The 41,450-nt window shown below is 67.8% G+C and carries 33 protein-coding genes and 2 tRNA genes; 17 read left to right on the top strand and 18 right to left on the bottom strand.

What is annotated here, in order from left to right:
• Positions 1-134 precede the first annotated feature (134 nt).
• Both BMZ45_RS11975 and ppsA read right to left on the bottom strand, forming a co-directional pair.
• Entirely contained in the window at positions 135-1,076 is a 942-nt protein-coding gene (locus BMZ45_RS11975; protein ID WP_254776621.1) for a mechanosensitive ion channel family protein, read from the bottom strand.
• Between the two features lie 4 nt (positions 1,077-1,080).
• Entirely contained in the window at positions 1,081-3,456 is a 2,376-nt protein-coding gene (gene ppsA / locus BMZ45_RS11980) for a phosphoenolpyruvate synthase (RefSeq protein WP_091636728.1), read from the bottom strand.
• A 131-nt stretch (positions 3,457-3,587) separates the two neighbouring features.
• On the opposite strand from ppsA, the gene BMZ45_RS11985 reads away from it, so the two are divergent.
• From BMZ45_RS11985 to BMZ45_RS12000, 4 genes are all read left to right on the top strand, one after another.
• Positions 3,588-4,409, top strand: coding sequence for a posphoenolpyruvate synthetase regulatory kinase/phosphorylase PpsR (locus BMZ45_RS11985; protein WP_091636730.1), 822 nt, complete (start codon positions 3,588-3,590; stop codon positions 4,407-4,409).
• A 148-nt stretch (positions 4,410-4,557) separates the two neighbouring features.
• Positions 4,558-5,091, top strand: a complete 534-nt coding sequence (locus BMZ45_RS11990; RefSeq protein WP_091636732.1) for a DUF1249 domain-containing protein — start codon at positions 4,558-4,560, stop codon at positions 5,089-5,091.
• A gap of 45 nt (positions 5,092-5,136) precedes the next feature.
• Positions 5,137-5,212 (top strand) — tRNA-Ala (locus tag BMZ45_RS11995).
• A gap of 56 nt (positions 5,213-5,268) precedes the next feature.
• Positions 5,269-5,344 (top strand) — tRNA-Glu (locus BMZ45_RS12000).
• A 101-nt stretch (positions 5,345-5,445) separates the two neighbouring features.
• Here the strand turns inward: BMZ45_RS12000 and BMZ45_RS12005 are convergent.
• Both BMZ45_RS12005 and BMZ45_RS12010 read right to left on the bottom strand, forming a co-directional pair.
• Complete coding sequence (locus tag BMZ45_RS12005) at positions 5,446-7,257, bottom strand: sensor domain-containing diguanylate cyclase (RefSeq protein WP_139215476.1); 1,812 nt, start codon at positions 7,255-7,257, stop codon at positions 5,446-5,448.
• Positions 7,258-7,533: 276 nt separating this feature from the next.
• On the bottom strand, positions 7,534-8,217 hold the full coding sequence (locus BMZ45_RS12010) for an SDR family NAD(P)-dependent oxidoreductase (protein WP_343124203.1): 684 nt from the start codon (positions 8,215-8,217) through the stop codon (positions 7,534-7,536).
• A gap of 244 nt (positions 8,218-8,461) precedes the next feature.
• Between BMZ45_RS12010 and BMZ45_RS12015 the strand changes: the two genes are divergently transcribed.
• From BMZ45_RS12015 to BMZ45_RS12065, 11 genes are all read left to right on the top strand, one after another.
• On the top strand, positions 8,462-9,403 hold the full coding sequence (locus BMZ45_RS12015; RefSeq protein ID WP_091636736.1) for a GlxA family transcriptional regulator: 942 nt from the start codon (positions 8,462-8,464) through the stop codon (positions 9,401-9,403).
• A gap of 297 nt (positions 9,404-9,700) precedes the next feature.
• Positions 9,701-10,681: a nitrilase-related carbon-nitrogen hydrolase gene (locus BMZ45_RS12020; RefSeq protein WP_091636738.1), complete on the top strand. Its 981-nt coding sequence runs from the start codon at positions 9,701-9,703 to the stop codon at positions 10,679-10,681.
• A gap of 389 nt (positions 10,682-11,070) precedes the next feature.
• Complete coding sequence (locus BMZ45_RS12025; protein WP_217643196.1) at positions 11,071-11,745, top strand: HvfX family Cu-binding RiPP maturation protein; 675 nt, start codon at positions 11,071-11,073, stop codon at positions 11,743-11,745.
• An 84-nt stretch (positions 11,746-11,829) separates the two neighbouring features.
• On the top strand, positions 11,830-12,300 hold the full coding sequence (locus tag BMZ45_RS12030; RefSeq protein WP_091636742.1) for an HvfA family oxazolone/thioamide-modified RiPP metallophore: 471 nt from the start codon (positions 11,830-11,832) through the stop codon (positions 12,298-12,300).
• A gap of 59 nt (positions 12,301-12,359) precedes the next feature.
• On the top strand, positions 12,360-13,217 hold the full coding sequence (locus BMZ45_RS12035) for an HvfB family MNIO-type RiPP peptide maturase (protein ID WP_091636744.1): 858 nt from the start codon (positions 12,360-12,362) through the stop codon (positions 13,215-13,217).
• Positions 13,210-13,977 carry an HvfC family RiPP maturation protein gene (locus BMZ45_RS12040; RefSeq protein WP_091636746.1) on the top strand — a complete coding sequence of 256 codons (768 nt, stop codon included), beginning with the start codon at positions 13,210-13,212 and terminating at the stop codon, positions 13,975-13,977. The genes BMZ45_RS12035 and BMZ45_RS12040 overlap by 8 nt, the downstream gene beginning before the upstream one ends.
• Complete coding sequence (locus BMZ45_RS12045) at positions 13,967-14,632, top strand: ferric reductase-like transmembrane domain-containing protein (RefSeq protein WP_091636748.1); 666 nt, start codon at positions 13,967-13,969, stop codon at positions 14,630-14,632. Before BMZ45_RS12040 ends, BMZ45_RS12045 begins: the two co-directional genes overlap by 11 nt.
• Positions 14,632-15,054, top strand: a complete 423-nt coding sequence (locus BMZ45_RS12050; RefSeq protein WP_091636750.1) for an organic hydroperoxide resistance protein — start codon at positions 14,632-14,634, stop codon at positions 15,052-15,054. Before BMZ45_RS12045 ends, BMZ45_RS12050 begins: the two co-directional genes overlap by 1 nt.
• 39 nt (positions 15,055-15,093) lie before the next feature.
• Positions 15,094-15,615 (top strand): thioredoxin family protein, encoded by a 522-nt coding sequence (locus BMZ45_RS12055; protein WP_091636752.1) that lies wholly within the window; start codon positions 15,094-15,096, stop codon positions 15,613-15,615.
• Positions 15,616-15,696: 81 nt separating this feature from the next.
• On the top strand, positions 15,697-16,437 hold the full coding sequence (locus tag BMZ45_RS12060) for a response regulator (protein WP_091636754.1): 741 nt from the start codon (positions 15,697-15,699) through the stop codon (positions 16,435-16,437).
• Complete coding sequence (locus BMZ45_RS12065; RefSeq protein WP_091636756.1) at positions 16,434-17,753, top strand: ATP-binding protein; 1,320 nt, start codon at positions 16,434-16,436, stop codon at positions 17,751-17,753. Before BMZ45_RS12060 ends, BMZ45_RS12065 begins: the two co-directional genes overlap by 4 nt.
• A 42-nt stretch (positions 17,754-17,795) precedes the next feature.
• Here BMZ45_RS12065 and BMZ45_RS12070 read toward each other — a convergent pair whose 3' ends face one another.
• From BMZ45_RS12070 to BMZ45_RS12105, 8 genes are all read right to left on the bottom strand, one after another.
• On the bottom strand, positions 17,796-18,221 hold the full coding sequence (locus BMZ45_RS12070) for a hypothetical protein (RefSeq protein ID WP_091636758.1): 426 nt from the start codon (positions 18,219-18,221) through the stop codon (positions 17,796-17,798).
• 100 nt (positions 18,222-18,321) lie between these two features.
• Complete coding sequence (locus BMZ45_RS12075; protein ID WP_091636760.1) at positions 18,322-20,691, bottom strand: heavy metal translocating P-type ATPase; 2,370 nt, start codon at positions 20,689-20,691, stop codon at positions 18,322-18,324.
• Positions 20,688-21,086: a heavy metal-responsive transcriptional regulator gene (locus BMZ45_RS12080; protein WP_091636762.1), complete on the bottom strand. Its 399-nt coding sequence runs from the start codon at positions 21,084-21,086 to the stop codon at positions 20,688-20,690. The genes BMZ45_RS12075 and BMZ45_RS12080 overlap by 4 nt, the downstream gene beginning before the upstream one ends.
• A gap of 108 nt (positions 21,087-21,194) precedes the next feature.
• Positions 21,195-21,800: a DUF411 domain-containing protein gene (locus BMZ45_RS22205; RefSeq protein ID WP_343124204.1), complete on the bottom strand. Its 606-nt coding sequence runs from the start codon at positions 21,798-21,800 to the stop codon at positions 21,195-21,197.
• A 13-nt stretch (positions 21,801-21,813) separates the two neighbouring features.
• On the bottom strand, positions 21,814-22,635 hold the full coding sequence (locus tag BMZ45_RS12090) for a c-type cytochrome (RefSeq protein ID WP_091636764.1): 822 nt from the start codon (positions 22,633-22,635) through the stop codon (positions 21,814-21,816).
• Between the two features lie 10 nt (positions 22,636-22,645).
• Positions 22,646-23,626, bottom strand: coding sequence for a copper resistance protein B (locus BMZ45_RS12095; RefSeq protein WP_091636766.1), 981 nt, complete (start codon positions 23,624-23,626; stop codon positions 22,646-22,648).
• A complete protein-coding gene (locus BMZ45_RS12100; RefSeq protein ID WP_091636768.1) occupies positions 23,623-25,428 on the bottom strand; it encodes a copper resistance system multicopper oxidase in 1,806 nt (601 codons plus the stop codon). Before BMZ45_RS12100 ends, BMZ45_RS12095 begins: the two co-directional genes overlap by 4 nt.
• Positions 25,429-25,546: 118 nt before the next feature.
• The gene (locus tag BMZ45_RS12105; protein WP_091636770.1) at positions 25,547-26,020 is read right to left on the bottom strand and encodes a CopL family metal-binding regulatory protein; all 474 of its coding nucleotides are present in this window, start codon (positions 26,018-26,020) and stop codon (positions 25,547-25,549) included.
• A gap of 154 nt (positions 26,021-26,174) precedes the next feature.
• On the opposite strand from BMZ45_RS12105, the gene BMZ45_RS12110 reads away from it, so the two are divergent.
• Complete coding sequence (locus tag BMZ45_RS12110; RefSeq protein WP_091636772.1) at positions 26,175-27,272, top strand: DNA topoisomerase IB; 1,098 nt, start codon at positions 26,175-26,177, stop codon at positions 27,270-27,272.
• Between the two features lie 57 nt (positions 27,273-27,329).
• Here BMZ45_RS12110 and BMZ45_RS12115 read toward each other — a convergent pair whose 3' ends face one another.
• Both BMZ45_RS12115 and BMZ45_RS12120 read right to left on the bottom strand, forming a co-directional pair.
• Complete coding sequence (locus tag BMZ45_RS12115) at positions 27,330-30,410, bottom strand: efflux RND transporter permease subunit (protein ID WP_091636774.1); 3,081 nt, start codon at positions 30,408-30,410, stop codon at positions 27,330-27,332.
• The gene (locus BMZ45_RS12120) at positions 30,407-31,504 is read right to left on the bottom strand and encodes an efflux RND transporter periplasmic adaptor subunit (RefSeq protein ID WP_091636776.1); all 1,098 of its coding nucleotides are present in this window, start codon (positions 31,502-31,504) and stop codon (positions 30,407-30,409) included. The genes BMZ45_RS12115 and BMZ45_RS12120 overlap by 4 nt, the downstream gene beginning before the upstream one ends.
• A 565-nt stretch (positions 31,505-32,069) precedes the next feature.
• Between BMZ45_RS12120 and BMZ45_RS12125 the strand changes: the two genes are divergently transcribed.
• A complete protein-coding gene (locus BMZ45_RS12125; RefSeq protein ID WP_091636778.1) occupies positions 32,070-33,512 on the top strand; it encodes an Hsp70 family protein in 1,443 nt (480 codons plus the stop codon).
• 93 nt (positions 33,513-33,605) lie between these two features.
• Here BMZ45_RS12125 and BMZ45_RS12130 read toward each other — a convergent pair whose 3' ends face one another.
• The 4 genes from BMZ45_RS12130 to BMZ45_RS12145 form a co-directional block, all read right to left on the bottom strand.
• A complete protein-coding gene (locus BMZ45_RS12130; RefSeq protein WP_091636780.1) occupies positions 33,606-34,193 on the bottom strand; it encodes a hypothetical protein in 588 nt (195 codons plus the stop codon).
• Positions 34,190-38,269 (bottom strand): RHS repeat-associated core domain-containing protein, encoded by a 4,080-nt coding sequence (locus tag BMZ45_RS12135; protein WP_343124205.1) that lies wholly within the window; start codon positions 38,267-38,269, stop codon positions 34,190-34,192. Before BMZ45_RS12135 ends, BMZ45_RS12130 begins: the two co-directional genes overlap by 4 nt.
• 401 nt (positions 38,270-38,670) lie before the next feature.
• Positions 38,671-39,039 (bottom strand): immunity 22 family protein, encoded by a 369-nt coding sequence (locus BMZ45_RS12140; protein ID WP_091636784.1) that lies wholly within the window; start codon positions 39,037-39,039, stop codon positions 38,671-38,673.
• A partial coding sequence (locus BMZ45_RS12145) for an RHS repeat-associated core domain-containing protein (RefSeq protein ID WP_139215477.1) occupies positions 39,039-41,450 on the bottom strand: 2,412 nt, incomplete at its 5' end. The genes BMZ45_RS12145 and BMZ45_RS12140, both read right to left, overlap by 1 nt.

Below are 41,450 nucleotides of genomic sequence, written 5' to 3' on the forward strand. Positions count from 1 at the left end.
GCGCACAGGCACCGTCATCGGCAGCAGACCCGCCCGCTTTCTGTGGGAGCGACGTAAGTCGCGATAACGAATCTCGAACCACCCACGCAGCTCGCGACACGCGCCGCCCAGCCACCTCCAGGCGCAGCCCGCGATCAGGCCTTCGGCTTGCCCGGCCTCGCCACATCGCCATCATCGGCGACCGCCTTCACCAGCACGTCCGACAAAGGCCTGCCGTCGGCATCGTGGTGGTACACATGCAGATCGCGCTGCGGATACGGAATGCTCAGCCCGCGCCCGATGATGTCGTTGCGCACCGCCTCATTGAGATCGCTGCGCGTGCGCAGCACATCACCGGTCTTGGCCCAGACCCGCAGCTCCAGATTGACGCTGCTTTCGCCCAGCGCCACCACCAGCACCTCGGGCGCGGGCTCCTTCAACACCTTCGGGTGCGCGGCCGCGGCGCCCAGCAGGGTCTCGCGCGCCTGCTGCAGGTCGTCGTCGTACCCCACGCCCACCGCGATGTCGATGCGGCGGCGCGGATTGGCGGTGAAATTCACGATGGGCGCGGTGGTGATGAGGCTGTTGGGCAGCACCACGGTGCGGTTGTCGATGGTGCGCAGACGGGTCTGGAACACCCGAATCTGGTCCACCGTGCCCTCGACGCCCGCGGCCTGCACGTAGTCGCCCACGCGGAACGGGCGCTGCATGATCAGCATCACGCCGGAAGCGATATTGGACAGCGAATCCTTCAGCGCCAGGCCGATCGCCAGGCCCGCCGCACCCAGCACCGCCAGCACCGAGGCCGGCGACACGCCCAGGGTGAACAGCGCCGAGGTCGTGACCACGACCACCATGCCGGCGTAGGCGATGTTGCGCAGGAAGCCGCGCAGGGTGGCTTCCATGTGACCGCGCGTCATGGCGCGGTCCAGGGCGTTGGACAGGCGCTTGGCCAGCCAGATCCCGATCAGCAGGACCAGCAGCGCGCCGACCAGCTTGAGCCCGGCGGCCTGCGCCATGCCCAGCCAGTCGATGCCCTTGAGGTCCGCCAGCGTCGTGGGGACCTCGACCGGCACCGGCGGGGCTTTCGCCGTCACCGGCTCAGCCCGCCTTGGCCTTGGCCAGGCGCAGCCAGGTGTCGACCACGGTATCGGGGTTCAGCGACACCGATTCGATGCCCTGTTCCATCAGCCACACCGCCAGATCGGGGTGGTCGCTGGGGCCCTGGCCGCAGATGCCGACGTACTTGCCCTTGGCGCGCGCGGCCGAGATCGCCATCGCCAGCAGCTTCTTCACCGCCGGGTCGCGCTCGTCGAACAGCTTGGCCACGATCGCCGAGTCGCGGTCCAGACCCAGGGTGAGCTGGGTCAGGTCGTTGGAGCCGATCGAGAAGCCGTCGAAGATGTCCAGGAATTCGTCGGCGAGCAGGGCGTTGGACGGCACCTCGCACATCATGATGATCTTGAGGCCGTTCTCGCCTTGCTTGAGGCCGTTCTTCTCCAGCACCTCGACCACGCGCCGGCCTTCGTCCAGGGTGCGCACGAACGGGATCATGACCCAGCAATTGGTCAGCCCCATCTGCTCGCGCACCTTCAGCACGGCCTGGCACTCCAGCGCGAACGCGTCGGCGAAGGACGCATCGACGTAGCGGCTGGCGCCGCGGAAGCCGATCATCGGGTTCTCTTCGTGCGGCTCGTAGCGCGAGCCGCCGATCAGGTTGGCGTATTCGTTGGACTTGAAGTCCGACAGGCGCACGATCACCGGGTGCGGCGCGAACGAGGCGGTGATGGTGGCGATGCCCTCGGCCAGGCGATCGACGTAGAACTGCACCGGATCGTCGCCGTAACCGGCGATCTTCTCGTCGATCTTCTTCTTGGTCGCCGCATCCTGTTGCGCGTACTCCAGCAGCGCCTTGGGATGGATGCCGATGTGGCTGGCGATGATCATTTCCAGGCGCGCCAGGCCGACGCCGGCGTTGGGCAGCATCGCGAAATCGAACGCGCGCTCCGGGTTGGCGACGTTCATCATCACCTTCAGCGGCGCCGGCGGCATCTTGTCCAGGTCGGCGACGTGGCGCTCGAAGGGCAGGGCGCCGTCGTAGATGAAGCCGGTGTCGCCCTCGGCGCAGCTGACCGTGATGGTCTCGCCGTCCTTGATCGTCTCCAGCGCGTTGCCGGTGCCGACCACGGCCGGCACGCCCAGCTCGCGGGCGATGATCGCGGCGTGGCAGGTGCGGCCGCCGCGGTTGGTCACGATCGCGGCCGAACGCTTCATCACCGGCTCCCAATCGGGGTCGGTCATGTCGGCGACCAGCACGTCGCCGGGCTGCACGCGCGCCATGTCGTCCAGGCTGCGCACCACGCGCGCCACGCCGCTGCCGATCTTCTGGCCGATGGCGCGGCCTTCGGCGACCACCGGGCCGCGCGCGCCGAGCTGGTAGCGCTCGATCTGGGTGGCCTTGGCGCGCGACTTCACCGTTTCCGGGCGCGCCTGGACGATGAACAGCTTGCCGCTGACGCCGTCCTTGGCCCACTCGATGTCCATCGGGCGGCCGTAATGCTTTTCGATCACCAGCGCCTGCTTGGCCAGCTCGTGCACGTCGGCGTCGTCGATCGAGAAGCGGTTGCGCAGCTCGGCCGGGGTGTCCTCGGTGCGCACGCGCTCGCCGGGCTGGTCGGAATAGACCATGCGCAGCTGCTTGGCGCCGATCGAGCGGCGCAGGATCGCCGGCTTGCCCTGGCTCAGGGTGGGCTTGTAGACGTAGAACTCGTCCGGATTGACCGCGCCCTGGACCACCATCTCGCCCAGGCCGTAGCTGGAGGTGATGAAGACCACGTCGCGGAAGCCGGATTCGGTGTCCAGGGTGAACAGCACGCCGGAGGAACCGACGTTGGAGCGCACCATCAGCTGCACGCCGGCGGACAGGAACACGTCCTCGTGCTTGAAGCCGTGGTGGACGCGGTAGGCGATGGCGCGGTCGTTGTAGAGGCTGGCGAAGACTTCCTTGACCTTGCGGACCACGTCGTCCTCACCGGTCACGTTCAGGAAAGTCTCCTGCTGGCCGGCGAAAGAGGCGTCGGGCAGGTCCTCGGCGGTGGCCGAGGAGCGCACCGCGACCGCCACGTCGCCGCCGCCGTTCTCGGCGCAGAGCTGGCGATAGGCGGTGCGGATGTCCTGGTCCAGGGCCGGCTGCAGCGGCGCCTCGATCACCCAGCCGCGGATTTCGCCGCCGGCCGCGGTCAGGGCCGGCACGTCCTCCACGTCCAGCGTCGCCAGGCGGTCGAAAATGCGCTGGTGCAGGTCGTTATGGGCGATGAAGTCCTTGAACGCCTCGGCCGTGGTGGCGTAGCCGCCCGGGACCGAGACCCCCAGATTGGCGAGGTTGCCGATCATCTCGCCGAGGGAGGAATTCTTGCCGCCGACGCGGGCCAGATCGTTGAGGCGCAGCGCGTGCAGCCAGAGGATGTTCTCGTTCAAGGCACACTGTCTCCGAGGGGGGCGCGCGTGGGGGCGCGGCCAAGCGGATATGATCGCCGCTGCGTCGGGCGCATACAAGCTTGATCCGACGGGCTTTTTCGTATTGGAACGCGGTTTTGGAGGGGTGGGCGATGGCAGGAACACGGCCGGTTTTCTACGTTTCGGACGGCACCGGCATCACCGCCGAGACCATAGGGCACAGCCTGCTGACCCAATTCACCGAGACCCGCTTCGTCACCGACCGCATCCCGTTCGTGGACAGCGTCGAGCGCGCGCGCGAGGTCGGGGCCAAGATCCGCGAGGCCGCCCAGACCCACGGGGTGCGCCCGATCGTGATCAATTCCTGCATGGACGGCGAGGTCGGCGCAGCCCTGGCCGAGAGCGGGGCGCTGATGCTGGACGTGTTCGCGCCCTTCATCGAGCCCCTGGAGCGCGAGCTGGAAGAGACCCGCGAGCGCCGCATCGGCAAGGCCCACGGCATCGCCGATTTCGAGACCTACCATCGCCGCATCAATGCGATGAATTTCGCCCTGACCCACGACGACGGCCAGAGCATCGACTACGACGAGGCCGATCTGATCCTGGTGGCGGTGTCGCGCGCGGGCAAAACGCCCACCTGCGTTTACCTGGCGTTGCACTACGGGGTGCGCGCGGCGAACTATCCGCTGACCGAAGAAGACCTCGAGCACGACCGCCTGCCGCCGCGCCTGCGCCCGTACCGCGACAAGCTGTTCGGCCTGACCATCGATCCGGTGCGGCTGCAGCAGATCCGCCAGGAACGCCGCCCCAACTCGCGCTACGCGCAGTTCGACACCTGCAAGCGCGAGGTCGCCGCGGCCGAGATGATGTTCCGCGCCGAGCGCATCGCGACCCTGAGCACGACCCATACCTCGATCGAGGAGATCGCGAGCAAGGTGCTGACGACGCTGGGGATCCACCGCGTGATGTTCTGATCGCGGGCTCTCTCGGAGCCCGGTGGCGCGTTGCGGATAACGTTTCCGCCGGCGCCAACCATGATGCGGTAGGAACCCTTAACTTAGGCCTCTCCGGCGGGTCCGTCAACGCTGCCGCGAAGCGGTTTGCGCGTGTAGCATCGCTCGCATGAACTCGCTCGCCGCCCGCTCCGCACGCATCCCGCGACTGACCCGTTTCGGTTGGCTGATGGGCCTGTACGCGGAGAACCACCGCCGCCTCACGCGCCTGTTCGCGCCGGCCGACCTGGCTGTCGGCACCTACCGGTCCTCGATCGGGGACGGGCTGGATCTGCAGCTGGACGTGATCGAGCAGCACCGCTACACCACCGAGCTGCGCATGACCTATGCGTTGCTGGATCCGCTCACCGGCGAGCCCGATCCCTCCGCCTGGCTGCGCCTGTACAACGACGCCCACCAGCTGGAAGCTACCAATTGCTACGTCGGGCGCCGCTGGCAGGACGTGATCGGCATGTATCCGCCGCCGGCGGAGCTGATCGGCCACCGCATGCGCATGAACACTTTTTTAGGAAAGTGGCTCGAGTATCTAGCCGAACGTGGTCATGGCATGGCAACATTGCGCCCGGTCGAGATTCACCCGCCCGGAACACCCCTCAACGAGGGTCCCGGCGGGGCGGCAAAAAAATTAGCGATGAATGCTTGACGACATCGCTGAACGCCCGCTAGAATTTTCGTCTTTCCAGCACGTGGGGCCATAGCTCAGCTGGGAGAGCGCTACAATGGCATTGTAGAGGTCGCCGGTTCGATCCCGGCTGGCTCCACCACTCTTCGAACACTGTGAAAGGGTTTCGACGAGTTAGCTGCAAGAACAATCAGTTTTGTCCCCATCGTCTAGAGGCCTAGGACATTACCCTTTCACGGTAGCGACCGGGGTTCGAATCCCCGTGGGGACGCCAAGTAAAAAACACTTAGGGCTCGGGAAACCGGGCCCTAAGTGTTTTTGCGGAATCGATACGCATAGTCGTAGCGGTCGTCGCCGCCATCGATCGAGTCGGCATCATGAGCAAGACTCGGCTACCTGTCGTACGCGGTACGTGTTGCGTCCCGCATTCTTGGCCTCGTACAGCGCCGAATCCGCCGCGGACAGCAGGGCCGTAAAGTCTGCTGGTGCGCTCGAGTAAGCGATGCCGATGCTCGTCGTGACATCCAGACACCCGTTGTCGACGGTTATCGAGCCGTGCATCGCGTCGATCAGCTTCCGCGCCACGACCTCCGCCGCTTCCGGTACGGCGGCATCCTCGATGATGACCGCGAACTCGTCGCCGCCGAGGCGCGCGACCAGATCGGTGCTGCGCACGCTGTCCAGCAGTCGGCGCGCGAAGATGCGCAACACCTGATCGCCGGCGGCGTGGCCATGACCGTCGTTTATGCGCTTGAAGTGGTCGATGTCGAGGTACATCAAGGCGACCGGAAATCCCTGGCGGCGCATCCGCATCAAGGTGTTCGACAGGCGCTCGTCGAACTGACGTCGGTTCGCCACCTCGGTGAGCGTATCGATGCGCGCCAGACGCTCCAGTTCCAGGCGGCTTTCCTCCAGCGCCTGCTCGGCGACGACGCGCCGGGTAACATCGCGGCCGGCATAGATGATGTCCTGCTCGCCGATCCTGTCGGCGCTGGGTATGGGCCGCGTGACTGCCTCGACCCAGACGTAATGGCCGCCCTTGTGGCGCACGCGATAGACCGCGGTACTGGGTTGGCCGGATGAAATGACTTGCGCCATCATGCGCATCTGGTAATCGCGATCGTCCGGATGGACGAGATCCCAGCGGGAACCGACCATCTCCTCGGGCGACCAGCCCAACATGTCCTTGGCCGAGGGGGATACGTAGAGCCGCTCGCCGTCGACGCGCATGCGTACGATCACATCGTGCGAATAGTCGGCCAGCATTCGATAACGGTGCTCGCTCTCGCGCACGCGAGCGGTCAGTCGCTTGCGTTCGGCCATCGCCAACGCGACCGGAATGGTCATCAGGCAGCCCCCGGCGATATAGATCTGCAGCAGCGCGATGCGCCCGGTGGTGCCGATATCCTGCACCAGCCAAAGCGGCCCCCGGCCCATGGCGGTGCCGATACTGCCTATGACCGCGAGCAGGATCACCCCGACCGCCACGCCGGCGAAGCGGTGCCGGAACGCCCCGAGTAGTAGCGGGGGATAGGCCATGAACAGCACCGGATAGCGGGAGCTGAAAACGGCGATACTGACCGCGGCGACCAGCAGCATGCTGGTCAGAAAGGCCCAGCGCCGTCCGGGCGCGGCCACGAAATCCAGGCCTTCGCGTAGAACCACCAAGGTGGAGGTCGCGATGATGACCATGCCTACGACATGCGCCGCGAACCAGCTGATGAAGTTGGTGACCAGCGAACTGCCGTACAGGGCAGAGGTGATCGACGCGCCCAGCAGGCCGGACGCCGCGCAGGCCACCAGCGTGCTGCCGGTAGCGATGCCGCCCAAGCTGATCCAGCGCTTCGGATCGCCCACGTCGGGCACCAGACGCCTGACGACGCCGGCGACGATGAGCACTTCCAGCAGGTTGCTGCCGCTGATCGAAGTGGCATGCAGCGCCGAATAGCCAGCGGCTAGGTGGGCGACGATGTCGGCGGCCAATCCGAGCAGCAGGTAAGGCGGCCAGGTCGAGGTGGGCCTGGACAACAGCCAGCCGGTGAAGATGCCGTTGCCTATCCAGATCGCGGCCAGCTCGCCGGGGCCGCGCGCCAACGTCAGAGACAACCAAGCCGTTACGCCGATCATTAGCGTCATCGCTGATCGGTCGAGCCAGATCCGTGGCGGCGACGTCGAGAAACTGTTCACGTCGATCTCTCATCCGGAGAGCTGGCCCCATCCTAGCCCCGGGAGGTGTGAAGACGGGTGAAGCCGACCGCGTCTGCAGCGCTTCAAGCTGTGCGGGCAGAGGTATTGCGGACTTCACCGACCGACGTTGCGTGGACTGCAAACGGCAGCCCGGGTATGCGCCGCTCGCTCCGAACCGGCGTGCGGCTGGCTTGGACGCACTGCGCAGGCGCTAGCCGGCGTGTAGCGCGACGCCCACCGGCAGACAGGAACCATCTGCCGGCTTTCGGTCGGCAACTAGGCGGCGACGCCCCGGGGCGACGCAAGGCCGTAGCGCGCGGCCGGGACCGCCAGAGACAGCCCCGGCGCCAGCGCCTTGCGCGACTGCTCGTAGGCGTTCCAATCGGCCAGGTCGGGCAGGGCGGGGATGGTCACGACTTCGCCTTGCGCCAGGCCTGCGAGCGCGGCGTCGACCATGTCCTGCGCCGACATCACGATGCCTTGCGGCAACTGGTCCATCGACACACCGGCCACGCCCCAGAACTCGGTGGCGGTGGCGCCCGGCAGCACCGCCTGCACGCGCACGCCCTTGTCGGCCAGCTCGTGCTGCAGCGATTGCGAGAACGCCAGTACGTAGGCCTTGCTGCCGCCGTAGACGCCGTTGAGCAGTTCCGGCGCCAGCGCGACGATCGAGGCGATGTTGACGATGGTGCCGGCGCCGCGGGCGACGAAGGCCGGCGCGACCGCATAGGCCAGGCGCGTCAGCACGTTCACGTTGAGGGTGATCATGCGGTCCATGTCGCCGACCTCGGCCTGCAGCAGCGGCGCGGCCGCGCCGACGCCGGCGTTGTTGACGAGCAAAGTGATGCTGGCGTCGGTGCGCAACACCTGCTCCACCTGCGCCAGCGCGGCCGGTTGGGTCAGATCGGCGACGAGGGTTTCGACCGAGCGGCCGGTGCGGTCGGTGAGGTCCTTGGCCAACGCGCGCAGCTTGTCGGCGCGGCGGGCGACCAGGATCAGGTCGTAGCCGGCGCGGCCAGGCGGTCTGCGTAGATGGCGCCGATGCCGGAGGAGGCGCCGGTGATCAGGGCGGTGCCCTGGTGGACGAGGGTGTTCATGCTGACTCCGTAGGGACGGCGGTTGCCGGGTAGACGGCAAGCTAGGCTCGCTTGACCTTGGCGTAAATGTCGTATAAACCTCGTTTTAGGTCATACGGGTTCCGGCCATGCTCGGCATCGGTTTCGTGCTGCCTTCGGGCTTTCAGATCATGGGCCTGGCGGCTGCGTCGGCTTTCGAGCTGGCCAATGCCTGCGCCAAGCAGCGCCTGTACGACATCCGCCTGTACTCGGAGCGGGGCGGGGCGGTCGCCAATTCGCTGGGCATGAGCGTCGACACGCGCGCCTTGTCGCGGCAGAAGTTCGACACCCTGATCGTGTGCGGCCTGCTGAACCCGGAGCCGACCAGCCCGGAGCTGATCAAAGCCTTGCGTCGCGCCGCGGGCAACGCGCGACGCACCGCGTCGGTGTGCACCGGCACCTTCCTCCTCGGCGAAGCCGGGCTGCTGGAGGGCAAGCGCGTGACCACGCACTGGTTCCACGCGCGCGAGCTGCAGCGACGATTCCCGGACGTGCACCTGGAGGAAGACCGCATCTTCATCATCGACGGGGCGATCTGGACCTCGGCGGGCATGAGCGCGGGCATCGACCTGGCGCTGGGCATGATCGAGAAGGACTTCGGCGCCGAACTCACGCGCCAGGTCGCGCAGAAACTGGTGGTCTACCACCGTCGCGCGGGTGGCCAATCCCAACATTCGGCGTTGCTGGAGATGGACGCCAAGTCCGACCGCATCCAGACCGCGCTGGCCTACGCACGCCGCAATCTGCGTGCGCCGCTGTCGGTGGAGGAACTGGCCGAGGCCGCGCATCTGAGCCCGCGCCAGTTCAGCCGCGCCTTCCGCGCCGAGACCGGGCAGTCGCCGGCCAAGGCGGTGGAAAACCTGCGCGTGGAGGCGGCGCGGGTGATGATCGAACAGAGCCGGCACAGCATCGACGAGGTCGCCGTGGAAACCGGCTTCGTCGATCCCGAGCGCATGCGCCGGGCGTTCCTGCGCGCCTTCGGCCAGCCGCCGCAGGCATTGCGCCGCAACGCGCGCCTGGCCGCCGCCTGAGCCGCGCGATCGCGCTATTCAGAACCGCGTAGCCGCCGCGTTCGCAGGCGCGGCGTAGGATGCGGTGAGCCGGGCGAACCGCATCGGCGCGAGGACGCCGCCGATAGCGAAGCGGGTCGCCGACGCGGCGACGATGAACAGGGAAGGCCTGCGGGTGTCCGAGTACGCCGGCGCAAGCCAGGACAATCGTATGTCCTAAAACGAGGTTAGTTAGACATTTACGCCATGGAGTGCGGAGCCTAAGTTTTGCCCCGTACCGGCATCCCGCCGGACGCGTCCAAACCCCAGGAGTCCGTCATGAGCACCGTCAAAGCCGCCGCCGTCCAGATCAGTCCCGTGCTGTACAGCCGCGCCGGCACCGTCGAAAAAGTCGTCAACAAGATCCGCGAGCTCGGCGCCAAAGGCGTGCAGTTCGCGACCTTCCCCGAAACCCTGATCCCGTACTACCCCTACTTCTCCTTCGTGCAGGCGCCCTACCAGATGGGCAAGGAGCATCAGCGCCTGCTCAACGAAGCCGTGACCGTGCCGTCGGCGGAAACCGACGCGATCGGCGCGGCCGCACGCGAAGCCAACATGGTGGTCTCGATCGGCGTCAACGAACGCGATGGGCATTCGCTCTACAACACCCAACTGCTGTTCGACGCCGACGGCAGGCTGATCCAGCGCCGCCGCAAGCTCACCCCGACCTATCACGAGCGCATGGTCTGGGGGCAGGGCGATGCCTCGGGCCTGCGCGCCGTCGACAGCGCGGTCGGTCGCATCGGCCAGCTCGCGTGCTGGGAGCACTATCTGCCGCTGGCGCGCTACGCCCTGATCGCCGACGGCGAGCAGATCCATTCGGCCATGTACCCCGGCTCCTTCGCCGGCCCGCTGTTCGCCGAGCAGACCGAGATCAACGTGCGCCAGCACGCGCTGGAGTCGGCTTGTTTCGTCGTCGTGGCCACCGCCTGGCTGGATCCGGAGCAGCAGGCCCGGATCGCCGCCGACACCGGCGGCCCGATCGGTCCGATTTCCGGCGGTTGCTTCACCGCGATCATCGACCCCGACGGCCGCATTGTCGGCGAACCGCTGCGCAGCGGCGAGGGCGAGGTCATCGCCGATCTCGATCTCTCGCTGATCGAAGCGCGCAAGCGCCTGATGGATGCGCGCGGCCACTACAGCCGTCCCGAATTGCTGAGCCTGCGCATCGATCGCAGCCAGACCGCGTATGTCCACGACGTCGGTGCGCCCGGCGAAGGCCGCGCCGCCGAGTCCGCGAACGGCCCCACCCAGGTCTGAGTTCGATCCTCGGCCTCGTTGCCGCGTCTTGCCAGGGCAGGGCGCGCAACGGGCAGGCCGCCGCTGCACGACCGGCCCTGATGCCGCGCAAGGGCGGCCGATCCCTCTGGCTGACGCCCTCCAGCCGCGCCGAATGCGACGAACTGGCGACTGGCCCCGAGCTGCCGCCGACGCGGACAAGCGCCCCCGACCGAATCCATCACCTGCCGCCTGAGGGCCGGGCAATGACGGCGCGCCGTCGCGTCCCCGGGCCGCCGTTCCCGCCTTTGTATCGAACTGTATCCGCGGCCGGAAACCGGAGGTTTCCCTACAAAAAGCCGGGGCTGCCGACACGCCACGGATACCGGCGCAGCCCGAAATAGCGTCACCGAAACGCACAGGCCCTCGCCATGAATCGCTCGCTCCTTACCTCCTCGCAGCCGCCCCTGATGACCCGCGTCGGCGGCGTCGGCCAATGGCTGGGTCCGCTGGGTCTGCGCGTCCTGCTGGCTTGGGAATTCTTCGAGGCCGGCCGCGAAAAACTGCAGGGCCAGAACTGGTTCGCCGAATTGGGCGACAAGTTTCCGCAGCCGTTCGCGCTGCTCGGCCCGCAGCTCAACTGGACCATGGCCACCTGGGTGGAACTGCTGGGCGCGATCGCGCTGCTGCTGGGCCTGGGCACGCGCTATGTCGCCGCCGCCCTGTGGGTACTGACCGTGGTGGCGATCTACGCGGTGCACTGGCCGGCGGAGTGGTCGAGCCTGGCCGAGCTGTGGAGGGGCTATGCGATCAGCAACGAGGGCTACGGCAACTACAAGCTGCCGCTGCTGTACCTGGCGATGCTGCTGCCGCTGACCCTCAACGGCGCGGGTCGTTTGAGCCTGGACCATTGGATCGCGACGCGACGCTCGACGGTAGCCGCCGCGCCGTCCGGCCAGACCGCCTGGGGCGTGGTGCTGCTGGCGATCGGTCTGCCGACCTCGCTGCTGCTGCCCTGGGTGGGCGGCGCCCTGGCGCTGGCCGGCCTGGCGCTGGCGATCAAGCCGCAAGCGCGCACGGCCTGGGCCGACGTCGCCACCGCCTGAAGCGCTAGCTCCCTATCCGAATTCGCGCCGCATCCGCGACGCATTCCCCCGCGGCGCTGCCGCACAACCTTTGGAGTAATCGCTATGTCCCACAACACCCCGCGTAACACCGGCGTCGGCATGCTCGGCATCGCGCTGGCCGGCCTGGTCCTCAGCGGCTCGGCCTTCGCCATGCAGCCGCTCGCCCAGGGCTACATGCTCGCCGCCGGCCATGCCGCCGCGGAAGGCAAGTGCGGCGAAGGCAAGTGCGGCGCCAACGAAAGCAAGCCGGCCAAGGCCAAGAGCGGCGCGGCCAAGAAGACCGCCGAGGGCAAGTGCGGCGAAGGCCAGTGCGGCGACGCCCGCTTCGCCGCCACCGATACCGACGACGACGCACGGGTCTCGCGCGCCGAGTTCCTGGCGGTAGTCCCGAAGGGCGAAGCCGCCTTCAAGAGCAAGGACAGCAACGGCGACGGCTACATCTCCGAGCACGAGGCGTACTACAGCGTGAAAGCCGCGTTCAACGCCAACGGCAAGGAAATCCCGCGCGGCCTGTTCTCCGGCATCACCGAGTAAACCTGCACCGTCCGCGCCCCCACGAGCCTTCGTGGGGGCGCCTCTCCCGAGACCCCGCCATGCGCACGACACACTCCGCTACATCCGCCGGCCTGGGCCTGCGTCGCGGCCTGCTGCAAGACCTGTTGAGCATGCCCGACGGCGCCGTGGACTTCCTGGAGGTCGCACCCGACAACTGGATCGGCGTGGGCGGCCAGTTCGGCGCGGCGCTGGAGCGGCTGTCGGCGCGCTTCCCGATCAGCGCCCACGGCCTGTCGCTGTCGCTGGGCGGCACCGAGCCGCTGGACATGGAGCTGCTGCGCCGCACCCGCGAATTCAACGATCGCCATCAGGTGATGCTCTACAGCGAACACCTGAGCTACACCTCCGACGACGGTCAGCTCTACGACCTCATGCCGATTCCGTTCACCGACGAGGCCATCCGCCACGTCGCCGGGCGCATTCGCCAGGTGCAGGACGTGCTGGGCCGGCGCATCGCGGTGGAGAACGTGTCCTACTACGCCGCGCCGTATCAGGCGCTGGCCGAGATCGACTTCATCAACGCTGTCCTGGGGGAGGCCGACACCGACCTGCTGCTGGACGTCAACAACCTCTACGTCAATTCGATCAATCACGGCTACGACGCCGAGGCCTTCCTCGCGCGTCTGCCCGGCGAGCGTATCGCCTCCTGCCACATCGCCGGCCACTACGACGAGGACATCGACCTGAAAGTCGATACCCACGGCGCGCCGGTCAAGGCCGATGTGTGGTCGCTGCTGGCCAGCGCCTATCGCCGTTTCGGCGTGCGTCCGACCCTGCTGGAACGCGACTTCAACTTCCCACCGCTGCCCGAGCTGTTGGCCGAGACCGAGCGCATCCGCTCGATGCAGCTGGCCTACGCCGACCGTCAGCGCTTGCTGGAGCAGGTCCATGCCTGATCGCCTGCGCGAGCAACAGTTCACCCTGGCGCGCCACCTGCGCGACCCGTCCACCCATGCGCCGCCGCCCGGCCTGGAGGACCGCCGCCTGCGCGTCTATCGCGAGCTGTTCTTCAACAACCTCGAGGGCCTGCTGGCCAACGGTTTCCCTGTGATCGCCGAAACCCTGGGCGCGACGCGCTGGACCGCGCTGGTGCGCGCCTTCTACGCCGAGCACCGCGCGCAGACCCCGCTGTTCGCGCGCATCGCCGCCGAGTTCGTCGCCTACCTCGAACAACGCGCCGACGCTACCGAACGGCCGCCCTGGCTGCCCGAACTGGCGCACTACGAATGGGTGGAGCAGGCGCTGTTCGTCAGCGACGCGCAGGCGCCCGCGCACGATGCCGACGGCGATCTGCTCGATGGCGTGCCGCTGCTGTCGCCGCTGGCGCTGCCCTTGGCCTATCGCTGGCCGGTGACCGAGCTCGGCCCGTCGTTCCAGCCCGAGCGGCCGCCCGCGGAAGCGACGACCTTGCTGGTGCATCGCGATGCCGACCATCGCGTCCATTTCGCCCGGATCGCGCCGCTCGCGTATCGCCTGCTGAGCGCGCTGCAAGGCCAGCCGCGAACCGGCCGCGCGCACCTGGCCGCGCTGGCGGCGGAGGCGGGCGGCGACGCCGCCGGGTTCGTGGCGCAAGGCTTGGCGCTGTTGCAACAACTGCATGCGCAGGGCGTGGTCCTGGGCACTCTCAACTCGATGGAGCAAGACGATGAGCACTAAGACCTCGCATCTCGGCGGATGGAAGCTGTTCTGGCTGATCGCGGCCGCGGTGCTGGCGATGTCGGCGTTGATCCTGGCCCTGAATCCGGACCCGGCCGAGGCCATGCGTTCGGTGATCCGGGCGACTGCGCGCAGCTCGTTCGTCTTGTTCCTGGCCGCGTTCGTCGCCTCCTCGCTGGCGACCCTGGTGCCCAACGACTTCACCCGTGGCCTGGTGCGCGAACGCCGCTACATCGGCCTGTCGTTCGCGTTCTCGCACCTGGTCCACCTGGGCGCGATCTTCAGCTACGGCGTGTTGAACCCGCAGTTCTGGCCCAGCCGCAGCGCGCTGACCAATCTGCCGGGCACGGTGGGCTATGTGTTCATCGCCTTGCTCGCGGTCACGTCTTTCCACGCCATCTCCAAGCGCTTGAGCGCGACGTCATGGAAGCGCCTGCACACCGTCGGCATGTGGACGATCGCGCTGATCTTCGGCCTGTCCTTCTTCAAGCGCATTCCCACCATGGGCGTGGTCTACGCGATTCCCTTCGCCATCCTCTGCGCCGCCGTCGCCGTCCGTCTGGTCGGCAAGTGGGCGCAGGCGAACAAGCGCCAGCTGGCGCGCACCCGCAGCAACCCGCAACACACCTCCCCCCAAGCACTGGAGTCACCGTAATGAGCAGCACCCTCGAAACCGTTATCTACACCGCGCACACCCACGTCACCGGCGGCCGCATCGGCAGCGGCACGTCCAGCGATGGCGCGATCGATGTCCAGCTGAGCTCGCCCGGCTCGGGCCGCCCCGGCACCAACCCGGAGCAGCTGTTCGGCATCGGCTACTCGGCCTGCTTCATCGGCGCCCTGCAGTTCGCCGCGGCCGCGCGCAAGATCAAGCTGCCGGCAGACGCCTCGGTCGATGCCGATGTGGCCTTGGGCCAGATCGCCAGCGGCGAGTATCAGTTGGCGGTGACTTTGAACGTCAACCTGCCCGGGCTGGACGAGGACCTGAAGCGCGAACTGGTCGCCGCCGCCCACCAGACCTGCCCGTATTCGCGCATGACGCGCGGCAACGTGAACGTCGAACTCGCGATCGGCTGAGCCCGATCGCCCCCGCAGCGCCAGCCAGGAGTCAGCCTCATGTGGAAGGCCATCATCGTAGCTCTCAGTCTGAGCCTCGCCGGCGCGGCGTGTTCGCCCGGCGCCAACGCCAGCCAGGCGCCGCCGGTGCAGGCCCCGGAATTCGCCGGCATCGAACGCTGGTTCAACAGCCCGCCGCTGAGCATGAGCGGGCTGAAGGGCAGGGTGGTGCTGGTGGAGTTCTGGACCTACACCTGCATCAACTGCATCCACGTGCTGCCGCACGTGCAGCAGTGGCACCAGCGCTATCGCGACCAGGGATTGGTGGTGGTCGGCGTGCACACCCCCGAGTACGAGGAGGAGCATGCCGCCGCCGGCGTGCAGGCCGCGATCCAGCGCCACGGCATCGGCTACCCGGTGGCGCAGGACAACCGCTACGATACCTGGAACGCCTACGGCAACCGCTTCTGGCCGGCGCTGTACCTGATCGACCGCGATGGCAGGGTCGTGTATCGCCACTACGGCGAAGGCGGCTACGAGACCACCGAGGCGCAGATCCGGCAGCTGCTGGCGCAGCGCTGAGGAGCCGGCGCAGGGCCGCGCCGGCCCGGCGCCACCATCGCCGGCGGTGCGAGCCGCCGGCGATCCACCGCCAGGAAACGCATGGAACACGTAGATCACATCCTGGTCGTCGACGACGACCGCGAGATCCGCCAGATGGTCGCCGACTATCTGCAGAAGAACGGCCTGCGCGCGACCGCCGTCGCCGACGGCCGCGAAATGCGCGCGGTGCTGGACACGCATGCCGTGGACCTGGTGGTGCTGGATCTGATGATGCCGGGCGAGGACGGCCTGACCCTGGCGCGCAACCTGCGCGCAGGCAAGCACCGCGCAGTGCCGATCGTGATGCTGACCGCCCGCGACGACCAGACCGACCGCATCGTCGGCCTGGAGATGGGCGCCGACGACTACGTGACCAAGCCGTTCGCCGCGCGCGAGCTGCTGGCGCGGATCAAGGCCGTGATCCGGCGCACGCGCATGCTGCCTCCCAACCTGCAGGTCAGTCAGGCCAGTCATGTGCTGGCGTTCGGGCGCTGGCGCCTGGACACCACCGCGCGCCACCTGCTCGATCCGGACGGCACCGTGGTGGCCCTGAGCGGCGCCGAATTCCGTCTGCTGCGCGTGTTTCTCGACCACGCCAACCGCGTGCTCAGCCGCGACCAGCTGCTCAGCCTCACCCAAGGCCGCGATGCCGAACCGTTCGACCGCTCCATCGACCTGATGGTCAGTCGCCTGCGTCAGCGTTTGCAGGACGACGCGCGCGAGCAGAGCTATATCAAGACCGTGCGCAGCGAAGGCTACGTGTTCAGCATGGCCGTGACCTTGGTCGGTGACGAGGCATGACGCCGTCGCGCACGTCGCGCTGGTTGCCCAGGACCATCGCCTCGCGCTTGTATCTGATCCTGTTCACGGGGCTGCTGATCGCGCATGGTTTGTCTTTCGGCCTGCTGTTCTACGAGCGCTACGAAGCCGCGTCCTCGATGCTGATGAGCAATCTGGAGCAGGACGCGGTGGTGGCGGTCAAATTGCTGGACCGTTTGCCCGCGCAGGAACGCGCGCATTGGTTGCCGCAACTGCGGCGACGCACCTTCCATTACCAACTCGGCCCCGGCCAGGCCGGCGGCCCGCTGATCGGCGACACCGCGCAGGAGATGAGCCGACGCGTCGGCACAGTGCTGGGCCCGCGTTACCCGATCGTCGCCAACAGCGTGTCCGCCGAGCCCGAGCGCTTCCAGATCCACCTGCGCCTCAGCGACGGCTCGCCCATGTACATCGAAGTGCAGCCGTCGATGATGCCGTTGGCCAAGTGGCTGCCGTACGTGCTGTTCGCGCAGCTGGGCCTGTTGCTGCTATGCACCTGGGCCGCGGTGCGCCTGGCGACGCGACCACTGGAGCGCCTGGCCAATGCTGCCCAGACTCTGAGTCCGGGCGGCGACGGCGAGCGCCTGCGGGAAGGCGGCCCCACCGAGGTCGCCAAGGCGGTTGCGGCCTTCAACGCCATGCAGGACCGCATCGCCGAGTACACCCAGGAGCGCCTGCAGATACTCGCCTCGATCTCGCACGACCTGCAGACCCCTATCACGCGCATGCACCTGCGCGCCGAGGCCATGGACGAGTCGCCCGAGCGCGAGAAGATGATCGAGGACCTGCGCCAGATGCAGCATCTGGTACGCGAGGGCATCGCCTATGCGCGCAGCGCGCACGGCGGCGCGGAAGCGTCGGTGCGCATCGACCTCAACGCCTTCCTCGACAGCCTGGTGTACGACTATCAGGACATCGGCAAGTCGGTCGCCTACACCGGCCGCGTCGATGCGCCGCTGACCACGCGCCCGCAAGCGCTGCGCCGCGTGCTGGCCAACCTGCTCGACAACGCCCTCAATTACGCCGGCGCGGCGGAGCTGGACGTCGGCCGCGAAACCGACGGCGCGGTGCGGATCAGCGTACGCGACCGCGGCCCCGGCATCCCCGAAGCCGAACTGGACAAGGTGCTGCAACCGTTCTATCGCCTGGAAGGTTCGCGCAACCGCGACACCGGCGGCACCGGACTGGGCCTGGCGATAGCGCAGCAGCTGGCCCGATCGATCGGCGCCGCATTGAGCTTGCGCAATCGCGAAGGCGGTGGATTGGAAGCGGTGGTGCTGCTGCGCGGCGAAAACTAACTAACGATCAAGACGACCGGCGACACGACGCCGATCGTCGGCTCAATGCACCGCTTCGTTACCGCCGCTGGGCCCCTCCAGCGACGGGCGCTGGCTGTCGGCGAGTTCCTTTTCGAATTCGGCTTCGAACTGCTCGAAACTCAGGCCGCGGTCGGCGGCTTCCTGGGCGGCCGCGGCGCTGAGCGCCGGCGAGAACTTGAGCTGCACGGATTCGCCTTCGCGCTCGTGCAGGGCGGCGGCGCGCTTGAGCATGATCAGGACCTTGGCGGCGCTGTCGGAGCCGCCGACGATGCGCCCGCCCAGGCCCAGGGTCCATTCGCCGTCGCGCCGCACGATGCCGCCCAGCAACTGGCCGTTGCGGTCGCGCATCTCGGCGTGGGGCTCGATCGCGGGTGCGGCGGGGGCGCGGGCGGCCTTGGCGGCTTTGCGCTTCTTGGCGTCGCGGCGGGCTTTGGAATGGATCGACATGGGGCTTCCTCTGGCCGCTACCGGACCGTCTACGCGCAGATCATAGCCCGAGCCGGAAGGCGCCGCGTCCCGTCGCCGGGCGCGCGGCGCTGCCTGCCGTTCAGCCGATCCGGGTCGAGTTCAGGCGCAGGGCGTTGGTCACCACCGACACCGAACTCAGGCTCATCGCCAGCGCGGCGATCATCGGGCTCAACAGACTGCCGGTGAACGGGTACAGCAGGCCCGCGGCAATCGGCACGCCCAGCGCGTTGTAGAGAAAGGCGAAGGCGAGGTTCTGCTTCATGTTGGCCACCGCCGCCGCCGAGATCGCACGCGCGCGCACGATGCCGTTCAGATCGCCCTTGATCAGGGTGACCTGGGCGCTGGCCATGGCCACGTCGGTGCCGGTGCCCATGGCGATGCCGACGTCGGCGCCGGCCAGCGCGGGGGCGTCGTTGATGCCGTCGCCGGCCATGGCCACACGCCGCCCCTGCGCGCGCAGGCGTTCGACCAGCGCCGCCTTGTCCTGCGGCCGCATCTCGCCGTGCACGCCGTCCAGGCCCAGTCTGCGGCCGACCGCATGCGCGGTGGTCGCGGCGTCGCCGCTGGCCATGACCACGGTGAGGCCGGCGTCCTGCAGCGCACGGATCGCGGCGGCGGTGCTGGCCTTGATCGGGTCGGCCACCGCGAGCACGCCGGCGGCGCGGCCGTCCATAGCCAGGAACATCGCGCTGGCGCCGTCCTGGCGCAGGCGTTCGGCCTGGGCCGCGAGCTCGCCGAGTTCGACGCCGTCCTGCGCCATCAGCGCTGCATTGCCGAGCGCCAGGCGCTGTTCGCCGACGCGCCCGCGCACGCCCAGACCCGTCGCCGAATCGAAATCCTGCACGGCTTGCAAGCGCAGTCCGCGTTCGCGTGCCGCCGCGACCAAGGCCGCCGCCAGCGGATGTTCGCTGCCCTGGTCCAGGCTCGCGGCCAGGCGCAACACCTCGTCGGGCGTGCGGCCCTCGGTCGCGATCGCCTCGCGGAACGCCGGCCGGCCTTCGGTGAGCGTACCGGTCTTGTCCACGATCAAGGTATCGATCTCGCGCAAGCGCTCGATCGCTTCGGCATCGCGGAACAGCACGCCGGCCTCGGCGGCGCGGCCGCTGGCGACCATGATCGACATCGGCGTGGCCAGGCCCAGCGCACAGGGACAGGCGATGATCAGCACCGCGACTGCGTTGAGCACGCCGTAGGTCCACGACGGCTCCGGACCGAACAGGCCCCAGCCGAGCAGGGTGGCCACGGCGATGGCGAGCACGCCCAGCACGAACCAGAACGCGACCCGGTCGGCCATGCGCTGCATGGGCGCGCGCGAGCGCTGCGCCTGCGCCACCAGTTGCACGATCTGCGCCAGCACGGTGTCGGCGCCGACGCGCGATGCGCGCATCACCAGACTGCCGGTGCCGTTGAGGGTGGCGCCGATCAGGCTGTCGCCGGCCTGTTTGGCGACCGGCATCGGTTCGCCGGTCAGCATCGACTCGTCGATGCTGGAACGGCCGTCCAGCACTTCGCCGTCCACCGGCACTTTTTCGCCCGGGCGCACGCGCAGACGGTCGCCGACCTGCACCTGCGTCAGCGGTACGTCTTCCTCCTCGCCGTCGTCGCGCAAGCGGCGTGCGTGGTCCGGTGCCAGGCCGAGCAGGCGCTTGATCGCGGCCGAGGTCTTGGAGCGCGCGCGCAGTTCCAGCAACTGCCCCAGCAGGGTCAGCGACACGATCACCGCGGCCGCTTCGAAGTAGACGCCGACACGACCGTGCTCGCGGAACGAGGCCGGAAAGAGACCCGGCGCCAGCGTCGCCACCACGCTGTAGCCGAAAGCCGCGGCCACGCCGATGCCGATCAAGGTCCACATGTTCGGGCTGCGATTGCGGATCGAGGCCAGACAGCGCTCGAAGAACGGCCAGCCCGCCCAGAGTACGACCGGCGCGCTCAATGCGAGCTCCAGCCAGGTGCGGGTGTCGGCGGACAGCGCCGACCAGCGGTGGCCGAACATCGCCAGCAGCAGCGTCGCCAGGCTCAACGGCAGCGTCCAGACGAAACGGCGGCCGAAATCGCGCAGTTCGGGATTCTCTTCCTCGTCCAGGCTGGGCATGTCCGGTTCCAGCGCCATGCCGCAGATCGGGCAGGTGCCGGGACCGACCTGACGCACGTCCGGATGCATGGGGCAGGTGTAGATCGTGCCCGCGGGCGCGACGACCGGCTCGGCAGGCGTGGGCGCGAGGTACTTGAGCGGATCGGCGACGAACTTGCTGCGGCAACCGGCCGAGCAGAAGGCATGATCGTGGCCTTCGTGCAGGGCGTGATGCGGGCTCAGGGTCGGATCCACGCGCATGCCGCAGACCGGATCGATCACGGTCGCGGCGCCGGCGTCGACGACCTTGTTCGCGCAACAGGCGTGCGCGGCGGCCGGCGCGGGCTTCGAATGCGGGCTGTGGTCGCGATGGTTCATGCGTCCTCCTGCGCCAGCGCGGCCAGGATCGGGCAACGCTGCAGCGCGCCGTGGCCGGGGCAGGCCTCGACCAGCACGCGCAGACCGTCGCGGATGCGGCTGAGTTCGGCCAGCTTGCGTTCGACATCGGCGAGCTTCTCGCTCGCGGCGGTCTTGAGACTGCCCATATCGTCGTCGCGGCGCGAGGACAGTTCGAGCAGGTCGCGGATCTCGACCAGGGTGAAGCCCAGCGCCTTGGCACGGCGCAGGAAGCGCAGGCGTTCGACGTCGCGCTCGTCGTAGGCGCGATAGCCCGAGGCCTGGCGCTCGGGCGGCGGCAGGATGCCGTTGCGTTCGTAGTAGCGCACGGTGTCGATGGGGACGCCGGCGCGTTTGGCCAGTAGACCGATCTGCATGGCTGCAGTCTCTGAGGTGGTGAAGGTGGCGCCAGTCTCCGGTCTGGACCATGGTCCAGAGTCAAGCCTGCGCGAGCGGCGGGGTGCGCCGCCGCCCGCGCTGCGTGTTCAGTGCCGGGCGTAGGCCGTGGTCGTACCGTCGCCGGCCACGAGTTCGACGGTGTAGGCCTGCTTGCGGCCGTCGGGCATCTCCATGCCCGGCGAACCCGCCGGCATGCCGGGCACCGTCAGGCCGCGCGCCTGCGGACGTTCCGCGAGCAGACGCTGGATATCCGCAGCCGGCACGTGCCCTTCGACGAAGTAACCGCCGACCTCGGCGGTGTGGCAAGAGCCTTTGGCGTAGGGCACGCCCAGGGCTTGCTTGATCGCCGACAGGTCCTCGCGGTCGCGCACTTCGACCTCGAAGCCGGCCGCGCGCACGTGATCGACCCAAACGCTGCAGCAACCGCAGGTCGCGCTTTTGTGCACCACCATCTTCGGCCGCGATGCGGAGACGGGCGCGGGCTTGGCGGCGTCGCCGTGATCGACGTGCAGGTCGTGATCGGCGTGTTCCTTGTGATCGGCGTGTTGGTCCGGCGTCTGCCTGACGTCCGCCGCGACTTTGCTCGGCGCCGTCGTCGCGGCGTTCGGCTCCGGCGCGGCACCGCCACCGCAGGCGCTGACCGCCAATGCCAGGCTCAGCGTGGTGGCGAATCGGCTCATCCAAGTGTTCATGCGGGATCCTCGGTCAATGCGCATGTTCGTGCGCCTCGTGTTCGTTGGCAGGCGCATCGATGACCGCTGCGGGCTTGGGCGCGACCGTCTTCGCCGGTGTCGGCGGTGCTGTCGGTGTCGGCGGGTGCGCGTGCGGCTTGCCGTCGGCATGCACGTGAGCGGGTCTGCGCTCGGAGCCAGGCTCATCGGTCTCCGAGCCGCTCGCCGCCGCCTGCGACGGGTGCCCGGTCCCTTCCAGCTCAGCGGCCGCGCCGTGGTCGCCGTCGTCGCCATGGGGATGGTCGCGGTCGGCGGTTTCCCCGCCGCCATGCGAATGACCGCCGCTTTCGGCGACCAGGGCGCGGTACTGATCCGCATCCATGCCCGGCAGCGCCTGCAGCAAGGCCGCCATGTTCCAAATGTAGTCGTCGCCCATGCTCGCACCCCAGGCCGGCATGCCCGAGGCCTTGATGCCGTGCTTGATGGTCCAGAACGCGTGGCGCGGATCGACCGGCGTCTTGCTGAGATCGGGCGGGGCAGGGTAGAGGCCGCGGCTGAGCTCGGTGCTCCGCATGCCCGGGGCCAGATGGCAGCCGGAGCACATGGCCTCGTAGTTGCCCGCGCCTTGGCGGAGGCGCACCGGGCTGCTCAGGTCCGGCGGCGCCTGCAACTCGTCCGCACGCACGGCGATCGAACGCTTGCGCACCGTTTCCAGCAGCGCGTACACCGGTCGCGTATGCGGCGCGTCGGCGCCGACGTCGTAGACGCCGGCCCAGACCAGGCCGCCCGCCGCCACGGCCGTCGCCGTGGCGGCGATGGCGAGCGCCAGCGCCGTCTTTCGGGTTGTGAGTGCCATGGTCGCGCCCTCAGAACCAGATCCGCACGCCGGCGACGACGCGGGTGTCCTCGCGGGCCTCGCCTTCGTCGCGGCGCAGATCGGCGGTGTTGCCGAAGCTGCGTTCGTGGACCACACCCACATAGGGCGCAAAGCGGCGGATGAACTCGTAACGCAGGCGCAACCCGGCTTCCAGCGTACTCACTCCGGAGCCGATGCCGCGGCGCGTGTCCTGGCTACCGTTGAAGTCGAGCTCGACCAGCGGCTGCAGGATCAAACGATTGGTGAGCAGCACGTCGTACTCGGCCTCGACATTGGCCGCGACGCGCCCCGAGGCGCCGACATAGGCGGTGGCTTGAACCTCGAACTTGTACGGCGACATGCCCTGCACGCCGACGGCCAGCCAATCCTGCGAGCGACCGGGCTTGAAGTCGTGCTTCACACCGACCACCACGTCCCACCAGGGCGTGACGCTGCGGCCGTACAGCACCTCCAGATCGGCCGCGGCGGTGGCGCCGCCTTCGCGCTCGCCTTCGCTGCGCAGCCATACGCGATTGAGATCGCTGCCGAACCAGGCCGTAGCCTCCCAGGCCTCGCTGCGGCCGTGGTCGGTATGGCCGACTTCCAGGCGATCGAACAGCACGTAGCTGTTGAACTCGCGCGCGTGCTGCATGTGGTAACGCAAGTCGGGGAACGCGGCGGCGCGATCGGCGTCGGTCAGCGGTGGAATGGGTTCGCGCGGGGTCTGGCTCGCGGCGGGCGCAGCCTCATGACCCATGGCGGCGTGGTCCATCTTCGAGTGGTCCATGCCGCCGTCACTGGCTTCGGTCTTCTTGGGCGTGCCATGCCCCATCGCGGCGTGATCCACGACCGGCTCGGTCGCGGCCGGCGTGGGTTCGGGCGGCGTCGGCGCGGCGTGCGTACTGTGGTGCTGGGCCTGCGCGGCGCCGACGAATGCGAGCGCCAGCGCGGCCGCGAGCGCGGCGTGGTGCGGAGAGTGGAGGGCGCTCATTCTTCGACCCTCACTTCGCGCATCATGCCCGCTTCCATGTGGTAAAGCAGGTGGCAGTGGTAGGCCCAGCGGCCCAACGCGTCGGCGCGCACGCGATAGCTGCGACGCGTTCCGGGCGGCATGTCGATGGTGTGCTTGCGCACCATGAACTCGCCGCGCTCGTCCTCCAGGTCGCTCCACAGGCCGTGCAGATGGATCGGGTGGGTCATCATGGTGTCGTTGACCAGGGTGATGCGCATGCGCTCGCCGTAGTTCAAGCGCAGCGGCTGCGCATCCATGAACTTCAGGCCGTCGAACGACCAGGCGAACTTCTCCATATGCCCGGTCAGGTGCAGCTCGACCGTGCGGCTGGGATCGCGGCCGTCCGGGTCCTCGAACAGGCTCTTGAGATCGGCGTAGCGCAGCACGCGACGTCCGTTGTCGCGCAGCCCGATGCCCGGATCGTCCAGGCGCGGCGTGCTGGTCATCGCCTGCATGTCGATCAGCGGATTGCCGTCCTCGCTGGCCGGGTGCGCGCCGCCGCCATGGTCCATGCCCGCCATGTCCTGGCCTGCGTGGTCCATGCCGGCCATGCCCATGCTGGCGCCACAGCTGCCCTCGGGCATGGCCTTCTGCTTGGGCGCACCGTGGCTGCCGTGGTCCATGCCGCCGTGGCCCATGTCGTCCATGGTCAGGATGACGCGCGGATCCGACGCCGGCACCGGCGCCGACAAACCCTCGCGTACCGCCAGGGTGCCGCGCGCATGGCCGGTGCGGCCCATGTCCTGGGCGAAGATGGTGTATGCGTCCTGGCCCGAGGGTTCGACGATCACGTCGAAGGTCTCGGCCACCGCGATGCGGAACTCGTCGACGCTGACCGGGTGGATGTACTGGCCGTCGGCCGCGACCACGGTCATCTTCAGGCCGGGGATGCGCACATCGAAGTAGGTCATCGCCGAGGCGTTGATGAAGCGCAGCAGCACCTTCTCGCCGGAGCGGAACAGGCCGGTCCAGTTGGCGGCAGGCGCGGTGCCGTTGAGCAGGTAGGTATAGGTGTGCGCATTGATGTCCGACAGATCGGTCGGTGTCATGCGCATGCGTCCCCACTGGCCGCGGTCGCGCAGCGCCGCCGCCAAGCCCTGCGCGTGCGCGTCGCGGGCGAAGTCGCCGACGGTGCGCTTGTAGGTGTTGTCGTAGTCCGACATCTTCTTCATGCGCCGGAACAACGCAGCCGGATCCAGGTCGGTCCAGTCCGACAGCAGCATCACGTGCTCGCGGTCGTAGTGGAACGGCGGCGGCTGCAGCGGGTCGACCACGATCGCGCCGTACAGCCCGGCCTGTTCCTGGAACATGGAATGGCTGTGGTACCAGTAGCTGCCCGATTGGCGTAGCTGGAAGCGATAGGCGTAGGTCTCGCCCGGCGGAATGCCGTCGAAACTCAGGCCCGGCACGCCGTCCATGTTGGCCGGCAGCAGGATGCCGTGCCAATGGATGGAACTGGTGTCGCGCAGGCGGTTGGCGACGCGCAAGGTGACCGTGTCGCCCTCGCGCCAGCGCAGGATCGGACCCGGCAGCGAACCGTTGACCGTGATCGCCGGGCGCACCCGGCCGGTGAAGTTGACCGGCGCCGCATCGATGGCGAGATCGAAATCGAGGCCGCGCAATTCGCGCGCGGTGGTGGCCAGCGCCGTGCCCGCGAACGCGGGCGAGCGCCACAGGCCCAGGCCGGCGGCGACGCCGCCCGCGGCCAGACCGGTGACGAAACGCCGGCGCGAAGGCTCGGCCAGAGCATCCGGCCGTCGGCCGGAGAAATCGGAAGACATCGTCGAACTCCAAAGGATCGATAACGCCGGCGCACGACGCGACCGGCGACACCAGGTCCATGCGCGAACGTCGCGCACAGCCTGCCTGAGCGCGCCGCGATGGCGGCGCGTGGAGCGCTTAAGCGATGGGAGGTCGGATGGGGTAGGGCAGGGCCGGCGCGTCGTGGTCGACCGACATCGGCCGCGCGATCAGGCTGTGACCGATATGCGCGCCACCGAAGGCGAACGCGATCGCCGTGGCCGGTGCGGGCTGCAGACAGGAGCAAGTACAGGTCGGCGATTTGCAGCAGTCCGGCTGGGCCGCGTCGGGCGCCTGGCCCTGACCGTGATGGCGGTGATCGGCGGACGCCGACATCGACTCGTGATCCATGCCGGCCATCGACATGCCGGCCATCGACAGGCCGTCATGCGTCATGCCGTTGGCAGCCATGCCGTCTTGGGGCATGCCGTCGTGACAGGAGGTCTGGGCCAAGGCCGCCGCTTCGATCGCGGCGGTCATGTGCGTCAACTGCATTTGGGTGGACGCGACCGCATACGCCGACCCGTTGAGGATCAGGCCTACGCACAGCAGCAGTCGCAGCAGGACGGACATCACCCGACTACTTTAGCGCCAGCGCGTGGGCTTGTCGTCAAATCCGCCGAAAAACGCCGCTGCAAGCCTGAACCATGGTTCAGACCCTGGACCTCCCGAGCGGCGTCGCGGGGCGTTTTCACCGCGTTGACGGACCGCTGCGTATGTGTGGCGCATGGCTAAACCCGCTAAGGCCGTACCCACGCCCGCCCCCGTGCCCGATGCCGCGTCCGTACGCGTGGCCGCGCAGGCCGGCTTGCGCTACGTCAGCGACGCCGATCCCGGCATCGCGCGCCTGCGCTCGGGGCGCGGCTTCCGCTACCGCGACGCTCAGGGGCGGCCCATACGCGATCCGGCGACCCTGGACCGAATTCGCGCCCTGGCGGTGCCCCCTGCCTATCGCGAGGTATGGATCTGCGCCCAGCCCAGCGGCCACCTGCAGGCCACCGGCCGCGACGCGCGCGGCCGCAAGCAGTACCGCTACCACCCGGATTGGCGGCATGCGCGCGACCACGGCAAGTTCGACCGCATCGTGGAATTCGGCGCGGCGCTGCCGCGCCTGCGCCGGCGCTTGCGCAGCGATCTGAAGCTGGCGGGCTTTCCGCGCGCCAAGGTGCTGGCGATCGTGGTCGCGCTGATGGCCGATACCTTGCTGCGGGTCGGCAACGACGCCTACCTGCGCAGCAACGGCACCTATGGCCTGAGCACCTTGCGCAATCGCCACATCGACTTCCTGCGCGACGGGCGCGCGCGACTGCATTTCCGCGGCAAAGGCGGACAGATGCACGACGTCGCGATCGACGACGCCAAGCTGGTCCGGCAGATCCGACGTTGCCAGCAACTGCCCGGACAGTCGTTGTTCCAGTACCGCGACGACGACGGCACGGTGCAGCCGGTGGATTCGGACGCCATCAACGGCTACCTGCGCGAGGCCACGGGCGGCGAGTTCAGCGCCAAGGATTTCCGCACCTGGGGCGCGACCCTGGCCGCGTTCCGGCGCCTGGCTCAGCTGCCGCTGCCCGAAGGCAAGCGACGGGCCGCGCCCAGCGAGCGTGCGCTGGCGCAGGTGGAAAAGGCGGTGGTGGGCGAAGTCGCGCAGGCCCTGCGCAACACGCCCGTGGTCTGCCGCAAGTCCTACATCGACCCCACCGTGTTCGCCGGTTGGCGCGAGGATGCCCTGGCGCCGTACGCGGCGCGGGCGCGTGGCGACCGGCAATGGGAGCAGGCGCTGCTGAGCTTCCTCAAGCGTCGCCGCCGTCGGCGCCAGTCGTGAACCTTGGCACTGGTGCGGCCTTTCCGCCGCACCAGTGCCGGTTTCTGCGTTGCGCCGTCAGGCTGCCGGCGGCTGCTGGGCCGGATGCGAGGAGCGATGACGGAAGCGCCGCGTCATCCATTCGCCCAGATCGTCGACCACGGTGAACGCCGCCGGGATCACGATCAGGCTCAGCAGGGTCGAGGTGATCAGGCCGCCGATGACCGCGATCGCCATCGGCGCGCGGAAGCTGGAATCGCCGGAGAAGCCCAGCGCGATCGGCATCATGCCCGCGCCCATGGCCAGGGTGGTCATGATGATGGGCTGGGCGCGCTTGCGGCAGGCGTCGATCAGGGCGTCGTGCTGGCTCAGGCCGTGCTCGTCCTCGGCGATCACCGCGTAGTCGACCAGCAGGATCGAGTTCTTGGTGGCGATGCCGATCAGCATCAGCAGACCGATCAAGGCCGGCAACGACAGCATGTTCTGGGTCAGCAGCAGCGCGCCGAACGCGCCGCCCGCGCACAGCGGCACCGCCGTCAGGATGGTCAGCGGCATCAGCGCGTGGTTGAACAGCAGCAACAGCACCATGTAGATGCAGACCAGGCCTGCCGCCATCGCCAGCATGAAGCCGATGAACAGTTCGACGAAGACCTCGGCGTCGCCGGTATTGAGGAAGCTCACGCCGGGCGGCAGTTGCTTCACGCTGGGCAGCTTCTGCACCGTCTCCATGACATCGCCCAGCGGCCGGCCGTTGAGCTCGGCGGTCAGGGTGACGTTGCGCTGACGCTGGTAACGCGAGATCAGCGACGGGCCGCTGCCCATCTTGATGTCGGCGACCGCCGCCAGGGGCACCGGCCCGTAGCGGCCAGGCACGCGCAACTGCCCGATCAGGGCCGGGTTCGCCAGCGTCGATTCGGCGAAGCCCACGCGGATCGGGATCTGGCGGTCGGGCAGATTGAGCTTGGCCAGGCGCTGTTCGTAGTCGCCGGCGGTCGCGATGCGCGCGGCCTCGGCGATGTCGGCGGTGGCCACGCCCAGGTCGGCGGCCCGCGCCGGATCCGGCAGGATCTGGATCTCCGGCCGCAGCAACGAGGCCGACGACGTCACGCTGCCGAGGCCCGGGATGCGGCGCAGGTCGCGTTCCAAGGCGATCGCCGCGTCGTGCAGGTGCTGCGGATCGTCGCCGGACAGCACCAGTTGCAGCTGATTGCCGGGCTCGGAGCTCACATAGCTCACACGCACGCCCGCCAACTGGGCCAGTCGCGACCGCGCCTCGCGTTCGAGCACGCGCTGATCGCGTTCGCGCTCGTCGGCCACGCCCCAATCCAGCACCAGCGTGGCCTTGCGCGCCTCGCCGATGCCGGTGGTCGAAGGATCGCCCAGGTCCAGCACGCTGCCGATCGCGGTGTAGACCTGCTTGAGCTCCGGCATGTCCTTGAGCAGCACTCGCGCGCGCTCGGCCACCGCCTTGGTTTCCTCCAGGCGCGTGCCCGGCGGCAGTTCCAGGCTCAGGTTGCTGCGCCCCAGATCGGACTGCGGAATGAAAGTGGCGGGGATCAGCGGCACCAGCGCCAGCGAGGCGACGAACAGACCGGTGGCGATCCACAGCGTGCGTGCGCGATGGCGCAGGGCCGCGTCCACCCAGCCCAGGTACCAGCGCATCAGCTTGCTATCGCCTTTCTCCTCGCCATGCGGCTTGAGCAGATAGGCCGCCATCATCGGCGTCAACAGGCGTGCGACCAGCAGCGAGAACAAGACCGCGGTCGCCGCGGTCCAGCCGAATTCGCGGAAGAATTTGCCGGCGATGCCGGGCATGAACGCGACCGGCACGAACACCGCCGCCAGGGTCAGCGAGGTCGCGATCACCGCGTTGCCGATCTCGCTGGCCGCCTCGCGGGCGGCCTCCAGCGGCGGTTTGCCCATGCGCAAGTGGCGCACGATGTTCTCGATCTCGACGATGGCGTCGTCGACCAGGATGCCCACCACCACCGACAGCGCCAGCAGGGTGATCAGGTTCAAGGTGAAGCCGAACCAGTACATCACCGCGAAGGTCGGAATGATCGACAAGGGTAGGGCCAGCGCCGACACCCAGGTCGCGCGCCAGTCGCGCAGGAACAGCCACACCACCAGCAAGGCCAGCAGCGCGCCTTCCCACAGCATGGTCATCGACGAATCGTAGGAACGGTGGGTCTCGTCGATGACGGTGGTGACCAGGCGGAAGTCGATGCCCGCATGGTCGGCCTTGAGGGCATCCAGCGCCTTGTGCACGCCTTCCTCGACCTTGACCTCGCTGGAGCCGCGCGTGCGCGACATCGAGAACGCGACCACGTCGCGTCCGTCCAGCAGGGCCGCCTCGGTGGGATCGGCGGCGGCGTCGGTGACCTTGGCCAGCGCCGACAAACGCACCGAACGGCCATCCGGCAGGCTGATCGTGTAATCGCGCAAGGCCTGGGCGTTGCCGACCGTGCCCAGGGTCCGGATGGTTTGCTGGGCGCCGTCGAGCTCGGCCTTGCCGCCGGCGCGCTCGACCTGGATCTGCGCGAGCTGGCGCGAGACGTCGCCGGCGGTGACGCCGAAGGCCTGCAACGCGTTCGCGTCCAGGTCCACGCGTACCTGCCGCTGCACGCCGCCCACGCGCGTGACCCGGGCCACGCCGGGCACGCCGTACATGGCGCGCGAAACCTCGCGGTCGACGAACCAACTGGCTTCGTCCGGCGTCATCTGCGACGCGACCAGGGCATAGGTCATCAGCGAACCGCCGATATCGACCTTGGAGATCACCGGCTCCTGGATGTCCTGCGGCAGGTCGGTGCGGATACGGGTGACCGCGTCGCGGGTATCGTCCAGCGCGGTGGCCAGATCGGCTTCCAGCTGGAACTCGATGGTGGTGGTGCTGACGCCTTCGCTGACCGTCGAGATCACCCGCTTGACGTTGGTCACCGTGGCGACCGAGTCCTCGACCTTGCGCGTGACCTCGGCCTCGAGCTGGCTGGGCGAGGCGCCGGGCTGAGTGATCGTGACCGTGGTCATCGGGAAGGCGATATCGGGGAAGCGCGCCACCGGCAGCTTGTGGAAGCCCCACAACCCGGCCACGCACAACACGAAGAACACCATCAGGGCCGGCAACGGCCGCTTGATCGCCCATGCGGAGAAATTCATCGTACGGCCTTCCCGGCAGCGGCGGCCGGCACCACCCGCACGCGATCGCCGTCGCCTAGGAAGCCCGCGCCTTCGGCGACCACCTGATCGCCGTCCTTCAAGCCTTGCACGATCTCGACCTGGCCGTTGCCGGTCTGGCCGGTGCGCACGCGCACGCGCTGGACGATCTGCTGGTCCTTCATCGTGAACACATAGCTGTGACCGTCGCGCTGCACCACAGCGGCGGTGGGCACCATCAGCGCACGGCCGGCGCCGGTGACGATGCGGCCTTCCACATAGACGCCGGGCTTGAGCGGGCCCGGCTCGGGTAGGTCGACGTACACCGTGCCGGTGCGGGTCTGCGCATCGACGCCGGGCGTGACCGCGCGGATGCGACCGGCGATGGTGCCGCCGGCATAGGGCAGTTCGACCGTGTTGCCGACGGCGACCCCGGCGAGCTGGTCTTCCGGCAACTCGGCGCGCCATTCCAGGCGGCCGTCGCGGATCAGGCGCAGCAGTTCGTTGCCGGCGGCGACGACCTGGCCTGGCTGCACCAGTCGCTTGGAGATGACGCCATCGGCCGGCGCCCGCAGCTCGGCGAAATCGCGCCGGAGCTTGGCCGCGTCGCGACCGGCACGGGCGGTGGCGACCTGGGCCTCGGCCTGCACGCGGGTGGCGCGCAGCTCGTCCAGATTGCCGGCGCTGATCAGTTGTTCGGCCGCAAGCTTGGCGCCGCGGTCGTAGCTGACCTGCGCCAGCGACAGCGATGCCTGCGCCTGCCGCAGCGAAGCCTCGGCCTGGGCCAGTTCGCTGTCGAGGGTGCGATGGTCCAGCTCCAGCAGCACCTGGCCCTTGCGCACCGACTGGCCGACGTCCACCAGCAGCGAGGTCACCCGTTGCCCACTGAGCTCGACGCCCAGTTGCATCTCCTCGAAGGCCGACACCGGGCCGGACACCAGCACGCTGCGAGCCAAGGGTTGCGGACGCGCTTGGGCCAGCGACACCGCCAGCGCCGAAGCGTCGCTGGCCTGGGTTTCCTCCTTGTCGCCTCCGCATGCCGCCAACAACGAACAAACCAGGAATACGAGTAGCCAACGCGGGGGGCGTGCACGCATGGGAGGTTCCGTAGCAGAAGTGAGTAGGGGGTGGCGCATCGAGGCTCGCGGTCGCAGCGGGTGGGCTGCGTCGGCGGCGAACGGATCCAGCCTCGACGGGCAGATTGCGTCCAGCTTATGAGGACGAGTTTAAGAAGGATTAATAAGTCCACACCGCGTGGCGTCGTGCGCAGGTCCGAAGCCGGAGCGGTTGCGGGGAGTAGCAAGAAGCTGCGATTCGAACCCAGATGCTTTCACAAGCGGGTATCCGCTGCCGAGATCGAAACGAAGAAAGCCGGTCGAGCGACTGCAAAGATATTGATTATCATTCGCATTAATGTTAGATAGCATCGGGCAACGCGTCAAGCCGGCTGCGCCTGGGGCCTCAAGGACCCGTTCCGGCCTCGAACGGTCGCGGGACATCGACATCGACATCGACATCGTTGCCGGCCGTCGCAGCGCAGGGTCGCGTCATGGAAGCGACGAACGTGCGGATCGCGCCCTCGCCGCGATGCGCGCGCGGCGGTCCGCGCCGATGCGGTTTCCGGGCAAAATGGCGGGTCAGTGTTCATTGCGCCGGAAGCCCATGCGGATCGGAATCGATTTTGGTACCAGCTATTCGGCCGCGGGCGCGGTAATCGACGGCCGCTTGCAGCTGATCCGCTTCGGCGACGACCATCAGTTCCGCACGACGGTGTTCTTTCCGCTGCGAATGCCCGATGTCGCTCAGTTCGAGTTGACCGAGGCGCTGAGCGAGCAGGTGAGGGTGCTGGTCGCCGGCGCCAAGCGCGATCAGACCCAGGAGCAGGCGCGCGTCCAGCGCCTGCGCGAGGAGGCGATGAGGCAACCGGCGCATGCGCGCGCTCAGGCGCTGGCGCTGGTGCCGACGGCGCGCAAACAGTCGGACTTCGAAATACAGCGCGCCGCCGTCGTCGCGGTGCGCCGGCAGTGGGCCGCCGACCAGATTCGCCAGGCGATGACCGCCGGCGCGGACGTGGACAATGCGCTGTACGGCGACGAGGCGGTGGAGGCCTATATGGCCAGCGGAACCGGCCATCTGGTGGTCTCGCCCAAGTCCATGCTGGGCTACAAACTCGAGGGCAATGCGCGCGAGACCCTGCTGCGGATCGCCACGCAGCTGCTGAGCCACATCCGCACGAAGGCGTCCGCGCAGTTGGGCACGCAGGTGCGTGCGGCGGTGATGGGCCGGCCGGTGCGCTTTCGCAGCAGCATGAAGGAAGCCGGAAGCGCGCAAGCACTGGAGATCCTCACCGATGCCGCTTACGCCGCCGGGTTCGACGCCATCGATTTCCTCGAGGAGCCCGCAGCCGCCGCCTACGGGTATCACCGCGAACTGGCCGCTCCGAGTCGCACGCTGATCCTGGACATCGGCGGCGGCACCACGGACATCGCACTGGCCGATGTCGGCGGGCCGAGCGCGGCGCCCGTCATACATGGGTCCTGGGGCGATCCTGTCGGCGGCACCGACGTCGATATCGAGCTCAGCATGCGCGGGGTCATGGCCTTGTTCGGCAAGGGCATCACGCCCACGGCGGTGCATCGCTACTACGAGGCATCGACGGTGCACGACCTGGAGCGGCAGAACAACTTTCGCCAGGCCTCGTTCAAGCACGTGGACGCGCCCTATGGCCCGCGTCTGGAGCGGCTGAAACTCCCCGGGCACACCGTGCGCCTGAATCGCGCCGTCGAACGGGCCAAGATCGGCCTGAGCGAGCAAGACCAGGTCGGCGTCGAGCTGGACTACATCGAGCCGGGACTGCGAGCGCAGCTCGACCAGACGCGCCTGCAGGATGCCGCCAGCCCGTTCCTGCGCCATCTGGGCGAACTCATGCGGCGCGCCAAAGCGGATCTCTCCGTGGAGCCGGACAGCGTCTACCTCACGGGCGGCATGTCGCGCTCGCCTTACGTGCCGGCGGCTGCCAGGGAGATATTCCCCGGCGCGAAGATCGTCACCGGCGATGCCTCGCTGGGCGTGGTGGCGGGCCTGGCGCACGCGGCCGGCGCATAAGCCGCCGATAGCCGTATCGGCGGTTGGCGGGCCTGGGCTGGCTCATCCCAGGCCGGAGAGCGCAGGGCGCGGCAGACCCAGACCCCGCGAAACTTAAGCGTTCAGGACGCGATTCAGTAGGTCTTCGAGCCGGTCCGCGTTGAAGTCGGCCGGCGCCGGAGCCGGCGTTTCCTGCATGAGTCGCCGACGATAGTCATCGAGCTGATGCTCGGTGACGAAGACGTCGCCCTCGCGAAGGTCTTCGTCTCGCCCTTCCTTGTCGACCAAGAGCGGCAGGATCGCCAACAAGTGCTTCGCCAGCCGCACTCTATCGCCTTGCCCGGCCTCCTGCAGGAATGCGCCGACCGAGTCCACGCCGACGTACTTGTAGAGCAGCTTCACATCATCGAATTTTCCGGTATCGAAGACCCCGGAGGCGCGGTAGCTTCTGTCGAAGCCGCTCGACATGACCTCGCGCCAGTCTTGCCAGGTACAGGCGACCCACAGTTCCGGCGCGTTCAGAAAAAGATGGGTATTGAACCGCGTGCTCATGTTTTCGAAGAGGATCGGCCAAAACTCGCGTGCCGGGTAGGCAAGAAGCCTCGGGATGTTGCGTTCGAGGCGCGCACGGTCGTGGACCGCATCCTCCGCATCCATACGATCGAGCATGGGCAACAGCTCGGCGAGCGTGTTCTCGTTCATAGCCGGCATGTCTTGGCCACCTTCATGCTGATGACGTTCCCGTCGCCGTCCAGAGTAAATGAATACATGTTCAGCACAGTACCATCGACATTCAAGCCGACGCCCCTCAACAGGTCGCCGAATCTCGCCGCCTCCTCCACGCTCGGACGATAGTGGCCGGAGAGATTGTCGACAGCGGCCACACGCCCCTTACCGTTCAACTTCATCTGACCGGCCGCAAGCACGTCGGACCGGTCGCCGAGCAGATGATGTTTGTCGCCCAGGATCAGTCGATTGTCCGCCGTGATCACGAAATCGAAATTCTTGCGTCCGTCCTTTCGCTGGATATAGCCATCCTCTCCGATCGAATGGGGCACGATCTTGCCGTTGGCAGGCAGTTCTTCATCGGGGAACTTGTTCGTGATCAGTTCCGACAGCCCGCATGGATCGGTCCATCGGAGCGTGTTAGGCGCAAAATTGTAGGGATTGGAGCCTCCCACCAGGCCGATGGGGTCCTGACTTACGAAGGCGCCGATGGCCGAGTCGAAGTATCGATGCCGGTTGTAGCTGAGGTCGGTTTCCGGGTCGAAGTACTGACCTTGCAAGCGCAGGGGATTGTCGATCGAATTCGCATGCAACTGCCTGACCGCTCCCCATGCCGCGAAGCTTGCCGACCAGACGACCTTTCCGTCCATCGCGGTCAGCCTGACCGGACAGCCGTTCGGGTCGACGTGATAGTGGTAGGTGGCTTTCTTCTCAACGGGGGAGGCGCGATCGGCGGCCGACGTCGGCGCCGGCGCTTCGCGCTCCGAGCATGATCCAGCCGACGGCGCTGGTGCGGCTGGCTGGTCGATCAAGGCCAGTGGGACGAAGGATCTGGGGTAATAGACATACTCGCGTACGTCTGGATGCAGCCCCTTGAAGGCGCGCTGGCGGCGACGCGCTTCAAACAGGTCGACCACGACACCGTCGCTGGGGGAGGGAGGCACTTCGACCTGATCGTTCTCGTGGGTGACCTCGCCCAGCAATGCATCGCCATCCCAGTAGAACCAAGTGGTGCGCTTGGCGTTGCGCTTGAACACGCGTCGCCCCAGTGGGTCATAGCCGTAGCGCGTGGTCTGGCCGTCCCTGCTGCTTTCGACGAGACGCTGGCTTGCATCCCAACGCAAGTGCAAGGCGCGCGTTTCATCGCCCGCGCGGCCACGCCGCGTCAGATTGCCGGCACGATCGAAGACATAGCTCGACCCAGCGTAATCACCTTCGCGCGTCCATTCGTCTGGCTGCGGTTCGCCGCCGACCGCCAGCTTCCGCTGTTTGGCGTGCACGCGGGTGCGCAGGCGATCTCCGGCAGGATCGTTCAGGAAAGTCGCCAGCATCCCGCCTGGATCCGTGTGCGCCAGGATTCGACCCATCGGGTCATAGGTGTAAGCATCCACTCCTTGCTGGCTGTCGTGGCGCCGGATGAGATTTCCCGATTTGTCGTAGGTGTAGGTCGTCTCGAATAGCGGCGCTTCGTCCTTCAGTACCGCCTGGGCGGTGAGCAGGCCGCGTTCGTCGTAGCGCAACTGACGCTGCATCTGCGGGCTCAGACGCTCGGTCATGGCACGACCCAACGCGTCGCGCTCGATGGTTATCGGCGCCTCGTCGTTTATGGCGATGCTGTGCAATTGGCCACGCAGGTCGAAGCTGCTGACGACGCGATTGTCCGCGCTGGTGGTGCGGACGATGCGACGACCGAGCGCATCATAGGTGCTGGCGATGACGAAGCCGTCCTGATCTTCCTCGATCAGACGCCGCTCCGGATCGAAACGACGCTTGATCTGACGGTGGGCGTTGCGCAGCTCGATCAGCTGACCGCACGCGTCGTAGCGGAAGACTTCCTTGGTTTGCAGGCCGGGACTATCCGCTTCGTGCAAGGTCTTGGCGGTGATGCGTCCCAGCGGATCGGTGGCATAAGCAAGCCTATGACCCAGCGGATCGATCGCGCTCCTCAGGTGGCCGACGGCATTGTAGCGGTACCGGCGGCTCTGCCCCCAGTAGTCGACTTCTTCGACGATGCGGCCCAGCGCGTCGTGTTTGAGTTCGTAGCGTTCGCCCCGCTGGTTGATCAACGCCGTCAGCTGTTCTTCGCTGTCGTACTCGTACTGGATCATCTGGCCGTCCGGCTGCAGCCGGCGAGCGATCCGACCGATGCCGACATAGGCCAGCTGGGTCACCGCGCCGGCCTCGTCGGTGTAACGGATCAGTTGGTCCTCGGCGTCGTAGACCGCGCGCACGCGGCTGCCGTCGGGCTGCAACACGCTCAGCAACCGCCCCTTGGCGTCGTAGTCGTGACAGGTGCGCTGCTCGGCGGCGTCGCTCTGCTCCAGCAGCCGGCCCAGCGCATCGTGGCGGAACGCGCTGCGCGCCCCGAGCGGATCGACCAGGGCCTGCAACTGGCCGTGGCGGTCGTAGTGCAGGGCGGTCACCGCGCCCAGTGCGTTGGTATGCGCCGTCAGCTGACCGTGCGCGTCGTAGACATAGCGCGAATGCGCGCCCAAGGGACTGGTCTGCTCGACCAGCAGGCCACGCTCGTCCCAGTGCTGCTGCCAGCTCGCTTGCAACGGGTCGATCACGGCGGTTGGCCGGTCGTCCTCGTCGTACTCGGTCTGCAATGTGCTGCCGTCCGGCCGCGTCAGCTGCAGCAGATTGCCGCGCTCGTCGTAGGCGAACTGGGTGCGCAAGCCTTCCGGGGCGACCACCGCGGTGGTGCGACCGACCTCGTCGTACTCGAACACCGTCACGCCGCCCAGCGGGTCGATCTCGCACAGGGGCAGGCGGTATTCGTCGAACTTCACCAGCGAGGTATGCCCCAGCGAGTCGGTGACCTCCACATCGCCCAGCAGGTCGTCGTAGCCGAAACGGTAGTCGTACAGGCCGCCGTCGCCCCAACTGTGGACCACGCGCCACTGCGCGTCGTAGGCGTAGTGGAACGACAGACCCAAGCGGTCGGTGTGGCGCACCATGCGGTGCTGGCGGTAGTCGAAGGTCCGCGGCGCATCCAGCGGGTCGAACGCCGCGCAAAGATCGCCGGCCTCGTTGTATTCGTAGCGCACCAGCGGATGGTTGCGGCCGGTCGCCGGGTCGTGCAGCTCCAGCGCCTCGATCCGGCCCCGGCGCGAGGTTACCTGCAGGAAGCGGCCCTGCAGCGGCTGGCCGCTATCGGGATCGACGGTGCCGCTCTCTACGATCCGCACCAGATCCGCGCCACGGCGCTCGAAACGCCAGGCGTTGCCGCAGGCGTCCTCGATCCGCTGGATCGGCAGGCGCTGCGCCGTCAACGCGACCAGGTTCGCGGCCGGACGCGCGAACACGTAACGCAGGCCGTCCTTGGTGCGCACCTGCCACTCGTCGTCCTGTGCGTACAGACGCGCCCCATCGACGAACTCGCGCACGGCATGGTCCAGGCCCGGCGCGCTCGGCGCCTGCGGAAACACCGCCACCCCTTCGCCGCCGTGGAACAGCACGCTGCCCTCGGCGTCCAGCTCCAGCCGGATGTCGGCCGGCGTCTCCCAGCCGTGGCCGCAGGCGCCGACATGGTCATTGTTGGAGCCGTACTCGCGCGTCCAGGTCAGCGGCAGGCGGCCCGGCACGGCGAAGTCCTCGTGCGTCACCGACACGCTGCCGGTGCGGATGTCCACCGGCTCGGCGCGCAGCACCTTGCACTTGAGGAAGCCCGGCTTCATGTTGCCGAACACCTTCTGACGCAGCTTCTTGAAGGCTTTGCCGCCGCGTTTGAACACCGGCCCCAGCAGCTTGAACAGCCCCTTCATCGCCATCGCCATCAGCGAGATCGTCGGCGGCCCGCCGACGTTGACGTTGGTCGGAATGGCCAGGTTCACCGCCGTGGGCAGGGTCAGTGACATCTTGGGCTTCTTCGGCTTGCGGATGCGGAACGGCGGCACCATGCCGACCACGTTGCAGTCCAGCACCGGCATGGCCAGCTTGGAGAAGGGGTCGCCGTCCGCCGATACGGTCAGGCTGCCCATGAACAGTTCGTCGTCGGTCTGCGGCCCCGTCGGCAGCTTGGGCAGAAAGGCCGGGTGGTAGGCGCCCATCGGGATGTGCAGGTTCAGGCCGCCGGTGCCGGCGGTGGCGCGCTTGATCCCGTTGACGTGGACGGTGCCGCCCAGGAAGGGCAGGTAGTCGAAGGGGTCCAGCACGATGCCGATGTGCGGCGTCGGCAGCGGCACCGGCAAGGGCACCGGCGGAAACACGTACATGTGGATGTCGATACCCAACTGCGGGTCGAAGTGCTTCGCGGCGGTGGTCATAACAGTGTCGACATCCTTATCTTGACGCTTACCCTTGGCCGGGTGACGCGGCTATGGGGCGCCTGGTGAAGACGCCTCTCGCAGGCGGCTTGAAGCCTAGTCGCCAGCCGTACGCTGACCCGGCCGGGCACGATCGGGCCTCGGCATTCGCAGACCGGGGGACAGCAGGCTAGGCCCTGTCCGGGCTACTTGCTGTACGTAAATGCACCCACAAACACCAGCCTGTCGGCGTCGCTGCGCAGCTCGGTCGCATCGACGTCGTAGATCGCATAGATCGAGTTCGCGCCTGCAACGCGGCTCATGGCCTCGACCGCCTTTGGCGGGAACGTATCTCCGTAGGACAGCTCGCGGATCGCCGATTCGACGCCGCCGTCGGTGAAATAGTTGCCCTCGGCGAAGTCCTCATCGTAGAAGCCGATCCCGGAGTCGCGGATGAATCCGCTGGTCGCTCCGCTGTCGGGATAGGTCTTCTCGACATAGGAAAAGAAGTCGTCCTCCGAGGCGAACCGACCACCCCAAAGCGACACGACGCCCATTCTTTCCACAGCGCTCATCAACACCTCATTCTCAGTCCGCTGGGAAGATCGTTGATCCCATTGGACAGTCTAAAGTTGGCCCAGTTGTTCAACCTTCGTTTGAAGTCGTCGAACGTCAAACTGGAATCGATGATTCCCAGTATCTCATTATGCGCCGAGGTGGATCCGGTCCGCCCATGGCGCCAGTTGGGGTTGATGCCGCCGGTGGTGCTGGTGGGCGTTCTCCATTCCCAGATTTGCTCGGCGGTGACGCCCCAGCGCTTGAAGACATCGGCCCGGCTCACCAGCAGCCACTCGTGCATTCCTCCCGGATGTCGCAACCGGTCCTTGATCGTCGAAGCATGGTCCTTCCAGACGGCATCGAACTCATCGGGCGTCAGATTATTGAACCAGTTCGCGAATTCGCCGTTGGCGACGCCCGGAATAGGCGACGGACTCAAGCCCAGCGGGTCCGACCACTCCAATGCATTGGGCGCGAACCGATACAGATGCTCGCCCGCCAACATGCGCAGCGGGTCGGCGCCGATGAATTCGCCGGTCTTGGGCTCGTAATACCGATGCAGGTTGTAGTGCAGCCCGGTCTCGGCGTCGAAGTACTGGCCCTGGAAGCGCAAGGGGTTGTCGATTTCGTCGGCGTATTGACGGGTGACTTCACCCCAGGCCGTGTAGCTGACCGCCCAGGCCACGTGGCCTTGCGGGTCGGTCGCACGCGTGGGGCAACCGTTCGGGTCGACGTGGTAATGGAACACCCGGGCGTGTGGCGCCGCTGCCGGCCCCGTCGCGTCCTGCGAGGGGCGCGCATCGGAGTCGGCTTCGGCCGCCTCGATAGGCGTCTTGTCGATCAGCGCCAGTGGCACGAAGCTGTCCGGGTAATAGACGTATTCGCGAGCCAATGCATGCAACCCGGCGAAGGCGCGTTTGCGCCGCCGGGCCTCGAACAGGTCGACGACCAGACCGTCGCCGATGGGTCCCGGCACTTCGGCATCGCCATTTTCCTGAGCGACCTCCGCCAGCAGGGCGTTGCCGTCCCAGAAGAACCAGGTGGTGTGGCTGGGATTGCGCTTGAACACGCGCCGGCCCAGCGGGTCGTAGCCGTAGCGCGTGACTTGCCCGTCCTTGACGCTTTCGACCAGGCGCTGGCTGACGTCCCAGCGCAGGTGCAGGGCGCGTGTGTCGTCGCCGGCGCCGGTTTCGCCGCGCCGTACCAGGTTGCCGGCGCGGTCGTAGACGTAGCTCAGTCCCGCATGCTCGCCTTCGCGACTCCACTCGTCGGCTTGCGGTTCGCCGCCTACGACCTGCTGCGCTTGCTTGGCATGCACGCGGGTATGCAGCCGATCGCCGGCCGGGTCGTACAGGAAAGTGGCCAGCGCACCGCGTGGATCCGTATGCGCCAATATCCGCCCCATCGGGTCGTAGCTGTAGGCATCGGTACCGTGCCGACTGTCGCGGCGCTGGGTCTGGTTGCCCGCCTCGTCGTAGGCGTACTGGGTATCGAACAGCGGCGTTTCGTCTTTCAACACCGCTTGGGCCGTGAGCAGGCCACGATCGTCGTAGCGTAGCTGGCGCTGCAGTTGCGGACTCAGGTGTTCGGCGAGCACACGCCCCAGCGCGTCGCGCTCGGTCACGATGGCGGGATCGTCGTTGATGGCCAGGCTGTGCAACTGACCACGCAGGTCGAAAGCGCAGGCGACGCGATTGCCGGCACTGGTCGCGCGACCGATACGCCGACCGAGCGCATCGTAGGTGTTGGCTATGCTGAAGCCGTCCTGGTCCTCTTCCAGCAAGCGTCCTTCCAGGTCGAAGCGGCGCTTGACCTGGCGGTGGGCATTGCGCAGCTCGATCAGCTGACCGTTGGCGTCGTAACGGAAGGTGTCCTTGGTCTGCAGGCCCGGGCGATCGGGATCGGGCGCAGTCCTGGCGGTGATGCGGCCGAGGGGATCGGTGGTGTAGGCGATCTGTTGCCCCAGCGCATCGGTGGTGACGGTCAGGCGACTGGCGGCGTCGTAGCGGTACCGGCGGCTCTGGCCCCAGTAGTCGATCTCTTCGACGATGCGGCCCAGGGCGTCGCGCTGGAGTTGGTAGCGTTCGCCGCGCTGGTTGAGCACCGCGGTCAGTCGCTCCTCGCGGTCGTATTCGTACTGAACCAGCTGACCGTCGGGCTGCAGGCGGCGAGCGATCCGACCGATACCGACATAGGCCAGTTGGGTCACCGCGCCGGCCTCGTCGGTGTAACGGATCAGCTGGTCCTCGGCGTCGTAGACCGCGCGCACGCGGCTGCCGTCGGGTTGCACCACGCTCAGCAACCGCCCCTTGGCGTCGTAGTCGTGACGGGTGCGCTGCTCGGCGGCGTCGCTCTGCTCCAGCAGGCGGCCCAGCGCATCGTGGCGGAACGCGCTGCGCGCCCCGAGCGGATCGACCAGGGCCTGCAA

The sequence above is a fragment of the Lysobacter sp. cf310 genome, from assembly GCF_900114355.1.
Classification (GTDB): Bacteria; Pseudomonadota; Gammaproteobacteria; order Xanthomonadales; family Xanthomonadaceae; genus Lysobacter.

Excerpts from the sequence above, each read along its gene's own strand:
- BMZ45_RS12020 (WP_091636738.1), top strand. The coding sequence starts at position 9,701 with ATGAGCACCGTCAAAGCCGCCGCCGTCCAGATCAGTCCCGTGCTGTAC.
- BMZ45_RS12075 (WP_091636760.1), bottom strand. The coding sequence starts at position 20,691 with ATGAACCATCGCGACCACAGCCCGCATTCGAAGCCCGCGCCGGCCGCC.
- BMZ45_RS12060 (WP_091636754.1), top strand. The coding sequence starts at position 15,697 with ATGGAACACGTAGATCACATCCTGGTCGTCGACGACGACCGCGAGATC.
- BMZ45_RS12040 (WP_091636746.1), top strand. The coding sequence starts at position 13,210 with ATGCCTGATCGCCTGCGCGAGCAACAGTTCACCCTGGCGCGCCACCTG.
- BMZ45_RS12015 (WP_091636736.1), top strand. The coding sequence starts at position 8,462 with ATGCTCGGCATCGGTTTCGTGCTGCCTTCGGGCTTTCAGATCATGGGC.
- BMZ45_RS12140 (WP_091636784.1), bottom strand. The coding sequence starts at position 39,039 with ATGAGCGCTGTGGAAAGAATGGGCGTCGTGTCGCTTTGGGGTGGTCGG.
- BMZ45_RS12115 (WP_091636774.1), bottom strand. The coding sequence starts at position 30,410 with ATGAATTTCTCCGCATGGGCGATCAAGCGGCCGTTGCCGGCCCTGATG.
- BMZ45_RS12055 (WP_091636752.1), top strand. The coding sequence starts at position 15,094 with ATGTGGAAGGCCATCATCGTAGCTCTCAGTCTGAGCCTCGCCGGCGCG.
- BMZ45_RS12045 (WP_091636748.1), top strand. The coding sequence starts at position 13,967 with ATGAGCACTAAGACCTCGCATCTCGGCGGATGGAAGCTGTTCTGGCTG.
- BMZ45_RS12025 (WP_217643196.1), top strand. The coding sequence starts at position 11,071 with ATGAATCGCTCGCTCCTTACCTCCTCGCAGCCGCCCCTGATGACCCGC.
- BMZ45_RS12065 (WP_091636756.1), top strand. The coding sequence starts at position 16,434 with ATGACGCCGTCGCGCACGTCGCGCTGGTTGCCCAGGACCATCGCCTCG.
- BMZ45_RS12070 (WP_091636758.1), bottom strand. The coding sequence starts at position 18,221 with ATGTCGATCCATTCCAAAGCCCGCCGCGACGCCAAGAAGCGCAAAGCC.
- BMZ45_RS12130 (WP_091636780.1), bottom strand. The coding sequence starts at position 34,193 with ATGAACGAGAACACGCTCGCCGAGCTGTTGCCCATGCTCGATCGTATG.
- BMZ45_RS12100 (WP_091636768.1), bottom strand. The coding sequence starts at position 25,428 with ATGTCTTCCGATTTCTCCGGCCGACGGCCGGATGCTCTGGCCGAGCCT.
- BMZ45_RS12095 (WP_091636766.1), bottom strand. The coding sequence starts at position 23,626 with ATGAGCGCCCTCCACTCTCCGCACCACGCCGCGCTCGCGGCCGCGCTG.
- BMZ45_RS12035 (WP_091636744.1), top strand. The coding sequence starts at position 12,360 with ATGCGCACGACACACTCCGCTACATCCGCCGGCCTGGGCCTGCGTCGC.
- BMZ45_RS12125 (WP_091636778.1), top strand. The coding sequence starts at position 32,070 with ATGCGGATCGGAATCGATTTTGGTACCAGCTATTCGGCCGCGGGCGCG.
- BMZ45_RS12090 (WP_091636764.1), bottom strand. The coding sequence starts at position 22,635 with ATGGCACTCACAACCCGAAAGACGGCGCTGGCGCTCGCCATCGCCGCC.
- BMZ45_RS12030 (WP_091636742.1), top strand. The coding sequence starts at position 11,830 with ATGTCCCACAACACCCCGCGTAACACCGGCGTCGGCATGCTCGGCATC.
- BMZ45_RS12050 (WP_091636750.1), top strand. The coding sequence starts at position 14,632 with ATGAGCAGCACCCTCGAAACCGTTATCTACACCGCGCACACCCACGTC.
- BMZ45_RS22205 (WP_343124204.1), bottom strand. The coding sequence starts at position 21,800 with ATGAACACTTGGATGAGCCGATTCGCCACCACGCTGAGCCTGGCATTG.
- BMZ45_RS11985 (WP_091636730.1), top strand. The coding sequence starts at position 3,588 with ATGGCAGGAACACGGCCGGTTTTCTACGTTTCGGACGGCACCGGCATC.
- BMZ45_RS12105 (WP_091636770.1), bottom strand. The coding sequence starts at position 26,020 with ATGTCCGTCCTGCTGCGACTGCTGCTGTGCGTAGGCCTGATCCTCAAC.
- BMZ45_RS12080 (WP_091636762.1), bottom strand. The coding sequence starts at position 21,086 with ATGCAGATCGGTCTACTGGCCAAACGCGCCGGCGTCCCCATCGACACC.
- BMZ45_RS12135 (WP_343124205.1), bottom strand. The coding sequence starts at position 38,269 with ATGGGCGCCTACCACCCGGCCTTTCTGCCCAAGCTGCCGACGGGGCCG.
- BMZ45_RS12110 (WP_091636772.1), top strand. The coding sequence starts at position 26,175 with ATGGCTAAACCCGCTAAGGCCGTACCCACGCCCGCCCCCGTGCCCGAT.
- BMZ45_RS11990 (WP_091636732.1), top strand. The coding sequence starts at position 4,558 with ATGAACTCGCTCGCCGCCCGCTCCGCACGCATCCCGCGACTGACCCGT.
- BMZ45_RS12120 (WP_091636776.1), bottom strand. The coding sequence starts at position 31,504 with ATGCGTGCACGCCCCCCGCGTTGGCTACTCGTATTCCTGGTTTGTTCG.